A 42,349-nucleotide genomic window follows, 5' to 3' on the forward strand; every position below is an offset into this window, starting at 1 on the left:
ATAACAAAGCCTGGGCTTGGGAAAGTCCGGGCTTTGCGCATAAAAAAAGGTTGTGCCAGCATTTTGACACAACCTCATTTTCAGGCATGAGTCACTCACTTCAGCCACGTAGCCCGTTTCCACAGATATTCCATTGGGCCATGCCCGTAGCGATGTAACCACCACCGGCAGAAGGCCAATTGCAGCACGAAAATCAAGGCACCCACCAGCACACTGGCTGTAATGCCCAGTTTATCGTGCAGACCGAATCCCCAGTTATAGAACAACATAGAACCTATAACACTCTGCATGATGTAATTGGTCAGGCTCATACGGCCGTAAGGGATAAGATAGTTCAGGCATTTCTGCAAATCAGTGCGGTAATAAGCATTCAGCACAGCCGATACAAGCAACAGCATAAAAGCGAACTTATACAACGAAGACACCACCAGCAGTAGCGGTATACGCACCGAAGCATTTTCTACAAAATCAGGCAACATGTTGCCTAACCCATAGAGTGGGAAAAAGGCTACCAGAGAACCACACAACACCTTGTTCCAGAATTTCAGATTGTCCTCTCGGAACAACTCCCGGCGGCCTATCAAATAGCCGAAAAGGAAAAGAGCCGCAGTCTGGAATACACGCCCGTTGTCCCACGCCCACGCCAGACTGGCCAATTGTCCTTCCCACAGATTGACACACAAGGTTTCTAGGAAGGTGCCATGGCTCTGTGCCTGAAATGTGGCGGCCCACAGACTACCCGTCGGCAGGGCAGGTGTCATGAAAGTTGAATCAAGGGCGGCACGTACAACATAATAAAGCGGCAACGGCTGAACGAGTAACACGCAAGCCAAGACAAATATCCACTTGTCACGCAGACGGCACACCAGCGGCAAGATGAACCCCACCAGTGAATAGAGCACCAGCACCTCGGCAGTAAAGAACGATGCGTTCAGGTTGCCGATAAAAAACAGCAACACCAACCGCCAACAGAAACGCAGACGGAAATCTCGTCCACGCAACCGCTGGTTGTCGTACTGAATAAAGTAACTGAAGCCGAAAAGTAGGGCAAACACGGCATACGCCTTTCCCCCGAAAAGAAAGAAAAGTCCGTCCCACACAGCACGGTCGGTAAAGGCCAGCCATGCACTCCGTCCCGCCTCGTCAGGGAAAGAGTAGAAATTAAAATGTTCAATCGAATGCAGCAGGATGATACCCATCACCGCCAGTCCACGCAACACATCGGCCACATCGACCCGTGCGTGCTTCTGTATCTGTTGTTCCATCTGTTTATATCCGTTAATTTTCATTCTTCCTGTCTACTTACGTTCATCATAAAGCCTGCCATGCGCTTTGGTTCAGCGCAACGCCTCCACCTCTTCCGGTGTCAACGGAATTTTCTTACCCAAACGGCGTGCCCCCGTTTCAGTAACCAGATAATCTTCCTCATTACGGATGCCACCGAAATCACGGTATTCCTCTACCTTATCATAATTGATAAAATCAGCGAATTTCTTCTCCCCCTTCCAAAGGTCAATCAGTTCGGGAATGAAATAGATGCCCGGCTCAACCGTAAAGACAAAGCCCGGTTCCAGAGGAATGGCAAGGCGCTGACTCTTGCGACCGAACTGTGTACTCTTGGGCTGACCGTCATAGCCGACCCAAAGTTCACCTAAATTTTCCATATCGTGCACGTCCAGTCCCATCATGTGTCCCAGTCCGTGAGGATAGAACAGTGCATGAGCACCTTCGCGTACGGCATCTTCGGCATTGCCCTTCATCAATCCCAGCTCTTTCAGCCCCTCCACCATCACTTGGGCAGAAAGTTCGTATACCTTCATATAAGGAATGCCCGGGCAAAGCGCTTTAACAGCCTCCAGGTGCATGGCGTTCTGAATCTCGTAAACGGCACGCTGCCGGGAAGTAAAAGTCTTGTCGGCAGGCACGGTGGACGACATGTCTCCACAGTAACCCGAAGGAAGTTCGGCACCGGCATCAATCAGGAATAAATCTCCCGGCTTCACTTCGTTTCCATGATAGTGGTTGTGTAAAGTCTGACCGTTAATAGTAGCAATCGTTGCAAAAGACAGCTCACAGTTGTTCATCTCGGCAATTCGGCTCATTTCGGCCACCACTTCATACTCGTACATTCCCGGACGAAGCACCTTCATGGCCGTGATGTGCATATCGGCAGTCACATCGCATGCCTTTTCTATTTCCACTATCTCTTCTGCCGATTTGTAGTTGCGCTGTGCCACCACCGCACGGATAAACGGCACGGAACCTTCCTGACGTGCCGGAGGAACACCCAGCCAGTCCATCAGCTTCAATTTGTGCTCGGCACGATAAGGAGGCAGATAATGAATGGTCTGCCCCATCTGTACAACCTTATGCAAATAGCTGACGATATCGGCAAAAGGACGAGTTTCGGAAATGCCCACAGCAGAAGCCTTTTCGTGAAGGGTGGGCTGGGTACCCATCCATACAATATGGTCAATAGTCAACTCATCACCGAAAATGATTTCCTTATCTTCATCTATGTCGATGATTGCCGACAGTCCGGCAAACGACAAGCCAAAATAGTAGAGAAAAGTGGAATCCTGACGGTAACGGAAAGTATTGTCCTCATAGTTCAACCCTTGTTCATCGTTACCCAAAAACAGTAATACTCCGGAGCCGATTGTTTTTTTCAGCTGGGCTCTGCGCTGCACATACGTTTCTTTAGTAAACATAACGTTCCATATTTTAGTAGTTATGGAACAAAGATAGTGACAAAAAAGCAACCAAGCTCCCGCTTTCTTGTTAAATATCATAAGAGAAGATTTCGCGTTCCCGAACTATTCACTATTTTTGCAGTAGAAATTTTCCCATATTTGTAATTTGTAACTTGTAATTCGTAATCTATAAAGTATGGCACAAGGTTCCCGACAAGTACAGACTCAAGCGCAACAGCAGATACAGACGCTGTCTCCGCAACAGATTCTGGTAGTAAAACTGCTGGAACTCCCCGCTGTGGAACTGGAAGACCGCGTACGTGCCGAACTTCTGGAAAATCCGGCACTGGAAGAGGGCAAAGAAGATACTCCCGGTGATGAATATTCCGACATGCCCGATACGGAAACCGGTTCAGAAGATGGTGAAGACACCAGTTATGACTCTTTAAGCGACTATCTGAACGAAGACGATATCCCCGACTACAAACTGCAGGAAAACAACCGCAGCAAAGGAGAGCAGGCAGAAGAAATTCCTTTCTCCGACACCACCTCTTTTTATGAGACCCTGCGCCAGCAGCTTGGCGAGCAGGATTTGCCCCCGCACCAGCGCGAACTGGCCGAATATCTCATCGGCTCACTGGATGACGATGGTCTGCTGCGCAAATCGCTGGACAGCATCAGCGACGAACTCGCCATCTACGCCGGCATCGACGCTTCTCCCGAAGAACTGGAAGAAGTATTGAAGATTATACAAGACTTCGACCCCGCCGGTCTGGGTGCTCGCACCCTGCAAGAGTGCCTGCTCCTCCAGATTCGACGCAAGGAAGCCCAACGGCCCATGCCTTCGCCTCCACAATACTACATGGAAGAAGATATTCTTACCCAGTGCTACGAAGAGTTTACCCGCAAGCATTGGGACAAGATTATGCAAAAATTAGGTATCAGCGAAGAGACTCTGCAACAAGCCGTTAAGGAAATATGCAGACTGAATCCCCGTCCCGGTGCCTCGCTTGGCGAAACCATCGGAAAGAACATGCAGCAGATTGTTCCCGACTTCCTTGTAGACACCTATGATGACGGTACTATCAACGTGACACTGAACAACCGCAATGTGCCGGAACTGCGCATGAGCCGCGACTTCGCCGAAATGGTGGAAGAACATACCAAGAACCGGGCCAACCAGTCCAAGGAATCCCGCGACGCCATGATGTTCCTTAAACAGAAAATGGATGCCGCACAAGGTTTCATCGATGCCGTGAAGCAACGCCAGAATACGCTGATGACCACCATGCAGGCCATCATAGACCTGCAACGCCCTTTCTTCCTCGAAGGGGACGAATCACTGCTCCGCCCCATGATTCTGAAAGATGTTGCCGAGCGCACCGGATTGGACATCTCGACCATCTCCCGTGTGAGCAACAGCAAATATGTACAGACCAACTACGGCATCTACCCGCTGAAGTTCTTCTTCAACGACGGCTATACAACCGAAGATGGTGAAGAGATGTCCGTACGCGAGATACGTAAGATACTCAAAGAGTGCATTGACAACGAGGACAAGAAAAAGCCTCTGACCGACGACGAACTGACCGAGCTGCTGAAGGAGAAAGGTTATCCCATAGCCCGCCGCACGGTGGCAAAGTATCGCCAACAGATGAATATCCCGGTGGCACGACTGAGAAAGTGAGAAATAATAACCCGTAATTAATCAAGAGTATAAACAAAAACATTCAAAACAGTAAATCGTAAATAAATTAAGTTGTGGAAGAGCATATTATAGAAGATAAGACTTTAATCAGAACAGCGAAAGTGATTTCGGTCGTATTCACACCGTTCTCTATCCCTTTCTTGGCTTTTCTGGCTCTATTCATTTTCTCGTACCTGCGCATCATGCCGTTGCAGTACAAGTTGATAGTGCTGGGTGTGGTGTATTGCTTCACCATCCTTATGCCTACCCTAACCATCTTTATCTTCCGCAAAGTCAACGGTTTCAGTCCGGGAGAACTAGTGGAACGGAAAAAGAGGTATGTTCCCTTTATCTTGACCATCACTTCCTACATATTCTGCCTGCTCATGATGCATCGGCTCAATATCCCATGGTACATGACCGGCATTATTCTCTCTGTTCTAGTAATGATGATTATCTGTGTGATAGTCAACCTGAAATGGAAACTGAGCGAACACATGGCAGGCGCCGGAGCTGTAATCGGCGGGTTGGTGGCTTTCAGTGCCTTGTTCAGCTACAATCCCGTATGGTGGTTATGCCTCTTTATACTGGTGGCAGGCATATTGGGCACCGCTCGCATCATCCTGCAGCACCACACTTTGGGCGAAGTAATGGGAGGCTTTGCCGTAGGACTTATCTGCTCGCTGTTGGTGCTCCATCCGTTGAGCAACATACTGTTCCGAATCTTTCTCTTTTAAAATTTTGATTTATCAATTAAATAAGTATCAACCTTTAAAAACTAATGATCATGAACTTCCCGACTAATGTAAAGTACACCAAAGAACACGAATGGATTCGCCAGGAAGGCGATGTAGCTTATGTAGGTATTACTGATTATGCACAAGACCAATTGGGTGACATCGTGTTTGTCGATATTCCGACAGTAGGTGAAACATTGGCTGCCGATGAAGTGTTCGGCACCATTGAAGTAGTAAAAACCATTTCAGATCTCTTTCTGCCTGTAAATGGAGAAATTCTGGAACAGAACGAAACGCTTGCCGATCAACCGGAATTGGTAAACCAAGACCCGTATGGTGAAGGCTGGCTCATTAAAATCAAACCCGCTGCAGATGCCGATTTCGACAGCCTGCTGGATGCAGAAGCCTACAAAGCTCTGATAAACGAATAACTTATAACCCATAATTTAATTATGTCCCCAATCGTTAGTATCATCATGGGCAGTACTTCCGACCTCCCCGTTATGGAGAAGGCCGCGCAATTGCTCAATGACCTGCATGTACCGTTCGAAATGAACGCCCTCTCTGCTCACCGTACCCCGGAAGCAGTGGAGGAATTTGCCAAGAATGCCCGCCAACGCGGCATTAAAGTGATTATTGCCGCTGCCGGCATGGCTGCCGCCCTGCCCGGTGTCATTGCCGCCAATACCACGCTGCCGGTAATCGGTGTTCCCATAAAGGGGGCTGTACTCGATGGCGTAGATGCCCTTTACTCCATTATCCAAATGCCTCCGGGCATACCGGTAGCTACCGTTGCCATCAATGGTGCCATGAACGCTGCCATCCTTGCCGTACAAATGCTGGCACTGAGCGATTCCTCATTAGCTGAAACATTCGCTGCCTACAAAGAGGGGTTGAAAAGGAAAATAGTCAAGGCAAATGAAGACTTGAAGGATGTGAAGTACGAATATAAGACAAATTGACAATGAGTAATTGACAATGAGGCAATCCAACCAACGGTCAATTATAAATTATCAACTATCAATTAAAGAAATGGATTTATTCAACTATTCCCGACGGGAAACATCAGAAGTAAACATCGGAGCCACCCCCATGGGCGGCTCCAATCCTATCCGCATACAAAGTATGACAAATACCGCTACGCAGGACACAGAAGCCTGCGTGGCACAAGCCAAACGTATCGTCGATGCCGGAGGAGAGTATGTACGCCTCACAGCCCAAGGCGTCAAAGAGGCTGAGAATCTGATGAATATTAACATTAGGCTACGTCAGGACGGTTATATGGTGCCACTCGTGGCCGACATTCACTTCAATCCGAAGGTAGCGGATGTGGCAGCACAATATGTAGAGAAAGTACGTATCAATCCGGGAAACTATGTGGATGCGGCACGTACTTTCAAGCATCTGGAGTATACCGACGAAGAGTACGCTCAGGAGTTGCAGAAGATACACGACCGCTTTGTCCCCTTCCTCAATATCTGCAAGGAGAACCATACTGCCATCCGCATCGGCGTGAACCACGGTTCATTGTCCGACCGCATCATGTCCCGCTATGGCGATACCCCCGAAGGTATGGTGGAATCTTGTATGGAATTTCTGCGTATCTGCGTGCAAGAGCATTTTACGGATGTAGTTATTTCCATCAAAGCATCCAATACAGTGGTCATGGTAAAGACAGTACGCTTGCTGGCAGCCGTCATGGAGCAGGAGGGCATGCAATTCCCGTTGCACCTTGGTGTAACGGAAGCCGGAGACGGAGAAGACGGACGCATCAAGTCGGCTCTGGGCATCGGGGCCTTGTTAGCAGACGGTTTGGGTGACACCATTCGCGTTTCCTTGAGCGAAGCCCCGGAGGCAGAAATTCCCGTAGCCCGCAAACTAGTGGACTATATCGTGCAGCGCCGCGACCATCCTTACATCCCCGGAGCAGATGTACCGGAATTCAATTATCTCTCTCCCACCCTCCGCGAGACTACTGCCGTACACAATATCGGCGGAGGCAATCTACCCGTGGTCATTGCCGCACGCCTGAACGGGGACATGAACTTTAATCCGCAATTCATTCCGGATTATATCTATACGGGACGTTCCATTCCCGAACAACTGCCGAAAGGTGTGCAATGTATTATCGACGCCGACATCTGGATGGAACGACACATCCACGAAGCAGTGCCGGTCAATGCCTGGCCTGTCTTCAAAGGAGACCAGCTACCTTTCCTAAGCAGCTGCAACGCCTCATTGAAGTTCCTCTTCATCACTTATATGGGATTGAATGACGAAGCCATCGCCTGCCTGAAGTATCATCCGGAAGTCGTGCTGATTTCGCAAAGCAACCATTCCAACCGATTGGGCGAACAACGCGCCCTGGTACACCAGATGATGAAGGAAGGCCTGAAAAATCCGGTAGTCTTCTTTGAGCACTATGCAGAGAATGAAGTGGAGAACCTGCAAATTAAAGCAGCAGCCGATATGGGAGCACTTATCTTCGACGGACTGTGCAACGGTATACTTCTTTTCAACCAAGGAGAAACCATAAATGGCAAAATGGTGGATGCCACTGCTTTCGGCATCCTGCAAGCCGGACGTGTACGTACCAGCAAGACCGAATACATCTCTTGCCCCGGCTGCGGACGCACACTCTACGACCTGGAAAGCACCATTGCCCGCATCAAGACAGCTACCGGTCATCTGAAAGGGCTCAAGATAGGCATCATGGGATGCATTGTCAACGGTCCCGGAGAAATGGCAGATGCTGACTATGGCTATGTAGGTGCCGGACGAGGTAAAATCAGCCTTTACAAGAAGAAAGAATGCGTCGAAAAGAACATTCCCGAAGAAGAAGCGGTAGAAAAACTGATAAAACTTATCAGAGACAATGGCGACTATATAGAAAAATAAAAAATATAGTATGGATTATCAGAAAATACTGAAAGACATTCATCAGGAAATACAGCCCTATGCCACCATTGGCAAACAAGCTGATTACATTCCGGCACTTGCCAAAATCAACCCGGATCAGTTCGGGATGTGCATTCGCACAATCCAAGACGAAACCTTTATGCATGGAGAAGCTACCACAGGCTTCTCCATACAAAGTATTTCGAAAGTATTCTCACTTGCCATGTGTCTGAGCCTCGAAGGAGACAATCTATGGAAAAGAGTGGGCAAAGAGCCCTCGGGTACTGCCTTCAACTCGCTGGTGCAGCTAGAGGTAGAAAAAGGTATTCCCCGGAATCCGTTTATCAATGCCGGAGCCATTGTGATGACTGACATCCTGCTGAAGCATCTGAAGCATCCCGAAGAGGAATATCTACGCTTTATCCGTTCCATCAGCGGAAACGACCTGATTGGCTATAACGAACAGGTGGCCCTGTCCGAACGCGAAAACGGCTATCTGAATGCGGCAATAGCCAACCTACTGAAATACCACCGCAACATAAGCAATGACATCGAACGCGTGCTCCGTTTCTATTTCCTGCAATGCGCCATAGAGATGAGCTGCCATGATTTGGCCAAGGCCTTTTTACCTTTCGCCAACCACAAACAAGCCTTTGCATTCGAGAACATCACGCTGACCTCCTCCCAGGTAAAAAGAATAAATGCCATCATGCAGACATGCGGCTTTTATGACGAAGCCGGAGAATTCTCTTATCTGGTGGGACTTCCGGGGAAAAGCGGTGTAGGAGGCGGCATAGCCGCCGTTTATCCGTTGCGCTATTCGGTGGCCGTATGGAGCCCGAGGCTAAACCGAAAAGGGAATTCAGTGATGGGCATCAAGGCATTGGAATTGCTGACTACACAGACGCAGGAGTCTATTTTCTGAAAAATCAGCGTAAATATTTATCAAAGTCCACCTCTCTGAACTTAAAGTTATGATGCTCGGAGGGGTGGTAGGCTTTATTCCAAGTAGAATAGGTTTTCACATCTATCTCCCTTGTCTTCCGGTTAAAAGTTACAATGCGTAAGTAGCCCTCACCTCCCAATCTACTACCTTCCACACCACGCTGATAGTTTGCCAGCATCTGATACACTTTATTTCCCTCTTTCCCTATAGAGACCAGCGTGCCGACTCCGCTTTTCAAGACATGCCCACAAAAAACAGCTATCATATTGCGATGTCTGAGAAGCAATTTCTTCCAAATTCCAGCACCATCGTTCATTGTGCGTCCGAGTTCTTTGCCGATGCCATATCCTTGAGGACGCCACCAGTCTTTCCCGTCATGCAACGTACTGTCACAATACAAATAGGCGTGTGTATTCAATATGACAAGCTTATCCGGATGAATATCCACTATGGAATCGGCCCATTGCAGAGCCTCATCAGAAGGTCCGAATTCCAGATTCAAGACCAGCCAATCGGTATCGCCCGACCTAAGGTTTATGTAATAGTTATCCAATGTCTTTCCATCCGCACTGCCTCCCCAATAGCTCTTCTGCATATAATCGGAAAGAGGAAAATACTTGTTGGCCATTGCAGTGTTATGCACGTCCGAAAACTTACCGGGCTTACTGCCAATATCATGATTTCCCCACACGACAGAATAAGGTATTCCCGCTTGGCTAATACGATGAAAAGCTTTCTGCATATACGCCCATTCCACCGGAGAATTATCTTGTGTCAAATCTCCCACTTGGAATACGGCATCTATTTTCTTACGGTTGGCAACCAACCAGTCCACTTGCGACTCGAAGACCTCCGGACATTGTTCCAGATAAGTCTGCGTATCCGGCAATACCACAAAAGTACTTACCCGACCAGAAGTGGTGCAAGAAGTAAAAAAAGCGCCCCCTAAAAAGAGCGCTCCGATAACAGACAATATTCTCATCATTTTTTCTTCTGATTAAACAGCCAACCCATAAACTCAGAATCATTGAACGCCGGTGTCCAGCTGCCATGATTGACTCCGGGGAATTCGATATACTCAACATCGGCACCAGCAGCCTTCAAGGCCTTGTAAGCCTGACGCGAACCTTCTACCGGAACAATGTTATCGGCATCTCCGTGATAAATACGGAACTTCACGTCTTTGGCGGCAGAAAGCCTTGCCGGATTCACAATACCACAGATGGGAACGGCTGCGGCAAAAACTTCGGGATAACGTATCGCCAAATCAAACGTCCCCATACCGCCCATGGAAAGTCCCATCACATAAATCCGGTCTTTATCCACCTGGGGCATAGCCAAATAGGTATCCAGCAACTCCTTCAATGTGCGGAATATACGCGTAAGCTCCTGTACCTCGGGCATTTCTCCAGGTACAAACGACTTGGGACGACCCACATAAGCCCAATAATCTTCCTTAGGACACTGGGGAGCCAATACAAAAGCCGGATATTCCTCTCTGTTCACCGGATTGAGCCACATCTGCCCACCATGCACCAATTGCTTCTGATTATCATCTCCTCGTTCGCCCGCACCATGCAGAAAAAGCACCAACGGATATTTCTTCCCTGCCTTTTCTGCTTCGGGACGCAGCAAACGGTACTTCAACGAATCTCCCTGCGAAGAGACATACACTTTCTTTTCATACTCTCCATACAACTCCTGCGCATACATACACACAGACATCAACAGCATCAAGGCTGTACAAACTGTATTCTTCATATCCTACAAAATTAATGTTCAATTAAAAAGTCTACTATCTCACTCTTCTTATATCCCACCCAGAAAGCCTGCACTGCCACACTGTCACCGAAACAGTGCAGCCAAGGACCGATGTCTTCACATACCACACAAACAATATTTGGGCTAACAGCATCTCCATCCTCTGTGGTAGAGACAGGGATTCCACCGGCCTTGACCTCCTGCGATACAGTACAAGCAGCCCAAACGGCACTACCATATAAAAAAGAGTGTATTATCTGTTTCATTACTGTTCATTTTATACAATCAGTGCGCCTCTCGAAGAAAGACACGTTGCGAAATACCATTTTCATTGAATGCCTCGATGGCAAAATAATATTTTTGTCCCACCGTGAGGGCACGTAAGTCTAATGAATTATCGCCATATACCATCCACGAACTATACAATTTATCAAGAGCAACACCCCACAATACATTATAGCCTTGCGCACCCTTCACCGCTTTCCAAGAAATGCGGGCATTACGTTCGTCCGCTTCACGCACTACCGTAAAACCTTTTACCGTAGCCGGTTTTTTCCCACGTCCCAAACCGAACACGCGAATATCCCCCATTGCCAGATTCTTGCCCGGCACGTAATGGTGGCGATAACGAATATAGCGTGCTTCTATCGGTTGATCCAGTTCTATGTAATTATGAGGGGCATCACGGAAACTGTTGCGATAGTCCACCAATACCCGCCAACGGGCACCATCCACCGAAGCTTCTACAAGATAGCGTTGCCGGAGGTTTGGCATACGTCCCCAAAATCCGGTTTCCTCATAGTCAAAGAAATTCAGTTGCAAGGCATACACGTCACTCACTTCTTCAAGGTCTATCTCCACCCATTGCTTATCGTCATTTTTTTCGGCCACCCAGAAGGTTTTCAAGTTCTCGTCCGTCACATTTTCCACCGGATAACTTTCTAATTGCGAAGAAGCCTTCACGGGTTTGCCATAAGAAAGCAACATCCAGCCCCGGAAACCACCGCTTGTCGTCTGTCGCGAAACCTGGTCGGGAGAATAATGAGGATAATCGCCAAAGTAAGTGTCGGAGTACATCGCACCGTCTTCGTCAAAAAATGTAGGAAACATACAAAGCCTACGCTCAAACTTATAATTAATGGACAGATGAATCGTACCGAAATGCCAGTAAATTCCTCCGGGACTACAAACCGTACTTCCATGCCCGGCACCGGTAGCAAATCCTCCCGGCTTGTAACAAAACGGATTATGAGCCGCATACTCGAAAGGCCCCAAAGGAGATTTTCCTACATAAACACCGTCACCATACACATTGAACTGAGTGCCCGGAGCGGCATATTGCAAATAATATTTCCCATTGTGTTTCGTCATCCACGCACCCTCGATGAATGGTTTGATGTCACTGGTATGATTTTCGCCAAAACGTTCCCACCCATGAATGTCAGGACGGAGAAAGAGCAGTGAATCCGGCTTTTTCGCTATCGGCAGGAATTTATTCTTCATATCAAGTTCCTTACCACGGATAGGCCAACGGTTGGAAGACCCCCAATACATATAAGCACGTTCATCATCATCAATGAAAAGGGCAGGATCCTGAAGGTCGTGGAGCACCGATGGCACTGCCTTCCAGTCCCCCCGTTTGGGATTATCGGTATACAGTATGCTCATGGCTCCGGATGGATTCCCACAAACATAGAGTACGGAATCTTTATAATTATGGGCAGCAGGAGCATTGCAACCTTCGAAATACCATTTTTCGGGAGTAATAAAGTCCCAATTCAGCAAGTCCTTGGAATGCCAATAACCCCAGGAACGGGTAACGAACATATAATACTCCCCCCGAAACTCCACTACGGCAGGGTCGGCACCCGAACGATAGGACTTGCCCAAATGGGAATTGTGAAAAGGATAAGTATAGTCCAGATTAAGAGGGTTACAGTAGGTAGTAGTACGATATTGTGCATGTAATGAACCGACGAACAACAACATCAACCAAGCGATGCAATACGACTTTTTATCCATAGTTTTATTAAGCTGACAATAAACAAAATACACATAAAACGACAAATAAGGGTGTGTCAAAACGGTTGATGGCACACCCTCATTTTACAACACATTATTTCACTTCTTTAACGACAGAAATTTGAGATACACCGTTTTCATTGAAAGATTCGATAGCAAAATAATATTTCTGGTCGGTAGAAAGACATTTCATCAGATGCCTACACTCGTCACCATACACCATCCAAGAACTGTAAAGCTTGTCCGGTGCAATACCCCAAAGGATGTTGTATCCTTGTGCACCTTTCACCGGTTTCCAAGTCAGCGTGATGTCACGGCGATCTTCGTGACGGCGAGGGTCAAATGTCTTCACTTGAGCAGGCGCCTTACCTTCGCCCAGACCGAAAATACGGATGGCAGAAATGGAAAGGTGCGGTGTGGGAACATGGATGTTTTTGTAACGTACATAACGTACCCGGGCAGGGATTTCCAGTTCCACATAATCGTGCGGAGTGTCTTTGAAACTGTTGCTACGGTTGACAAGACGTATCCAGTTGACGCCATCTACGGAACCTTCGATAGTGTAACGGTGGCGCAAATCGGGATAACGACCATACATATCACTCTTATAATCGTTGTAATTCACCTGAATAGCGTTTACAGTGGCAGGTGCCTGAAGGTCTATCTCCACCCACTGCGTTTCATCGTTGGAAGAAGCCAGCCAATAGGTCTTGCAATTCTCGTCCGTCAATCCGGCAGCAGTATGACCTTCTACAGCCGAAGAACCTCTGGCAGGCTTGTTGTAAGAAAGAAGCATCCAGCCGCGGAACTCCCCTTTCTTTCCCGGCACAGTAGGTGCATAACGGGGATAATCTCCAAAACGGGTGTCACAATACATGATGCCGTCTTCGTCAAAATAAGTAGGGAACATGCAGAGACGGCGTTCCCAGTGCATATTAATGGGCAGAGCCATAGAACCGAAATGCCAATATTGCCTACCTGGTCCGAGCACCGTACTTCCATGACCGGCACCGTTGATATAACCGCCAGGCTTATAGGAAATGGGGTTATGTTTCTGATAGGTATAAAGTCCCATCGGATGGTCGGCCACATATACACCATCGGCATATACATTGAACTGAGTGCCCGGAGCGGCATATTGCATGTAATACCTCCCGTTGTGCTTTGTCAACCACGGTCCTTCGATATAGCCGCCCAGCACGGTATCGGCATGATTTTCTCCAAAACGTTCCCAACCATGTTTCTCTGGGTCGAGATTGAAAAGTTCCAGCTTCTCGCCTTCTTGTATGAAACGATGGTTCTTGTTGAGCTTCATGCCGCGAATGGGCCACTTGTTGGAAGAGCCCCAGAACATGTAAGCACTGCCGTCATCATCAAGAAAAAGGTCAGGGTCTTGCAAGTTGGTGATGATGGCAGGAGTGGCTTTCCAGTTACCCGACTTGGGGTTGTCGGTATAAAGCACACTCATCACACCCGAAGGATCGCCACAGACATAAAGTACTGAATCCTTGTAGTTATGTGCCGCCGGAGCGTTACAACCTTGTGGATACCAGTTTTCCCCCGGATTGATAAAATTCCAGTTTTGCAAATCCGTAGAATGCCAGTAGCCGTGCGTACGGGTAACGAACATATAATATTCTCCACAAAACTCTACTACGGCAGGGTCGGCCCCCGAGCGGTAAGAGATGTCTTTCGAAGAATTGTATATCATATAGGTATAGTCTACATTCAGCGGATTACAATAAGTATCCATGCGCATGTCCTGCGCCAAAAGGGGAGACACCAAGCATAATAATGCCAGCAGCAGATTAGTAATCAGTCTTCTCATTATCTTTTATCTTTATTATCAGGTTATTAATGTTCAACATGTCTTCCGGTAGCTTTTCAGCGGCATAACTCCTGCGGCACATCGTATTCTTTTTGCAAGCGTGCCAGTTCAGCCTTCAGTTCGGTGGTAATCTTCTCCATTCCCTTCTTCCCATAAAGATTGTGCATCTCTTCAGGGTCTGTCTTGAGATCATAAAGTTCCCAATTGTCATCCACGTAGAAGTGCATCAGCTTGTAGCGTTCCATCTTCACACCGTAATGGGCACGCACACTGTGGAAGCCGGGAAACTCATAATAGTGATAGTACAAGGACTTACGCCAGTCGCGCGGCGTCTTGCCTTTTTCCACCAGTTCCTTGAACGAAATGCCCTGCATGTCCTGCGGAATGGAGATGCCGCACATATCAAGGAAAGTAGGAGCAAAGTCGATGTTCTGGGTCAGACCTGTAACTTGCGTACCCGGTTTGATATGTCCCGGCCAGCGCATCACCATCGGCATGCCAAAAGACTCTTCGTACATGAAACGCTTATCAAACCAGCCATGTTCGCCCAAGTAGAAGCCTTGATCGGTGGTATAGACTACAATCGTATTCTTGTCCAACCCCGTACGTTTGAGATAGTCCAGTATCTCGCCCACACTCTCGTCCACACTTGCTACACAAGCCATGTAGTCTTGCAGGTAACGTTGGTATTTCCATTCAGCCACTTCCTTAAATGAACGTGGCTTGGAATAGAACTCATTATTTCGATCGCGGTAAGCATCAAGGAAACGGCGGCGTTCTTCTGGTGTCATTGTTCCCATGAAAGCGTGCGGCCAAGGGTCAAAGAGCAGGCTGTCGCTATCGATACCCGCAACCATCTTCAAATCGTGACCTTCGTACATGTCACGGTATATATTCATCTTCTGCATCTGTGCTGCGTAACGTCCCTCATAGGCATCGTAATAATTATCGGGAAGTGGGAACTTGGCGTGTTCATACAAACGATAATGCCGTTCGGCAGGTACCCAATTGCGGTGAATGGCTTTGTGGTGCATCATCAGGAAGAACGGTTTGTTCTTGTCACGACCGTTGTCCATCCATTCCTCACAATATTGAGTGATGAGGTCGGTCACATATCCTTTATGAATAGTAGTGTCCCCCTCGGTAATGAACTGTGGGTTACAGTATTCGCCTTGGTCATTGAGAATCATCCAATGGTCAAATCCCGTCGGCTTGGAAATAAGATGCCATTTGCCGATGACGGCAGTCTCATAGCCGCCTTGTTGCAACAGTTTAGGCAACGTCTGCTGAGAGCCGTCGAAACCTAGTGCCCAATTCTTCATGAAGCCGTTTTTATGGCTATGCTTGCCAGTAAGTATCGCGGCGCGACTGGGGCCTGAAATAGAATTGCAGCAATAATTATTCCAGAACACAGCTCCTTCCTGCCCGATACGGTCAATATTAGGAGTAGGTGCCACTTTACCTATAGGATGACCATAGATACTCATAGCCTGCTGTGCATGGTCATCACTCATGATAAAAATAATGTTAGGACGTTCACCGTCTTGCCGGCCTTGTTCCTGAGCCTGAACAGCAGGAACCAATGGAAGCATGGTAAGTCCTAAAGATAGTTTATGATTCATCATCTTCAATGATTTATAAGATTTTTCAATTTATCATATCAACGTAAAAATAGATTCATTCCGCTCATCTGCCGACGATGTTCCTACCCAGAGCCGGAATTCTCCCGGTTCCACCAGCATCTTCATATCAGCACCACAAAAGGCAAGGTCTTCTTCAGTCAGCACAAATGTCAGCGACTTCTTCTCGCCAGCCTTGAGATACAGCTTTTGAAAACCCTTCAATTCTTTCACCGGACGAGTCACACTTCCCACAAGGTCGCGAATATAAAGCTGTACCACCTCTTCACCACCGACTTTACCGATATTGGCTACATCCACTGTAACGGTAAGTGTTTCCCCCTTTTTCAGCTCCTCCTTGTCCAACTTCAAGTTATCCACCTCAAAACTAGTATAACTTAAGCCATATCCAAAAGGATAAAGCGGAGAATTGGGACAGTCAATATAAGAAGACTTGTAGTCCATCTTCGGATTGTCCGGAGGAAGCGGTCGTCCGGTGTTCTTGTGGTTATAGTAAAGCGGGAGCTGCCCCACCGAACGTGGAAAACTCATTGTCAGCTTTCCGGCAGGATTATAGTCGCCTGCGATGACATCGGCAATGGCATGACCACCCATCGTGCCCGGATACCAGGCTTCGAGAATAGCATCCATATTCTCGTCCTCCCAAGTAAGTTCCAGCGGACGACCGTTCATCAATACCAATCCGATGGGCTTACCCGTTTTCTTAAGTTCCTTCAGCAAGTCGCGCTGCGAAGCAGGCAGGGTGATGTCCGTGCGGCAAGCAGCCTCGGCACTCCAGTTCTGGTCTTCACCGGCAGCAACCAGAATGACATCTGCCTGACGAGCCACGGACACAGCTTGTGCAAATCCTGCAGTTCCAGGCTTGCGAAGATCGCAGCCTTCGGCATAAAGAAAACGTACGTTCGAGTTTCCGTACTTTTTTTCCAACCCTTCAAAAAGAGTGACACTCCGTTGACGGTCTCCCCGTCCACCCCAACCACCGTTCACACTGTTACGTTCTTTCACCATAGGGCCTATCAAAGCTACAGTCTTACGTTCGGAGGGTTGTATCGGGAAAAAGTTATTCTCATTCTTCAACAATACTACCGACTTACGAGCAGCATCGCGCGCTGCTTCCAAGAACTCGGGTTTCATGATAGTAGCCTTCTCACGCTCCTCATTCAGATAGCGGTAAGGATCGTCCATAATGCCTAAAAGGAATTTCATCTCCAGAATGCGGCGTACGGCATTATCAATGGTTTCTTCGTTCACCTTGCCCTCTTTCACGGCTTGCAGCAGATGTGCATGAAACACACCTCCGGTCATATCCATCTCGATGCCCGCATTGGCAGCCAACTCGGCGGCATGAGCCTCGTTGCGTGCCACGCCATGGGGAACAAGCTCATTGATAGCCGTATAATCCGTCACTACAAAACCGTTGAACCCCCACTCATCACGAAGCACATCCTGATAAAGGAATTCACTGGAAGTGCAAGGCACACCGGAAATCTCATTGAAGGCAGTCATGAAAGTAGCCACACCCGCATCTTTGGCAGCCTTGAAAGGCGGGAAATAAATATCGCGCAAAGAGCGCTCGGACACATCAGTCGTATTATAATCACGACCTGCTTCAGCAGCACCATATGCACAGAAGTGTTTGGCGCAAGCCAGCATCTTGTCCAGCCGCATCAAGTCTTCGGGCTTCTCACCCTGGAAACCGCGTACACGTGCGGCAGAGAGCAATGAACCCAGATAAGGATCCTCACCAGAGCCTTCCATTACCCGTCCCCAACGTGCATCACGTGAAATGTCCACCATGGGGGCAAAAGTCCAGTTAACACCCACTGCCGAAGCTTCGGCAGCGGCAATGGACGCACTTCTTTCTGCCAGTTCGGCGTCCCAGGCACACGACTCGGCCAAAGGAATAGGGAATATCGTTTTAAAACCGTGTATCACATCGAAAGCAAAGAGCACTGGAATCTTCAACCGGGATTCCGCTAGCGCCGTCTCTTGTGTCTTGCGGATGGCGGCAGAAGAAGTGGCATGGAAAAGACTACCTATGTATCCTTTCTTCAATAGAGGTTCAATGTCCGTATTTACTTGCGGACCGGTCACAATATCGCTCTTAGCAGAATATTGGGTCATCTGACCTATTTTCTCTTCAAGTGTCATCAAGGCAAGTACAGAATCGACACGCTCTTCTATCCGTTTGTCACCGCTGTAACTCTGCCAATCACCAGCTCCTGAAGTACATGCCGTACCCACAGAAAGTATCAAGGCAGCTCCAATCAATAAATTCTTTTTCATAGTAAATGCTTTTATAGTTTTAAGATAGACATTACGGGAGCATGATCGGAGAGATAGCCGTTGTCCGGCTTATCATCAATGGTTCGGTAACGCTCCACCTCTACAGCACCTTTTATAAAAATAAAATCTATCAACCTACGTTTCTCTACCGGGATGCGCCCGAAGTCATGGAAACTCCACGTCGGTCCGTAAGCGACTTTCGCCGTAACGCAAGCATTCTTCATTCCACCTTCCGTCAATACAGTGACCGGCTCGGAATCTACCGTTCCATTAAAGTCTCCGGTAACAATTACCGGAAGGTCACCCGCCATTTGTTTTATCTTCTCAAGTATCAGCACGGCACTTTCGCGACGTGCCACTTTACCTACATGATCGAAATGAGTATTGAAAGCTGCTATTTCCCTACCACTCACCTTGTCTTTCAGTACAGCCCAAGTCACAATACGCTCGCAAGCCGCATCCCAGCCTTTCTTTCCGATGGAATCAGGAGTTTCACTCAGCCCAAAATTTCCACTCTTCAATAGTTCGAAACGGTCTGTCTTATAGAAAAGAGAGCAATACTCACCTTTCTCTTTTCCATCTGCACGACCTACACCGAGAGCGGTATATTGCGGAAGACGCTCCTTCAAGTCATCGAGTTGGTTCTTCACCACCTCTTGCATGCCTATAATGTCCGGAGCATAATAAGCAATCATTTGTGCCGCATGGTCCTTGCGGTATTTCCAATTGTTCATACTGTCCGCCACATGATCCAGACGGATGTTGAACGACATCACCTCTACTTTGGCTTCCGGTTGCCTGCCGCACGAGGCGACAAGCAATGCGAAAACAACCAATACACTATTGATAAATACGTTTTTCATGGTTACAAACCTTTTTAATCTATGTAAAACCTAATCAAAATCAAAGAATCCTATCAAACAACCTAATCGACCTTGTTCAAATAAGGAGAAGTAAAGCCTAATCTCCTCAAACCCTTCTGCACATCGGGATGACTCATGAAAAGTTTCCAAATCAAACCGGTACGATAGTTCTCTATCATCACAATAATCGGCCCTTGGTCAATGGCAAGATACGAAGGTGCAAACCAATTCTCCGTCAAATTGAACGCATCCTTGAAACCATATTCACCCCAAAGACGGTCACCCAACTCTTCATAGAAATAACGCATGGCTTCCAAAGAATATTCAGGTGCATATGGAATAGAGGAAAGAGCAGCGGTAGGCGTAATCACACCACGGTCATTACCGGGACTATGGGCAGAATAACCTTTGTCACCGTCACTGGCAGTCAATCCCCAACATTTTTCGCCGTAACCCTTGTAACCCTTCGGATTGTCAATGCAGTAGGCACGGTTAATCAAGGTATGAGCCTTCATCTGTTCCTCGTAATCGGCATAACGATCTTTCAAGCCACGTGGGTCAAGCCCCATGTAAGAATAATGAGTGAAGAAGAGAGGACCTCCCTTTCCGTGGTTGTTTCCAAGAGGAAGCTTGATGCCGTAATACTCCCGACCGTTCAGAAAAGTATTCGCATTGGCCCAGCCTTTATGATAAACGCTCTCGGCAATCGGATAAGTAGGGGAAGACGCGCCCAAAATGTAAACAATGTGACACTCGTTATGACCTTTAATCTGATGATTCATCGCCCATCCGTTGTTTGGCGACCAATGCCAATACATCACATCTTGTCCCTGAGTAAAAAAGTTCCATTCTGCTTGACGCCACAGATTATTGATTATCCAGCGGATACGGTTTTCCGTCGGATTATCCTTTGTAAAATACTGATGGGCAGCCAACAAGCCTTCGAACATGAAAGCGGATTCTACAATATCCGCTCCATCGTCCTTACGACTGAAAGGAATGGTCTTGCCGGTTTTACCATTCATCCAATGTGCCCACATGCCGTGATAGCTGTCGGTATTCTTGTCGCTCAGAAAGCGGACTATCTTCAACATACGTTCAGCGCCCTGTTCGCGAGTGACAAAACCACGCTCTATGCCGACAATGATAGCCATCACTCCGAAACCCGAGCCACCGATGGTAGCTGTCTCGGCACCTCCGTTGCTCCGTTCATGTGCCAATCCTGATTCGGGATGGGCAAAATCCCAAAAGTAACGGAAAGTCTGCTTCTGGACAAGAGTCATGAGTTCATCATCGGAGAGTTGCTTTTCTGTCACATCAGATGGTGGATTTATGGCATTTACCGAGCACGAACAAACCCCCAAAAACAAGAAAAAAAGAAATATATTTTTCATAATACCTATTTTTAAACATTTTAACCACATAAGAAGTAGGAGTAGCCTAAGGCTACTCCTCACACACCTTATTTATTTTGCTTCAATATTCCTTGAGAAATATCAATCTGCTTCTGTGGAATGTAGAATGTAGAATGCTGGCTCATATTGAAGTTTGTCTTTCCATGGGCCTTCAGCATCTTTTCCGCATATCCGGGAACAACTTTATCAGCACGAATCAAATCAAAGAAACGGTGTCCTTCCATTGCTAATTCAATGCGGCGCTCATTCCATATGATTTCACGCAACTTAGCTTTATTCCTCTCTGTTATTTTAGGTAATACAGTGGGATCATCACCGGACTTACGGGCACGGTCTCTGACCAATTCCAATTTAGCCAGGGCGTCATCTACTAATGGATCGCTTTCACCATTTGCCAACTCATTGCAGGCCTCAGCATACATTAACAGTACATCCGCATAACGCAAAAAATACAAGTGGCAATTTTGTTTAGCAAAATTATTGGCATTCCAATAAGTTGTAGGCCACATTGTCTTTTTATTGGCGCGCGGTTGTACTCCCGGTTCGTCCTTGAAGTTTATAACCCCAACTCCTTCCATATTTTCGCCATCGTAAATGATAGTAGCCTCCCGTCTCGGATCACCTGATTCATAAGCCTTATCCAAAGACTCTGACGGAGAACTGAATCCCCAACCTTTGAAACCTCTGACACCTTGCCACTTCACATATTCGGAAGCCTTATCTCTCGTCTTGTCTGATCCCCACAAATACTGGTCGGCCAACATCACTTCATCAGAATAATAAGAATCCGGGCTAAACAAATCACGGTAATTGTGATGCAGGTTATATTCTCCCCTACTTATTACCTGCCCTGCATATTGTTTTACACTTACATAATCTTGACGGAACAAATAAACTTTAGCCAACAAGCCTTCTGCAGTTCCTTTCGTAACTCTTCCTCGCTCAGCAATCCCCCATTCATCACGGGTTGGCAAATTCATTGCCGCATAAGACAAGTCATCAATAATCTGCTGATAAATAGCTTCTTCAGAAGCGCATGGCTGATCGTATTCATCGGGATTCTGAACTTTAGTAACCAAAGGTACGCCACCGTAAGTTCTCACCAGGTTAAAGTAAAAGAAACCACGGAAAAAACGCGCCTGTGCAATGCTTCTAATCTTTAACTGCTCATCTTTCAACACATCCAAATTATCCAATGCTACGTTACAGAATCCGATTCCTTTATAATTGCCAGTCCACCAGCCGTTCAATTCAGAAGTATAAACATCATAAGTAAAATCATTCAATGAATTCACGCGAGCATAACTACCGTCTGCCGGTGAACTTCCTGTATCAGAATTGTCACTCGGCACCTCCATAATGCCAAACCAAGAAAACCCGATCAAGTCCCAACTTTTCATTTGAGAATATATAGCATTAATTCCCATCAAAGCACCTTCTTCTTCCCCGAAGAAAATATCTTGCGTCAATTTCCCTTGCGGCTTTGTATCCAAAAAATCAGAACAAGAGGTAAAGACCAATGCTGAAGCTAATAAAAGTGAATATATCTTTTTCATAATCATTTCCTATTTTTATTTTCCATTAGAATGTAAGATTCAAGCCAAAACGGCAGGTAGCGGTAATCGGATAAATATCACGGTCAAGCCCCCCTAAGATTTCAGGAGTAAATCCGTTATAATTCGTAAAATAAAGCAGGTTATTACCTGAGAAGTACAATCTCAAATTCTGGATATGCACTTTTTGCATCAAGTTTTTTGGGAATGTATATCCCAATTCCACAGTCTGTAACTTCACATAGTTACCACTCTCAACATAACGGTCGGAAACAAAATAATTGTTACCCTCAAATGTCATGCGCGGAATGGAAGTATTCCTATTGTTTTCAGTCCATCTATCCAAGAACGAACGATCCCAGTTATCAACACCAGCATTTCTTTCAGCTTGTTTGGCATTATAAATCTTATTGCCAAAATTACCCTGCAAATCAATTGACAAATCAAAGCCTTTCCAAGCGGCAGTTATACCCAAACCACCGATAAACTTCGGAGTAGGAGAGCCTAAATCCGTACGGTCTTCAGCTGTTATATATCCATTGCCATCCGTATCTGCATAAATCAGATCACCCGGAGCTACATTTGCCTGATACTTCTTCTTCGCATCACCGGAAGCAGCCGCAGCCATCGCATTATACTGCTCAATCTCCTCATTACTTTGGAAAATACCAATAGTCTTGTAACCATAAAAATACTTGATTGGCATTCCTTCTTCTGTCATATGAACACTTTTTCCGGAACCTATATCCCCACTGGTGATACGTTTACCTCCCAAATTAGTCACCTCATTCTTAATTGTAGTTCCGGTCAAGCGGATGCCATAACGAAAATCCTTAAACGAGTCTTCCCATTTCACCGTAAAATCAAGTCCAGAGTTACGTACTGATCCCACGTTTGTTTCTACAGAGGCAAGTCCTACAGAAGCAGGAACATCCACATTTACCAACATTTCTTTTGTATCTCTTCTGTAATAGTCAAACTCTAAAGAAAAGCGATTATTGAACAAGCCTAAATCAAAACCAAGATCCAACTGCTCTGAACGTTCCCAATGGATTTGTGTATTATAAAGAGAAGTTACAGTACCACCAGAATAATAATCACCACCAAATACAGCATCATAAGTAGGGTCTACATTAGCCAATGCATAATATTTGTCATTACCAATCTTATCATTACCAATTTGCCCCCAGCTACCTCTAATCTTCAAGTTACTCAACCACTCAACATTATCTTTAATAAAAGCTTCTTCAGAAATCCTCCATCCGGCAGCTACTGACGGAAAATATCCCCAACGGTTATCCGGTCCAAACTTCGAAGAGCCATCGGCACGTATAGAAGCCGTCAACAAATATCTGTCCATTAAAGCATAGTTGGCACGGAACAAGTAAGACATCATGGCTTCATGTTTTCCATTATTCTCAAGTCCACGTGTATCGCTTGAAGACTGATCCAAATACCAATAGTCTTCCACTTCTGAGAAGAAATTACGTCCTGACCCACCTAACTTTTCATTAGTGTATTTTTGAGCAGTAATACCACCCAAAAGATTCAGACGATTTTTATCATTGATTTGCCAATCATAAGTCAAGATATTCTCCCACAGCCAAGTAAAATCTCTAGTCCATGTTTTAGACAAGCTGTTCTCATCTACCTTTTGATACTCCGAGATATAATACTTAGGAGTAAAATTACGACTTCTGCCATTAATATAATCAATGCCCAAGCTGGTCTTAAAATTCAACCCTTTAATAACTTCCCAATTCAAGAATGCACTACCCACAATTCTATCTTTCCAATTATCACTATTCATATAATGGAGGGTAGCAAGCGGATTAGCAGTAGATGCTACCTGAGGATCGGAGAAATTACCATTCTCATCATAAGGAGCAATGATAGGGCTCAGTTTATAAGCGGATTTTACAACTCCCTTATTTTCATTTTTTGTATGACTGAAAGAAGCCGATAAGTTATGCCCGATAGTCAAATGTTTGTTTATTTTATATGAATTATTGGCACGCAAAGTAAAACGGTCATAAGAATTTTCCTTTATGATACCATCCTGTTGGAAATATCCGGCACTCAAATTATAATGTACCTTTTCTGTTCCGCCACTAACAGCAACTTGATAGTCACGGACAGACGCTACTCGGAAAATCTCATCGAACCAATTGGTCCCTTTCCCGAAAGAAGCCGGGTCATCATAAACAAGACCGCCATCCGGATTAATATTCAAGTTAGCTTCATTTTGCAGCATAGCATATTCAGAAGCCGTACACATCTCAAACTTACCGCTATTTTGGAACTGAAATCCTTCACTGGCAGTAATGTTCACCTGTACTTTACCTTCAGCACCTTGCTTGGTGGTAACAATGATTACACCGTTAGCACCGCGAGAACCATACATGGCAGTAGCAGAAGCATCCTTCAATACCTCCATGGACTCAATATCATGGTTACTCAGGAATGATATATCGTCCATAAACATTCCATCAACCACATAGAGCGGATTGCTATTATTAGTAGTACCGATACCACGAATGCGCACTTCAGGAGAGCTACCCGGAGCACCGCTTGCAGAGATAAATACACCGGACACACGACCTTGCAATGCGTTAGCCACATTAGGTGTAGAAATCTTTTTCAAATCATCGCTCTTGATAGAACCAACAGCACCGGTCAAGTCTGATTTACGCTGTACACCATAGCCTACAACTACAACTTCATCAATCAACATATTGTCTTCTTGCATTACTACATTAATAGTAGTACGACCATTCACTGCTATTTCTTGGTCTTTCATACCAATATAGCTATAAAGCAAGACAGCGTTACTGGGAACATTGGTAATCTTATAATCACCATCAAGTCCAGTAACGACTCCTTGTTGAGGAGCCCCCTTTACCGAAACTGTAGCACCAATAACAGTCATTCCCGTCTTGTCGGAAACGACACCCGAAACCGTAATTTTGTTCTGCGCCATCGAAACAACGGCAAACAACAACATCACACATGTAATTAATAAATTTTTCTTCATTTTGTATTGATTTAAAATTCTTTTGCAAAAGTATAGGAGCAATTGATGTATGTCAAAAAACAAACTACCACAAGATTACCACAACCTGCTCAAGCACTACAACGTAACTACTACAGCATTGTATAAAACACTAATTCCCAACAACATACACTAGGAAGTTATTTAAAGATTATTCAGACTGCAGGCCTATCCAAATAGAAATATGCTGTTGAAGTTACATGATCCTGGCGGTAGAAATTAACAAATCCTGGCGGAAAGTCTTTATCCGTGATATGTAGGTCTGAATCTTCATCTAATAAACGATAGAATTTCAGTTTACCGCTTCTATCTATAGTAACCGGTACAAGAGGAACCTTCGCCTTGTACAGTTCGAGTACCTTTTGATATGGAGCACCTCCAATCTGCTGCAATGTAACTCTTATATCATGATGAAAATAAATCGGGTCCTGCACGTGGAAACGATACATACTCCACCAACAACTGTCCGCATTTGCAATCGGACAACCTTGATAACGGTGGGAATACTCGCCCTGCCCCCAAGCCGTACCAATATAGTCTTCAACTCCCGTACCACTCAATGTGGGAAATTCCTTATCTCCGTCAATGTAGAACTTGATTTCACCTTCTCCCCACCAAGTAGTTTCATACGCCTTATTGGCAAAGATACCCAAGCTTACCCCCAAAAAGCGCCCCTTGCCCGATAGTTGGGGAAGAACAGTATAATCCACTCCCAACTTGGTGGATTTGTCTTCACGCCAGACAGCATGAAAATAGCTCATCTCCGAATCCCATTCCGGCAATTTAGTAAAGTTGATATCATAAAACAAGTGTGTCAGGTCCTCATCCGAGGTATTCACAAACACCACTTTGGCACCGGTGCGGTAAGGCATCGGAATAGAACAGTTAAAAGAACGCTTCTCCGGATTAGAAAAGAAACAGTTCTCAAAACGAGATGTACGTGACAGCGGATTCCCAAAAAAATCTCCCAATGGGACATCCACTGCCGGAACAACAGAATTATCCCAATAAAACTTGATACGCAACGCACGAAGCATCTTAGGGTTACGTTTGCTGACTGTCAGCCAAATACGGTTAATGATCCCGGGTCCTTGCTGAGACAACAAAACACAGCTGTCTCCCGCCATGATTCTGCCGAAAGCACTTCCTTTTGCACCTTTATTGACTTGAGCTGCCGTTCCCTTGGCACCGGTAGGATTTTCAAAACTTGTCCACCGCGTTTCATGACCTTCAGGCACTTTCCATATTTGGGCATGCCCCAAAAGAGTAAATGCTAATAAAACAGATATAACTAATAATGTCTTCATTTCATATCCTCCAGCAATTTATTCATTTCCCCAAAGGTCAGCCTTATTCCCTTTATTCTTTCTCCACTCATGACGCCATTTGTGCATCATCACATTGTTTACCATCGGCTTCAGCTTACGGCCCGCCTTGTCGGGTATGGTGGGAACAGCCGTCGCCTTGTCCTGATACCAGTAGGCAACGGTGGCCAGGTCGAGGGTCAGGCAATTGTTGTGCCCATGCTCAATGGTGGCTTTCAGCCCTTTCTCAAAGAAGACGGGATCTTGAATAAAGAACCGATAGACATGTGTACGCCCCAAGAATCCGACATCATTATTCACACGTGGATAGCCGAAGTAGATATGCTGGTAGGGCTCTTTCGGGCACCAGGCGGTGTTGAACAAATCTTCCGTACCGGTTCCTATCAAGGAAGCCTGTTTTTCACCGTCGATGAACCACATGTCATCGCCTTCACCATACCACATGGGGGTAGGGCACTGTACATAATAATTCAATCCCACAAAATGGCCCTTTCCCTTGATATCGGCAAACACATAATTGTCGGCTCCGTCCTTATTCTCCGTCTGCTTACCCACGGAACCCCACTCGGTCTCCCCCTCGGGAAGCGCTTCGGTAATCTCACGGTTGAACCACGCATGAAAACGCCCCATGTCCTTGGGCAGTTCCTTCATCTCCACATAGTCTATGTAGTAGTAGAAGGCGCCGATGTTGACATCCGTCTGATTCTCTATCTCAATGCGCGCACCTTTGGCAAAAGGCATGGCGAAATAGCTGCACAAACCCGTACCACCGTTGGGACCGGAAGAAAGGGCAAAAGAAGCATAGTTATACTGTTCGTTCCATCCCTGGCCGAAAAAGGGACCGATGGGGGACACGACAGAAGGCTCGTCGCTGCCGTCCCAGTACATCCGAAGGATGATGTCGTTACGGGAAAGCTGGCGCGGTCCCGGAGACATCGTTATCCAGATATGGTTGATTACGCCTGCCCCCTTGATGTCGGCCAAGACAGCCGTTTCGCCCGGCTTGATGGCCTTCAGGTGGTCACGGTTGTTGCCCGTACGGTCATAACTGCTGACACGGCGGTTGCGCAAGCCTTCCTTCATCTTGGCAAGGTCATACATTTCACTGGACATATTGGTCTGCGCAAAAGCGCTGCCTACTCCCATCAAAAGGGAGAATAAACCTACAAAAAACTTTTTCATCATGGTATTCTTCATTTTTCAAATTATGTTTTTCATCAATCTATCGGTTGTCACTTTCTTGTGGCATCCGACTTCCTTATCTTCTCCTCCAGTATCCGCGCCAGCCTGCGTGCCACTCTGGGATGCCGTTCATACACATTTGTGGTCTGGTATGGGTCTTCCTCCAAATTATAAAGCTGCACAGAGGGTGCATCCGGCTTTATCCGGGCATTTTCTATATCGCTGTTCACCCGATGGGTGAGCTGGAAAGCAGATGCCCCGCCCAAGTCATGGTCACCGACATTCTTTCCGGTAAATCCGCCGCTGTTTTGCGCCGGAATATAGACCCACTTCCCTTTGCGAATGGAAAGATGGCTCTTTTGGGAAGGACAGATAATAATATAGTCCCGAATCATTTTCCCGGGATTTCCGATAAGGGCAGGAAGCATATTGAAACTGTCCGGCCCGTCCTGCTCCTGCAATTCATATCCTGTGAGGGCAGCCAAAGTGGCAAGCATGTCAACATTGGACATCAACTGGTTGGATACGCTGCCCGCAGGAATCCTGCCCGGCCAGCGGGCAATCATAGGAATGCGATGCCCGCCTTCCCAAGCTCCGAACTTGAAACCAAGAAGCTTGCCGTTGATATGGTGTCCTGCCTTCCAAGCTCTCTGCCCTCCATGATTCAGCATTCCTCCGTTGTCACTGGTGAAGATGAGCAGAGTATTTCCCGCCAGCCCTTCCTCATCGAGGGTACGCATAATCTCGCCTACCACCCAGTCCAATTCATGGATTGAATCACCGTAAGGTCCTGCCTCACTGGTACCTACAAAGCGTTCGGCCGGTGTAAAAGGATGATGGATGTTGGTGGTAGCATAATACAAGAAGAAAGGTGAATCCTTATGTTCCTTTATCCACTGCACGGCCCGGTCTTTCAAAGTAGTGGCTACAGCCCGGTCTTTGTACAAACGGTGCGCAGCCGTGGCTCCACCAATAGAGTTGATACCGAATTTTTCATCGAACTCCTCCGTTTCTGCCCTCTTGCCTCTTACAAACGGGTCGTTGGAATCATAACCCACCACATGATGGTTCTCCACATAAACAAAAGGTGGATGACTGTTGAGAATAGGCACACCGAAGTAATAATCGAATCCCAATTCAAGTGGTCCGGGAGCCAGTTCCTTGTTCCAGTCCATCTTTTCGTCCGTACGGAATCCAAGATGCCACTTCCCCACGATGGCAGTGGAATAGCCGGAACGTTTCATCACATCCGCAATTGTGGTGCGTGCCGTATCAATTTGCAGAGTCTGATTCAGGAAGATTGCCCCCCAAATATCCTCACGGCAAGGATATTGACCAGTCATCAGTCCATAACGTGAAGGCGTAGAAACAGCCGAGGATGAATGAGCGTCCGTAAAGCTACGGCCCTGCGATGCCAGACGGTCTATATTGGGAGTCTTGACCTTGGTGGCACCGTAACAACCAATGTCGCCATAGCCCAAGTCATCAACGTTGATAATGATTACATTGGGCTTGACCTCAGTGGAAGCCGGAGATTGCTGCGCGACGGCAGGCAAAACGCTGAATCCCATCCCTACTGTGAAGGAGAGAGACCCGGTGAGAAGTTTGTGTTTCATGTTTCACTCAATTTATCGGTTAATACAACATCCTTGCAAATAGAAGGTCAATGAATCCTGAATATCTTTATCCCATTCAAGAACGTCATTCCCTTCACCGCCTCAAAGTCCACTGTAAGGTTTCCACCGGTTACGGCAATACGCAATTTCTTGGATATGCAACGGTTCCCGCCTACTTCTATCGCCGGAGAGAAATGGCTCAACCAAGGCCGACCGTTGACAGAAACATTGAAGACACTGCCGCGGAAATCGGCATTGTCTAGGGTAGCGGCAGCTCCCAAATCGTAAGTCACCCGTTCGGAACGTGCGTTCAGGTCAGCAAAAAGAAGTTCCACTTCATAGTCGCCGTCGGGCAAGTCGAAGCGATAGGCTTTGATGCCCTTGCGTTTGGTCTGGAGCAAAGGAACGTTACGGGTGTCTTTCACTTCGGCAGTGGTTCCGATACGTCCCGGAGAACGGCGGAAAATCTCTCCACCTATGTAGCCCCAACTCCCAGGAGTATAAGCTTGGTCGGGAAGCCAGCAAAGATCACTCTTGTCATCCGTAAAGAAACAGTTGCTGCCCACGTTCACTGCAAGTTCCAGCTGTCCGGAGCCGGCTACCGCGATATGGCGAGGCTGCATCTTCACAAAAATGTCCGAAACCTGCTCCACCTTCTTCCCTTGATAGATGCCGGATGCTACAAGCGTGTTTCTTCCCACAACAAGAGGTACCCATCACCCAGCATGGCAATTCTCAATGCCTTGTACAGAGAGTTTTTTCCCATTGACAGACAGCTCTACCTTATCCAGATTGGAATACACTTTCACCGGATGTTCCACTGCTTCGCCGTCCGAAACCACAGTCCGATGCTTCCAGTCATCCACAGCAATGTGCAGCACCGGAATATCCTTACGCAAAAATGCCTGAAAATAATAAAACACATCTTTAGGCCGGCGATTATTGTACATCAGCCCTTTATTATTAATGTGTGGCGTAGCCTCCTGGCGATTGGCAGAACTGAAATCAATGAAGTTCCACTCCGTGGCGCCCACTATGAACGGTCGCTTCATGATAGCGGGCAGATAGTATTCGAGGTACAACTGCTGCCATTGCATGGAGAAATCGAATATCTGCGGCTCGAGCGACTGCAAGCGCGGGTCGGAACCGGCACCGAACTCACTGATTATTAACGGACGGTGCGGGTATTTACGATGCTCTTCGTCCACAAAGCGGTCGAAAGACTTGAAGTCGTTCTCATACCAGCCCTGATAAAGGTTCCAACCGGAAATGTCGGTGATATTGCTGAGACCGATTTTATTGTAAATCTGATTGCCGTGGTAGGCCATCGTACTCAGACGGTAGGGGTCTTCCCTCTTCAGAGTTTCCTCCAGATGCCGGGCAAGCGCCAAGGTATTCTCGTAGAAACCGTTGAGCCGTTGTTTCTTCACCCGATACTGCAGCTGGATAACAGCCTCGTTCATATACCCCCACATAATGACGGACGGATGGTTGTAATGCTGGCGAATCATTTCGCGCAAGGCGCTTGTGGCATTCGCGCGGAACTCGTCACCCAAAGCTATCAAACCTACTATCGGAATCTCCTCCCATACCAGCATGCCGAGTTCGTCGCAAGCACGCAACACGGCATCGTCCTGTGGGTAATGTGCCAGACGGACAAAGTTCACACCCATGTCTTTCAGCAACTGCATATCCCTGCGGTGCATCTCATCCGAAAGCGCTATGCCCATCGGCATCTGGTCCTGATGACGGCAAGCTCCCATAAGTTTCAGGGGTTCCCCATTCAACTTGAAGCCTTCCTGCGCATCCACGCTGAACCAGCGGACCCCCAAAGGGACACGTGTCTCATCTTTCAACACCTTGTCACGCACATCTTTCAAAGAAACTTTCACGCTGTACAGATAAGGGGAATCGGGCGACCACAACTGTGGCTTTTCCAACTGTAACCGTTCCTCGAAGGCGAACGCCCCGTCGGCATCTATCCGGACGCTGCGCAAAGATTGGGCTACGGTCTTCCCATCTGTATCCAGCACCTCGACGTCCAACTTCAACACCGCACGCCGCACATCACGGTTCACCAAAGTCCCACGCACACTGATTTCCGCCCTATCCTCACTCACGGAAGGCAAATCGACATAAATGCCCGTAGAGGCATAGTCGGTAAGGCTGATGTGCTGCTTTGCAGCACTGATGAGCCACACATTGCGGTAGATGCCGCCAAAGATGGTGAAGTCACCGGACAAAGGAGGTATCCGGTCGTTCTGATTATTGACGTGCACCATCAGCAGATTCGGGGCATCGGTCCTTACTTTATCCGTAATGTCTACGGTAAAGGCAGAGTAACCTCCTTTGTGGGTAGTGAGCAGCTCGCCGTTGAGGTACACATCTGCCAGAGAATTGACACCATCAAATTTCAGGTAAAGCTGTTTATCCCGCATCTGCGCGGCATCCGTACGGAACTCTTTCTTATACCAGGAAGAAGCCCTGCGGCAGTTACGGGTAGAATAGGCATCCGCATTCCAGGTATGCGGCAGATGTACCTGCTGCCAACCTTCTTCATGGCGTTGCACTTCCTGCAACCGATTGTCATCACATGCGGCATAATACCAGCCGTCATTAAAACTCTGAACCACCCGCCCGGCATTGACAACCGGGTACATGGTGGACAGACACAATATTAATAAAAATATTTTCTTCATGTTTTTCAATAGATCATATTATCTTACACAAGTCAAGCAAATACTGCAAGAATGCTGCATATAGTTTGCAGTGAAAATGCAGACAATATGCAGCAACAATGCCATCTCAACGCAGTGTCTCGAATACTGCATATTGCCGCCTCGGGAATCAGTTAGAGTAACGTGAACGTTGCTTTTTTTACGTCCCGGCTACTTCTGCCAATCATCACCTCAAAGTCACCCGGCTCGCATACAAAATCAAGATTGTAGTTGTAGAACTTCAGCAATTCGGGGGTAATCTTGAAAGATACTTTTTTAGATTCGCCGACTTTCAGGAAAATCTTTTCAAAGCCTTTCAACTCTTTCACCGGACGGGTTACACTTCCCACAAGGTCACGAATATAAAGTTGAACCACTTCTGCACCGTCTCTCTTGCCGGTATTGGTCACAGTCACGGTAGCAGTCAGTTCACCCTTATCCGTCATGCTAGTCTTGTCCAAAGCCACGTCGCTATAAGAGAATGTGGTATAGCTCAAGCCGAAACCGAAGGGATAAAGCGGTTCATTGTCTATGTCTATATAGTTGCTGCGGAATTTCTGGAACCATGCACCGTCGGCAAGAGGGCGGCCCGTATTCTTGTGGTTATAGAACAAAGGAATCTGTCCCACGCTCTTCGGGAAAGTCGTAGTCAGCTTTCCACTCGGATTCACATCACCAAACAGTACATCACCGATAGCAAAACCTGCCTCACTGCCCGCAAACCATACATTCAGAATGGCCGGCACGTTTGCCTGCTCCCAGTTCAGTACCAGCGGACGACCGGTAAACAGCACCAGTACCACAGGTTTTCCCGTTTTCAATAATTCCTGTAACAGTATGCGTTGGGTGTCCGTCATTTCAAGATTCGTGCGGCAACTGCTCTCTCCACTCATTTCCGAAGACTCACCGAGCGCAGCCACAATAACATCCGATTTGGCAGCCACGGCAAGAGCCTCGTCCAATAACTCCTTGTCCGAACGATTGTCACGGTGTAAAGAACGTCCGAACATAGTGGCACGTTTCTCATATTCGGCATCACTCATCAAATTACAGCCTTTCGCAGTCAGTATTTCGGCTTTGCCGCCTGCTACCGCCTTCAAGCCCTCTGCCAGTGAAGTGGCATTCTTCAATACGGCAGCCACACTCCAAGTACCCGGCATATTACTGCGGCTGTCTGCCAACGGACCTACCACAGCAATAGTGCCCTTCTTGGCCAGCGGAAGCACATTACCCTCGTTCTTCAGCAACACCAAGCTCTCCGAAGCAATCTTACGCGCAACGGCACGATACTCTTTGGTAAAGATTTGCTTCTTGGCACGCTTCACATCACAGTATTTATAAGGATTATCGAACAAGCCCAACTTGTACTTAGCTTCCAAAATACGGCGACAAGCCACATTAATTGCTTCTTCTGTCACTTTTCCTTCTGTCAATGACTTCTTGAGCGTACCAACAAATGCATCGCTCACCATATCCATATCTACACCAGCATTCAGCGCCAACGCGGCAACAGTCTGCGTATCGCCCATGCCATGGTCGGTCATTTCTGTAATTCCGGTATAATCTGTCACTACAAAACCGTCAAACCCCCACTGCTTACGCAATACATCCGTCATCAACCACTTGTTTCCAGTGGCAGGAATGCCATCGACCTCATTGAAAGAGGCCATCGCACTGCCCACACCGGCATCAACCGCCGCTTGATAGGGCAACATGTATTCATTGAACATGCGCTGATGACTCATATCTACTGTATTATAGTCACGTCCTGCCTCACCGGCACCATACAAGGCAAAATGCTTTACACAAGCCATAATCTCATCATTACGGTTCATATCCTTTCCCTGATAACCACGTACCATGGCCTGCGCAATGGCTGCTCCCAGAAACGGGTCTTCACCGTTGCCCTCGGACACACGCCCCCAACGGGCATCACGGCAAATATCCACCATCGGACTGAATGTCCAGCAAATACCGTCGGCACTGGACTCAATGGCCGCAATACGCGCCGATTCTTCAACCGCCTTCATATCCCATGTACACGACAATCCCAAAGGAATGGGAAACACCGTTTCATATCCATGAATAACATCCATACCGAATAAGAGAGGAATACCCAAACGACTTTCTTCAACCGCCTGCTTCTGTACATCGCGGATACGTTCCACACCTTTCAGATTGAAAAGCCCGCCCACTTCACCGGCACGAATACGTTTGGCCACATTACTACTTTTAGCCTGACCGGTCGTAATCTCACCGGTAACCGGCAGATTCAACTGACCTATTTTCTCTTCCAGGGTCATCTTCTTCATTAAATCGTCAATGAAACGATTCATATCGACCGGAGATTTCTGCGCATACGCACTAACGGCAGTAAACATCAACAAGACTAAAAATGATTGTAACTTGAAAAGTAAATGCTTCATGTCTTTCATGCTTTTAATTTATAGAAATATTATTTTGCTGCAAATAAAAGAAAAGCATGCGACAACCTCCACATCCCGCACTACAATAAAAGTACATCCATCACTAAAAAACAAAATAGGAAGTACAATATTAGTACCTCCCCCATTAATATTTTACTGTAAAACAGTTATTTAAAATTTATAAGAAAATCTGTCAGACTTTCTTCCGGAAGCAGATTGAATTTCTTGCGCAACCGGTATCTTGCAGCATCAACCCCACGCGTGGAAATGTTGAGCAACTTCGCTATCTCCTTTGTCGGCATATTCAAGCGGAGCAATGCGCAAAAGCGCAAATCTCCTGAAGTCAAATCAGTATATTGAAGTTTCAGATTACGGAAGAAATTCTCGTGTATACGGTCAAAATTAGCTTGAAACATTATCCAGTTCTCTTCATCAGACACTATATTATTGTTGACCAAAGCAAGAAGCTTATCCAAATTCTTACGGCTATGTTGTCCCGATAACTTTTGTTTCTGTATCTCCTCTTTCAAGGAAGTCAGGAACTCCTGATGAGCGATATTCATCATTACCACGCTGGACAATTCTTTGCTTTTAAAACGCAAATCGGCCTCAAGCTGCTCCTTTTCCAACTCGATAATCTTCTTCTCCTGCCGTTCAAGCTCTGCCTGATGGACTACACGCTGCTGCTCAATCACACGGTCCTTCTTTTTCTTCACAAAACGATAAACAATATATTGCAGCAAGGCCAGCAGGCACAACCCTATCAGAATATAGCCTCCCACAGCCCAATAAGACAAATACCACGGAGACAAAATCTCAAAAGGCAACTCTACTGATGCCAAAACCCTGTCGGTATCATATATCTCCGCCCGAAAAACATAACTTCCATAAGGAAGACGGGCATACATTTTCTGCAAACTGCGTCCACTGGGCACCCATTGTTCGGAATAGCCATCCAACTTATATCTTACCTTATAAGTATAATCACTATAAACCGGATAACACAAGGTAAAACTCACTGTATTAAATTCGGACTCCACCCGGACTCCCGGCTGCGCCACCAATGTTTTCCGCTCACCACTGAATTCATCAATAGCCCGCATTCCCGAAATCCATAAAGAACGTTTGACTCGGGATTTATACAACGAAGAACTATCCGTCTCAATACGGGCAATGGCATTGTTCAGGCAAAGATAGGAATGATTATTTCTCTTGTCATAAGCCACGCTTCCACGCTCTTCCACTGCCAGACCGTCAAACAAAGAATATGGAATCCGGAGTTCTATATCGAAAGTATTTATCGCACATTTCACCAAATACACCGTTCTGTCCCCTACAAACCAATAACGATCTCCACTTGCACGACTCACAGTCTTGATTTCCCTCAATTCCGCCAATTGTTCATTCATCGTTTCATAAGGAACAATCGAATCAGTCATATCTTCGTAAGTATAGAAATATTCCCCATTAGAAAAAACTACCCGGCCATTGATTTTGAACAAAGTGAAACTCCCACCTTTCACTTCTCCCAAACTCTCATACTTCCATACATCCTTTACCTGCTTCATATCCGAATCAATCCGAAAGCGATACAAACCATTCCTCAAATGTTTCGCCCAAATATTCCCTTGATAGTCCACTTCCATATGGCGAATCATGTGGCTGAACCCACGTAAGGACCGCGTGAAACCATACACTCCCGAAGCATTCTCCGTATATAAATTTAAAAGTGCATAAGTCCCCTCCAATAAAAAAGACTGTTCCTTCAATTCAATCTTTTCCATACACATCCCTCCCTTTGCGTCAGCCACCTGCTTTGACTTCAATCCCGATATAAGGAAAGTACCCTTGTTGTGTCCACAAAAAATCTGTTTTCCCCATTCATCGACGAACCACGCTTGTTCTTCCAAACCCGGAACCAATTCAGCCTTTCCATCCTTAAGCCAATAAAGTCCTTGATTAGAAGCAATATAAGCTTCATCTTCCCTTACCAGGACATCATATACCATGCCTATTTTACGAAATGGAGGTTCATAATAATAGATTAGAGAATTGTTGTGTATATAGGCAATACCTTCATCCAAAGCTGTCCATATATTGTTGTCATCATCACAATACAACTTCAAAACAGTATTGTTCTGTAGTTTATTGTCCGTATTGATCTTCCAAATCAGCTTCCCTCCTTTATCCAACGCATATATGCCATCGGATATTGTGCCAACAACGTAGCAACTGTCTTTGGTCATCACCGCACGATTAATGGTATGCTTCTTGAACACGCCGTCACATTCAGTCTCCCATTTTTCGACCCTCCCATCCCGATAGAGAAAACCTCCCTGATTACGGGTAAGCATTAAAACCGCATCATCATAAGGAAGCCCAGCCAGGACATCGCTATTCCCAAATGCCTTTCTGGGAATAAGTTCTTCCATTTTCCTGCCAGAAAAGACACAAAGTCCACCATTTATTCTTTGAGAATAAAAAGTATTTCCAACCTGAAATAAGTTCAGAGGAAGGCTCTTCATCCGAGTACCTTCCACCGAATTTCCATTATAAAAAAAGAGAGAACCAAACGATTGAAAAACAATTTCTCCTTGAACGCAAACAATGTTCCAGATTTCATCGTTATGAAAAGTAAAATCCTTCACCTCATCTTTTAGCGAATGATATTCAAGGGTATTATAAGGAGTACGGACAAAATAACCGAATTCTTCGTAAGAGCCTACATAAATTTTTCCATCTTTACTGATATATATAGCACGCACAATTCCTTTTGTCGGTAATTCATACAACCGCCAAGCACTTCCATCAAATTCCAGCAGTCCATTATTATTGCCAAAATACATCACCCCTCTTTCATCTTGTGCAATAGACCAATTCTGAATACCGGCATTATAATCCGACACCGAATAGCTCCTCACTATAGGAGAAAAAGGTATGGGTGAAGCTTGCAGCAAACTACTGAAAACCAAAAACAAGAGAAACGTTATTGCAATTCTCATGAGTACTGTTTATAGGTATTTACCAGCAAAGATAAAGCTTTTTGCGTTTTCGTAAAAACAAAATCGCGGATTATCCTCTTTTTCTGGAAGATAATCCGCGATAATATCCAAATCCAATTTATTAATTTTCAGCAGTTTTCTGTTTTCCCAAAGGAATAGAAACACCCAAGTAAGCATTAACATTCTTCGTATTCTTACCAAAGAACATATAGTCTGTTCCCGCAAAGAAAGGACCCAGTTTCAGTGCCAGACCGAAGGTTTTACCGGCTCCTTGAAGTACGGAATAGCTGGCAGCTACATTGAAAGCATTCGTCGGACGGATGCAGGCAGAGAAAGTCAGCTCATTCAAAGTTTTCGGTTTGGCAAAACGACCGGTATACAAGGCACCCACTACCAGCCAATCATTCAGTAAGGCATATTCAGCGCCAAGAACCATTGTAGAAGTCAATCCACGGGTACGGCTCTTCTCAGAAGCCTCCTCCGTCTTGAGCTGCAACATGTCATAGTTAAGAATCTCGCCGCTGTTCACAATATTCATGAATTCCTGCTGCGAGGCCGGATCAAGAAAATCATAAGTCTGCTCCGCATTGGCTCGCGCTATACTGGTATTCGATTTAGACCATTTGATAAAGCCCAAATCAAGAACTGAAGCAGAAAGTGTCAATTTATCCAGTAACTTGTAAGATACTCCCAAATCAACAGCCCCACCATATCCGGCAAAACCGAAACTGCCAAAATCGATTTCATCGATATAATCGCCATTCCCGTTCTCGGGAAGCTCCAACAGCTTTGACGAGTTCTCCAAAGTTGCATCCACTTGAATGGAAGCTTTACTCGTCACTCCTGAAGAGCCGACAGAAGGAGTTTCCACATGAATCTGGTTGATGTTCAGCTTTAAGTTACCGATACCCAGCAGCATCTTCACCTTACCGCCTACAGCCAGCCGGTCTGTTATGTTCCTTGCAAAGCCAAGGCCGACTTCCGCATAGGAATTTATCTCAAGCTTCTGTCCATTAATGGTTTCGTTAATACCCAAATAGTCAGAAATATTGTCACCAAACTCCCTGCTGCTCATGTTATTCATAAACTGGAACATGGTTTTCGGTATGGCGGCACCGATATCATTACGCAACCCCACATTGACTGACCAGAAGTTCTTTCCTTTATACCACCCGGCAGACAGGATGTCGGTACTCAAATTCACATTCAAGTTATTGGTAGCATCCAGTCGGTTCATAAAGTCATTGCTCATGAAATAGTCGCTATCATCACTATTCTCAATAATGTCCATAATATCCCTATACCCCAGAGAACCGGAGTTGACGGTAGCATTCAACGAACCTATCACGGGAATATTCAGATAACCACGTCCCGGCATCAAGGCCGGGTTGAGCTGCATACGCTGGTTACTTCCTTCCATAAAGTAGGAAGTGCGCAGAAACTGGGCTTGTCCGGAAAGAGAGAAGCAAAGCAACAATACCACAGACAGCCACACTTTCAGAGAATTCAATTGTTTCATAACCTTGTCAATATTTTCATTATCACCTGCAAAAATATAAAACAAGTTAACACCCAACAAACAACTTAACCGGATAGTCGTGTATAAAAAGCTGATACAGGGACTATCCGGTATAAATTAAGGAGCAAACAAAAGAATCCTCTTAAGAGCGTCCTTATACTATTTCATCATAAACATGCTCATTTGCCCTCGTAAGCAGTATTCAAAAAAAACGAGGCTGTCTCCTTATCTTTATTGCAAAGACATTGACGTCACTGCCGGAGCACTCAACATTTCCTTGTATTTTACCGGAGCAGTCAGTATTTTCACAGCCTCTTTCAAGTCATCATCATCTTTCAGCTGCTGGATAATGCTTCCACGCTGGAAATAATAACGCTTGATGATTTCTACCGCAATCATGCTCTTGATGTCCTTGGAGAAATGGTCAAGGTCACGGTCCAGATTATGCGACAGTTTCTTCTCCAGCGCTTCAAACTCTTTCGAGGCATCAGTCAGATAGCCCTCGAATTCGGCCATCTCCTTCAGGTTCCTCAGCATCTTCTCTGTCTGCTGGTCGTATTTGAAGTCCGCCTTTTTCACCATCGCCTTGAATTCCGCATAATCGGCATCTGTAATTTCAAACTTCTCTGCTGAAGGGATAGTAGGATGTTTCAGGCAATAGTCCGTAGCATAATTGAAAATAAGATTGTCATTGACAAGATAGAACAGAATGTTGGGCAGCTTCTCCTGCTTCACCACAATATCCGGAGTCACGCCTCCGCCATCACGCACTTCACGTCCGGCAGCCGTATGAAACACGGTAGTAAGGCTGTCCGGAATACGTCCCACACTGCCATCCTCATTCCGGTGCTTGTAGTCGATAGCCTGCACACAACGGCCGCTGGGAATATAATATTTGGAAGTAGTCAGCTTCATGGTACCACCGTATGGCAACGGACGGGTGGTCTGCACCAGTCCCTTACCGAATGTACGGTTACCAATAATGACAGCACGGTCGAGGTCTTGCAAGGAACCCGCAAGGATTTCTGACGAAGAAGCAGTTCCGCCATTGACCAGAACAGCCAAAGGAATTTCCAAATCCAGCGGTTCGCGCAATGTCTTGTAAGTGTTGCTGGCTTGCTTGATTTTGCCTTTTGTCGTCACAAGTGTTTTACCGCGAGGCAAAAAGAAGTTGGCAATCTCTATTGACTCATCCAACAAGCCGCCTCCATTATTCCGCAAGTCAATCACCAAAGAAGTAATGCCCCGCTTCTTCAAGTCCAGAAAAGCCTGCTTGAACTCTTTGGAAGGATTTCCCGAAAATGTACTAAGGTTGATATAGCCTATATTATTATCCAGTACCGTATAATAAGGTATGAACGGCAATTGGATGGAACGGCGCACAATGTCGAAATCCAACGGTTTCTCTGTACCGGGACGTTGCACTTTCAGCTTGAAGCTAGTGCCTACTTGTCCACGAAGCATCTCGCTGACCTCCTGGTTATTCTTTCCGGCAAGGTCTTTTCCGTCAATCTCCATCAAAATATCTCCAGCTTTCAGACCTACATCGGCAGCAGGCATATCCTCGTATGGCTCGGATATCATGGAACGTTTCAGTTTCGGGTTCCAGGTAATCACAGAGCCTATACCACCATAGGAATTCTTCAACATCTGTTCCAGTTCGCTTTGGTCATCTTCCGGATAATACTCCGTGTAGGGGTCGAGCGAGTAGAGCATGGCGTCAATGCCTTCACGGATAGTCTTGTTCGGATCAATCGTATCCACGTAAAACATATCCAACTCTTTCACAATAGAATTGAATATATCCAGATTCTTTGCTATTTGGAAACTGCGGCTATCACCACTCTTGAATCCCCAAAAACAAACGGCTCCCGCTGCAATCAGCAAAGCAACCATCCAGCGTATCTTTAAAATTCTTCTCATAATATGTCTATGTGATAATATGCTAATTAATTAATAAAATTTCTTCCTTGATTTTTTCCCATTGTACAGCCTGAAGCTCCGTACCCACTACCTGTATCACATCTTTGGAAAGAAGGGAGCCTATCTTGCCACATTTCTCCAGCGAGTAGCCACACGTCAGTCCATACAAGAAACCGGCAGCGAAATAGTCACCCGCTCCTGTGGTGTCCACCACTTTCTCTACCGGAGCTGCTTGTACCTGTACCATCTCTGTCCCTTTACGAATCAGAGAGCCACGGGCACCCACTTTTACAATGGCTATGCTACACATTTTGGCAATGATACCCACAGCTTCCTCCGGTTCTTTACCCGTAAAGGCCTTTGCCTCTTCCTCATTGGCAAAAACAATATCCACATATTTATTGACCAACAGAGAAAAAAATTCAAGGTCTCCTTCTACTATATTGTAGCTCGCCATGTCCAGACATACTTGTAAGCCGGCCTCCTTAGCCAGCTCAATGGCACGGAGAATCATATCATGGTCTTGCACCAGATACCCTTCTATAAACAAGCAAGCATATCCTTTGAACATATCCAGCGAAAGATCTTCTGCCTTCAATGTAGAAGCCGCCCCCAAATAAGTGCCGAAAGTACGTTCCCCATCAGGAGAAATGAAAGTAGAGGCTACACCGGACGGAAGAGTAGTGGAAAGCAATAAATCCGCCTCTGTCCCATGCTTCAGCAGGCTATCTCGGAAAAAGTTACCATAAAAGTCATTGCTCACTTTTCCGATAAATCCCGTACCTGCACCAAGGCATGCCATTGCCCGAATTGCGTTTCCGGCAGAACCTCCGTTAGCCAGGTGCGTCTTCATCCGGCTGAAATACTCACTAATTTTCAAGAACTTATCTTCATCAATCAGCGTCATGCTTCCTTTCGGAAGCTGCATCTCCGTCAAAATATTATCATCCTCAATGATTGCCAGCGCATCGACCAAAGCATTGCCCAACCCAATTATTTTATCCATCTTCGATATTTTTTTTGCAAAGATATTGCATATTTCAAAATATCCTATTACTTTTGCAGCGCATTTGAGAAAAAACAACATTCTTCCTTAGCTCAGTCGGTTAGAGCATCTGACTGTTAATCAGAGGGTCCTTGGTTCAAGTCCAAGAGGAAGAGCGAGAAAAGCTTGAATGTATATTCTTCCTTAGCTCAGTCGGTTAGAGCATCTGACTGTTAATCAGAGGGTCCTTGGTTCAAGTCCAAGAGGAAGAGC

General features: G+C 46.2%; 29 protein-coding genes and 2 tRNA genes. 8 read left to right on the forward strand and 23 right to left on the reverse strand.

The window, feature by feature from the left end; all coding sequences use genetic code 11:
- Window positions 1-95: 95 nt before the first annotated feature.
- Together M1B78_RS13530 and M1B78_RS13535 are read right to left on the reverse strand one after the other, a co-directional pair.
- On the reverse strand, window positions 96-1,265 hold the full coding sequence (locus tag M1B78_RS13530) for a DUF418 domain-containing protein (RefSeq protein WP_257940948.1): 1,170 nt from the start codon (window positions 1,263-1,265) through the stop codon (window positions 96-98).
- 72 nt (window positions 1,266-1,337) lie between these two features.
- Window positions 1,338-2,711 (reverse strand): aminopeptidase P family protein, encoded by a 1,374-nt coding sequence (locus tag M1B78_RS13535; protein ID WP_257931350.1) that lies wholly within the window; start codon window positions 2,709-2,711, stop codon window positions 1,338-1,340.
- A gap of 178 nt (window positions 2,712-2,889) precedes the next feature.
- Here M1B78_RS13535 and rpoN point away from each other — a divergent pair, with 178 nt between their 5' ends.
- From rpoN to M1B78_RS13565, 6 genes are all read left to right on the forward strand, one after another.
- Window positions 2,890-4,380 (forward strand): RNA polymerase factor sigma-54, encoded by a 1,491-nt coding sequence (gene rpoN / locus M1B78_RS13540; RefSeq protein WP_257931349.1) that lies wholly within the window; start codon window positions 2,890-2,892, stop codon window positions 4,378-4,380.
- Between the two features lie 74 nt (window positions 4,381-4,454).
- The gene (locus M1B78_RS13545; protein WP_136008836.1) at window positions 4,455-5,117 is read left to right on the forward strand and encodes a hypothetical protein; all 663 of its coding nucleotides are present in this window, start codon (window positions 4,455-4,457) and stop codon (window positions 5,115-5,117) included.
- 50 nt (window positions 5,118-5,167) lie between these two features.
- Complete coding sequence (gcvH, locus tag M1B78_RS13550) at window positions 5,168-5,548, forward strand: glycine cleavage system protein GcvH (RefSeq protein ID WP_136008835.1); 381 nt, start codon at window positions 5,168-5,170, stop codon at window positions 5,546-5,548.
- Window positions 5,549-5,569: 21 nt separating this feature from the next.
- The gene (purE, locus tag M1B78_RS13555) at window positions 5,570-6,079 is read left to right on the forward strand and encodes a 5-(carboxyamino)imidazole ribonucleotide mutase (RefSeq protein WP_257931348.1); all 510 of its coding nucleotides are present in this window, start codon (window positions 5,570-5,572) and stop codon (window positions 6,077-6,079) included.
- Between the two features lie 70 nt (window positions 6,080-6,149).
- Window positions 6,150-8,015, forward strand: a complete 1,866-nt coding sequence (locus M1B78_RS13560; protein WP_257931347.1) for a 4-hydroxy-3-methylbut-2-en-1-yl diphosphate synthase — start codon at window positions 6,150-6,152, stop codon at window positions 8,013-8,015.
- A 10-nt stretch (window positions 8,016-8,025) separates the two neighbouring features.
- Window positions 8,026-8,940, forward strand: coding sequence for a glutaminase (locus tag M1B78_RS13565; RefSeq protein WP_257940949.1), 915 nt, complete (start codon window positions 8,026-8,028; stop codon window positions 8,938-8,940).
- Between the two features lie 4 nt (window positions 8,941-8,944).
- On the opposite strand, the gene M1B78_RS13570 is transcribed toward M1B78_RS13565, so the two are convergent.
- From M1B78_RS13570 to M1B78_RS13670, 21 genes are all read right to left on the reverse strand, one after another.
- Window positions 8,945-9,946, reverse strand: a complete 1,002-nt coding sequence (locus tag M1B78_RS13570) for a metallophosphoesterase (protein WP_257940950.1) — start codon at window positions 9,944-9,946, stop codon at window positions 8,945-8,947.
- The gene (locus tag M1B78_RS13575) at window positions 9,943-10,686 is read right to left on the reverse strand and encodes a prolyl oligopeptidase family serine peptidase (RefSeq protein WP_370281962.1); all 744 of its coding nucleotides are present in this window, start codon (window positions 10,684-10,686) and stop codon (window positions 9,943-9,945) included. The genes M1B78_RS13570 and M1B78_RS13575 overlap by 4 nt, the downstream gene beginning before the upstream one ends.
- 47 nt (window positions 10,687-10,733) lie before the next feature.
- Window positions 10,734-10,988, reverse strand: coding sequence for a hypothetical protein (locus M1B78_RS13580; protein WP_246866864.1), 255 nt, complete (start codon window positions 10,986-10,988; stop codon window positions 10,734-10,736).
- Window positions 10,989-11,007: 19 nt separating this feature from the next.
- Entirely contained in the window at window positions 11,008-12,744 is a 1,737-nt protein-coding gene (locus M1B78_RS13585) for a family 43 glycosylhydrolase (protein ID WP_136008829.1), read from the reverse strand.
- A gap of 94 nt (window positions 12,745-12,838) precedes the next feature.
- Window positions 12,839-14,572, reverse strand: coding sequence for a family 43 glycosylhydrolase (locus tag M1B78_RS13590; protein ID WP_257940951.1), 1,734 nt, complete (start codon window positions 14,570-14,572; stop codon window positions 12,839-12,841).
- A 56-nt stretch (window positions 14,573-14,628) separates the two neighbouring features.
- Complete coding sequence (locus M1B78_RS13595) at window positions 14,629-16,194, reverse strand: sulfatase family protein (protein WP_257931374.1); 1,566 nt, start codon at window positions 16,192-16,194, stop codon at window positions 14,629-14,631.
- A 33-nt stretch (window positions 16,195-16,227) separates the two neighbouring features.
- Window positions 16,228-18,498 (reverse strand): glycoside hydrolase family 3 N-terminal domain-containing protein, encoded by a 2,271-nt coding sequence (locus M1B78_RS13600; RefSeq protein ID WP_257940952.1) that lies wholly within the window; start codon window positions 18,496-18,498, stop codon window positions 16,228-16,230.
- An 11-nt stretch (window positions 18,499-18,509) separates the two neighbouring features.
- Window positions 18,510-19,361, reverse strand: a complete 852-nt coding sequence (locus M1B78_RS13605) for an endonuclease/exonuclease/phosphatase family protein (RefSeq protein ID WP_250706356.1) — start codon at window positions 19,359-19,361, stop codon at window positions 18,510-18,512.
- A 62-nt stretch (window positions 19,362-19,423) separates the two neighbouring features.
- Entirely contained in the window at window positions 19,424-20,755 is a 1,332-nt protein-coding gene (locus M1B78_RS13610) for a glucoamylase family protein (protein ID WP_250706358.1), read from the reverse strand.
- A gap of 68 nt (window positions 20,756-20,823) precedes the next feature.
- Window positions 20,824-22,332 carry a RagB/SusD family nutrient uptake outer membrane protein gene (locus tag M1B78_RS13615; protein ID WP_246866863.1) on the reverse strand — a complete coding sequence of 503 codons (1,509 nt, stop codon included), beginning with the start codon at window positions 22,330-22,332 and terminating at the stop codon, window positions 20,824-20,826.
- 25 nt (window positions 22,333-22,357) lie between these two features.
- Entirely contained in the window at window positions 22,358-25,363 is a 3,006-nt protein-coding gene (locus M1B78_RS13620; protein ID WP_136008823.1) for a SusC/RagA family TonB-linked outer membrane protein, read from the reverse strand.
- A gap of 173 nt (window positions 25,364-25,536) precedes the next feature.
- Window positions 25,537-26,688, reverse strand: a complete 1,152-nt coding sequence (locus tag M1B78_RS13625; protein WP_229068109.1) for a glycoside hydrolase family 172 protein — start codon at window positions 26,686-26,688, stop codon at window positions 25,537-25,539.
- Between the two features lie 18 nt (window positions 26,689-26,706).
- Window positions 26,707-27,903 carry a glycoside hydrolase family 172 protein gene (locus tag M1B78_RS13630; protein WP_117990942.1) on the reverse strand — a complete coding sequence of 399 codons (1,197 nt, stop codon included), beginning with the start codon at window positions 27,901-27,903 and terminating at the stop codon, window positions 26,707-26,709.
- 35 nt (window positions 27,904-27,938) lie between these two features.
- Window positions 27,939-29,504, reverse strand: coding sequence for a sulfatase family protein (locus M1B78_RS13635; RefSeq protein ID WP_257940953.1), 1,566 nt, complete (start codon window positions 29,502-29,504; stop codon window positions 27,939-27,941).
- 47 nt (window positions 29,505-29,551) lie between these two features.
- Window positions 29,552-30,205 (reverse strand): malectin, encoded by a 654-nt coding sequence (locus M1B78_RS13640; protein ID WP_257940954.1) that lies wholly within the window; start codon window positions 30,203-30,205, stop codon window positions 29,552-29,554.
- A 15-nt stretch (window positions 30,206-30,220) separates the two neighbouring features.
- The gene (locus M1B78_RS13645; protein WP_257940955.1) at window positions 30,221-32,203 is read right to left on the reverse strand and encodes a glycoside hydrolase family 2 protein; all 1,983 of its coding nucleotides are present in this window, start codon (window positions 32,201-32,203) and stop codon (window positions 30,221-30,223) included.
- Window positions 32,204-32,355: 152 nt separating this feature from the next.
- A complete protein-coding gene (bglX, locus tag M1B78_RS13650) occupies window positions 32,356-34,602 on the reverse strand; it encodes a beta-glucosidase BglX (RefSeq protein WP_430732572.1) in 2,247 nt (748 codons plus the stop codon).
- 212 nt (window positions 34,603-34,814) lie between these two features.
- Complete coding sequence (locus M1B78_RS13655; RefSeq protein ID WP_257940957.1) at window positions 34,815-37,649, reverse strand: hypothetical protein; 2,835 nt, start codon at window positions 37,647-37,649, stop codon at window positions 34,815-34,817.
- A 121-nt stretch (window positions 37,650-37,770) separates the two neighbouring features.
- Window positions 37,771-39,168, reverse strand: a complete 1,398-nt coding sequence (locus M1B78_RS13660) for a DUF5723 family protein (RefSeq protein ID WP_257940958.1) — start codon at window positions 39,166-39,168, stop codon at window positions 37,771-37,773.
- Window positions 39,169-39,399: 231 nt separating this feature from the next.
- The gene (locus M1B78_RS13665; protein WP_176469088.1) at window positions 39,400-41,091 is read right to left on the reverse strand and encodes a S41 family peptidase; all 1,692 of its coding nucleotides are present in this window, start codon (window positions 41,089-41,091) and stop codon (window positions 39,400-39,402) included.
- Window positions 41,092-41,113: 22 nt separating this feature from the next.
- Window positions 41,114-42,097, reverse strand: a complete 984-nt coding sequence (locus tag M1B78_RS13670) for an adenosine kinase (RefSeq protein ID WP_257940959.1) — start codon at window positions 42,095-42,097, stop codon at window positions 41,114-41,116.
- 81 nt (window positions 42,098-42,178) lie between these two features.
- On the opposite strand from M1B78_RS13670, the gene M1B78_RS13675 reads away from it, so the two are divergent.
- Window positions 42,179-42,252, forward strand: a tRNA-Asn gene (locus M1B78_RS13675).
- A 22-nt stretch (window positions 42,253-42,274) separates the two neighbouring features.
- Window positions 42,275-42,348, forward strand: a tRNA-Asn gene (locus M1B78_RS13680).
- Window position 42,349: the final 1 nt, after the last annotated feature.

The organism is Bacteroides muris (ex Fokt et al. 2023), from assembly GCF_024704895.1.
GTDB classification, from domain to species: domain Bacteria; phylum Bacteroidota; class Bacteroidia; order Bacteroidales; family Bacteroidaceae; genus Bacteroides; species Bacteroides muris.

Coding starts and splice junctions, on each gene's coding strand:
- M1B78_RS13530 (WP_257940948.1), bottom strand. CDS start 1,265: ATGGAACAACAGATACAGAAGCACGCACGGGTCGATGTGGCCGATGTG.
- M1B78_RS13535 (WP_257931350.1), bottom strand. CDS start 2,711: ATGTTTACTAAAGAAACGTATGTGCAGCGCAGAGCCCAGCTGAAAAAA.
- rpoN (WP_257931349.1), top strand. CDS start 2,890: ATGGCACAAGGTTCCCGACAAGTACAGACTCAAGCGCAACAGCAGATA.
- gcvH (WP_136008835.1), top strand. CDS start 5,168: ATGAACTTCCCGACTAATGTAAAGTACACCAAAGAACACGAATGGATT.
- purE (WP_257931348.1), top strand. CDS start 5,570: ATGTCCCCAATCGTTAGTATCATCATGGGCAGTACTTCCGACCTCCCC.
- M1B78_RS13560 (WP_257931347.1), top strand. CDS start 6,150: ATGGATTTATTCAACTATTCCCGACGGGAAACATCAGAAGTAAACATC.
- M1B78_RS13565 (WP_257940949.1), top strand. CDS start 8,026: ATGGATTATCAGAAAATACTGAAAGACATTCATCAGGAAATACAGCCC.
- M1B78_RS13570 (WP_257940950.1), bottom strand. CDS start 9,946: ATGATGAGAATATTGTCTGTTATCGGAGCGCTCTTTTTAGGGGGCGCT.
- M1B78_RS13575 (WP_370281962.1), bottom strand. CDS start 10,686: ATGTCTGTGTGTATGTATGCGCAGGAGTTGTATGGAGAGTATGAAAAG.
- M1B78_RS13580 (WP_246866864.1), bottom strand. CDS start 10,988: ATGAAACAGATAATACACTCTTTTTTATATGGTAGTGCCGTTTGGGCT.
- M1B78_RS13585 (WP_136008829.1), bottom strand. CDS start 12,744: ATGGATAAAAAGTCGTATTGCATCGCTTGGTTGATGTTGTTGTTCGTC.
- M1B78_RS13590 (WP_257940951.1), bottom strand. CDS start 14,572: ATGAGAAGACTGATTACTAATCTGCTGCTGGCATTATTATGCTTGGTG.
- M1B78_RS13595 (WP_257931374.1), bottom strand. CDS start 16,194: ATGAATCATAAACTATCTTTAGGACTTACCATGCTTCCATTGGTTCCT.
- M1B78_RS13600 (WP_257940952.1), bottom strand. CDS start 18,498: ATGAAAAAGAATTTATTGATTGGAGCTGCCTTGATACTTTCTGTGGGT.
- M1B78_RS13605 (WP_250706356.1), bottom strand. CDS start 19,361: ATGAAAAACGTATTTATCAATAGTGTATTGGTTGTTTTCGCATTGCTT.
- M1B78_RS13610 (WP_250706358.1), bottom strand. CDS start 20,755: ATGAAAAATATATTTCTTTTTTTCTTGTTTTTGGGGGTTTGTTCGTGC.
- M1B78_RS13615 (WP_246866863.1), bottom strand. CDS start 22,332: ATGAAAAAGATATATTCACTTTTATTAGCTTCAGCATTGGTCTTTACC.
- M1B78_RS13620 (WP_136008823.1), bottom strand. CDS start 25,363: ATGAAGAAAAATTTATTAATTACATGTGTGATGTTGTTGTTTGCCGTT.
- M1B78_RS13625 (WP_229068109.1), bottom strand. CDS start 26,688: ATGAAGACATTATTAGTTATATCTGTTTTATTAGCATTTACTCTTTTG.
- M1B78_RS13630 (WP_117990942.1), bottom strand. CDS start 27,903: ATGAAGAATACCATGATGAAAAAGTTTTTTGTAGGTTTATTCTCCCTT.
- M1B78_RS13635 (WP_257940953.1), bottom strand. CDS start 29,504: ATGAAACACAAACTTCTCACCGGGTCTCTCTCCTTCACAGTAGGGATG.
- M1B78_RS13645 (WP_257940955.1), bottom strand. CDS start 32,203: ATGAAGAAAATATTTTTATTAATATTGTGTCTGTCCACCATGTACCCG.
- bglX (WP_430732572.1), bottom strand. CDS start 34,602: ATGTTTACTGCCGTTAGTGCGTATGCGCAGAAATCTCCGGTCGATATG.
- M1B78_RS13655 (WP_257940957.1), bottom strand. CDS start 37,649: ATGAGAATTGCAATAACGTTTCTCTTGTTTTTGGTTTTCAGTAGTTTG.
- M1B78_RS13660 (WP_257940958.1), bottom strand. CDS start 39,168: ATGAAACAATTGAATTCTCTGAAAGTGTGGCTGTCTGTGGTATTGTTG.
- M1B78_RS13665 (WP_176469088.1), bottom strand. CDS start 41,091: ATGAGAAGAATTTTAAAGATACGCTGGATGGTTGCTTTGCTGATTGCA.
- M1B78_RS13670 (WP_257940959.1), bottom strand. CDS start 42,097: ATGGATAAAATAATTGGGTTGGGCAATGCTTTGGTCGATGCGCTGGCA.